48 protein-coding genes (1 of these 48 running past the window's edge) are annotated in these 57,671 nt (G+C 33.2%); 39 read left to right on the plus strand and 9 right to left on the minus strand.

The features are described from left to right. The 13 genes from KHA90_RS13465 to argH all read left to right on the plus strand — a co-directional run. Nucleotides 1–92: IS3 family transposase (locus KHA90_RS13465; RefSeq protein ID WP_210667439.1), on the plus strand; the 92-nt coding region annotated here is incomplete at its 5' end. 558 nt (nt 93–650) lie between these two features. Beyond that, entirely contained in the window at nt 651–1,292 is a 642-nt protein-coding gene (locus KHA90_RS13470; RefSeq protein ID WP_213300939.1) for a GNAT family N-acetyltransferase, read from the plus strand. Between the two features lie 65 nt (nt 1,293–1,357). Beyond that, nucleotides 1,358–2,551 (plus strand): argininosuccinate synthase, encoded by a 1,194-nt coding sequence (locus KHA90_RS13475; RefSeq protein ID WP_213300942.1) that lies wholly within the window; start codon nt 1,358–1,360, stop codon nt 2,549–2,551. 39 nt (nt 2,552–2,590) lie between these two features. Further along, nucleotides 2,591–2,983 carry a hypothetical protein gene (locus tag KHA90_RS13480; RefSeq protein ID WP_213300945.1) on the plus strand — a complete coding sequence of 131 codons (393 nt, stop codon included), beginning with the start codon at nt 2,591–2,593 and terminating at the stop codon, nt 2,981–2,983. A gap of 20 nt (nt 2,984–3,003) precedes the next feature. Continuing rightward, nucleotides 3,004–3,981: an N-acetyl-gamma-glutamyl-phosphate reductase gene (gene argC, locus KHA90_RS13485; RefSeq protein WP_213300948.1), complete on the plus strand. Its 978-nt coding sequence runs from the start codon at nt 3,004–3,006 to the stop codon at nt 3,979–3,981. Between the two features lie 79 nt (nt 3,982–4,060). Continuing rightward, nucleotides 4,061–5,200 (plus strand): aspartate aminotransferase family protein, encoded by a 1,140-nt coding sequence (locus KHA90_RS13490; RefSeq protein ID WP_213300950.1) that lies wholly within the window; start codon nt 4,061–4,063, stop codon nt 5,198–5,200. 77 nt (nt 5,201–5,277) lie between these two features. Then, nucleotides 5,278–6,471 (plus strand): glutamate-5-semialdehyde dehydrogenase, encoded by a 1,194-nt coding sequence (locus tag KHA90_RS13495; protein WP_213300953.1) that lies wholly within the window; start codon nt 5,278–5,280, stop codon nt 6,469–6,471. Between the two features lie 194 nt (nt 6,472–6,665). After that, nucleotides 6,666–7,427: a glutamate 5-kinase gene (gene proB / locus KHA90_RS13500; RefSeq protein WP_213300956.1), complete on the plus strand. Its 762-nt coding sequence runs from the start codon at nt 6,666–6,668 to the stop codon at nt 7,425–7,427. A 104-nt stretch (nt 7,428–7,531) separates the two neighbouring features. Continuing rightward, nucleotides 7,532–7,921: a GxxExxY protein gene (locus KHA90_RS13505; RefSeq protein WP_213300959.1), complete on the plus strand. Its 390-nt coding sequence runs from the start codon at nt 7,532–7,534 to the stop codon at nt 7,919–7,921. 93 nt (nt 7,922–8,014) lie between these two features. Further along, on the plus strand, nt 8,015–8,962 hold the full coding sequence (locus KHA90_RS13510) for an N-acetylornithine carbamoyltransferase (protein ID WP_213300962.1): 948 nt from the start codon (nt 8,015–8,017) through the stop codon (nt 8,960–8,962). Nucleotides 8,963–9,055: 93 nt separating this feature from the next. Then, complete coding sequence (argB, locus tag KHA90_RS13515) at nt 9,056–9,832, plus strand: acetylglutamate kinase (RefSeq protein ID WP_213300965.1); 777 nt, start codon at nt 9,056–9,058, stop codon at nt 9,830–9,832. Between the two features lie 222 nt (nt 9,833–10,054). Then, nucleotides 10,055–11,125 (plus strand): M20 family metallo-hydrolase, encoded by a 1,071-nt coding sequence (locus KHA90_RS13520; RefSeq protein WP_213300968.1) that lies wholly within the window; start codon nt 10,055–10,057, stop codon nt 11,123–11,125. A gap of 209 nt (nt 11,126–11,334) precedes the next feature. Beyond that, a complete protein-coding gene (argH, locus tag KHA90_RS13525; protein ID WP_213300971.1) occupies nt 11,335–12,615 on the plus strand; it encodes an argininosuccinate lyase in 1,281 nt (426 codons plus the stop codon). Nucleotides 12,616–12,687: 72 nt separating this feature from the next. Here the strand turns inward: argH and KHA90_RS13530 are convergent, their stop codons facing one another. Then, a complete protein-coding gene (locus tag KHA90_RS13530) occupies nt 12,688–13,749 on the minus strand; it encodes a pectate lyase family protein (RefSeq protein ID WP_213300974.1) in 1,062 nt (353 codons plus the stop codon). Between the two features lie 223 nt (nt 13,750–13,972). Here KHA90_RS13530 and KHA90_RS13535 point away from each other — a divergent pair, with 223 nt between their 5' ends. Further along, the gene (locus tag KHA90_RS13535) at nt 13,973–14,974 is read left to right on the plus strand and encodes a DUF2157 domain-containing protein (protein WP_213300977.1); all 1,002 of its coding nucleotides are present in this window, start codon (nt 13,973–13,975) and stop codon (nt 14,972–14,974) included. Then, entirely contained in the window at nt 14,971–16,146 is a 1,176-nt protein-coding gene (locus tag KHA90_RS13540) for a hypothetical protein (RefSeq protein ID WP_213300980.1), read from the plus strand. Before KHA90_RS13535 ends, KHA90_RS13540 begins: the two co-directional genes overlap by 4 nt. Before the next feature lie 72 nt (nt 16,147–16,218). Here KHA90_RS13540 and ytxJ read toward each other — a convergent pair whose 3' ends face one another. Next, entirely contained in the window at nt 16,219–16,608 is a 390-nt protein-coding gene (gene ytxJ, locus KHA90_RS13545) for a bacillithiol system redox-active protein YtxJ (protein ID WP_213300983.1), read from the minus strand. A 205-nt stretch (nt 16,609–16,813) separates the two neighbouring features. Here ytxJ and clpB point away from each other — a divergent pair, with 205 nt between their 5' ends. The 6 genes from clpB (at nt 16,814) to KHA90_RS13575 (ending at nt 26,078) form a co-directional block, all read left to right on the plus strand. After that, entirely contained in the window at nt 16,814–19,417 is a 2,604-nt protein-coding gene (gene clpB, locus KHA90_RS13550; RefSeq protein WP_213300986.1) for an ATP-dependent chaperone ClpB, read from the plus strand. Between the two features lie 413 nt (nt 19,418–19,830). Next, nucleotides 19,831–20,718, plus strand: coding sequence for a DUF808 domain-containing protein (locus tag KHA90_RS13555; protein WP_213300989.1), 888 nt, complete (start codon nt 19,831–19,833; stop codon nt 20,716–20,718). Nucleotides 20,719–21,183: 465 nt separating this feature from the next. Further along, nucleotides 21,184–21,594, plus strand: coding sequence for a hypothetical protein (locus KHA90_RS13560; protein WP_213300992.1), 411 nt, complete (start codon nt 21,184–21,186; stop codon nt 21,592–21,594). Between the two features lie 241 nt (nt 21,595–21,835). After that, nucleotides 21,836–24,619, plus strand: coding sequence for a YCF48-related protein (locus tag KHA90_RS13565; RefSeq protein WP_213300995.1), 2,784 nt, complete (start codon nt 21,836–21,838; stop codon nt 24,617–24,619). Nucleotides 24,620–24,868: 249 nt separating this feature from the next. Beyond that, entirely contained in the window at nt 24,869–25,102 is a 234-nt protein-coding gene (locus tag KHA90_RS25830) for a T9SS type A sorting domain-containing protein (RefSeq protein WP_394370699.1), read from the plus strand. An 88-nt stretch (nt 25,103–25,190) separates the two neighbouring features. Then, nucleotides 25,191–26,078 carry a carbon-nitrogen hydrolase gene (locus KHA90_RS13575; protein WP_213301015.1) on the plus strand — a complete coding sequence of 296 codons (888 nt, stop codon included), beginning with the start codon at nt 25,191–25,193 and terminating at the stop codon, nt 26,076–26,078. A 135-nt stretch (nt 26,079–26,213) separates the two neighbouring features. Here the strand turns inward: KHA90_RS13575 and KHA90_RS13580 are convergent, their stop codons facing one another. Then, complete coding sequence (locus KHA90_RS13580; protein ID WP_213301018.1) at nt 26,214–27,482, minus strand: OmpA family protein; 1,269 nt, start codon at nt 27,480–27,482, stop codon at nt 26,214–26,216. A 221-nt stretch (nt 27,483–27,703) separates the two neighbouring features. After that, nucleotides 27,704–29,227 (minus strand): choice-of-anchor I family protein, encoded by a 1,524-nt coding sequence (locus tag KHA90_RS13585; protein WP_213301021.1) that lies wholly within the window; start codon nt 29,225–29,227, stop codon nt 27,704–27,706. A gap of 186 nt (nt 29,228–29,413) precedes the next feature. Between KHA90_RS13585 and KHA90_RS13590 the strand changes: the two genes are divergently transcribed. Together KHA90_RS13590 and KHA90_RS13595 are read left to right on the plus strand one after the other, a co-directional pair. Further along, the gene (locus tag KHA90_RS13590; protein WP_213301024.1) at nt 29,414–30,454 is read left to right on the plus strand and encodes an agmatine deiminase family protein; all 1,041 of its coding nucleotides are present in this window, start codon (nt 29,414–29,416) and stop codon (nt 30,452–30,454) included. A 160-nt stretch (nt 30,455–30,614) separates the two neighbouring features. Continuing rightward, nucleotides 30,615–31,799: an endonuclease/exonuclease/phosphatase family protein gene (locus KHA90_RS13595; protein WP_213301038.1), complete on the plus strand. Its 1,185-nt coding sequence runs from the start codon at nt 30,615–30,617 to the stop codon at nt 31,797–31,799. Nucleotides 31,800–32,161: 362 nt separating this feature from the next. Here KHA90_RS13595 and fahA read toward each other — a convergent pair whose 3' ends face one another. Beyond that, nucleotides 32,162–33,445 carry a fumarylacetoacetase gene (fahA, locus tag KHA90_RS13600; RefSeq protein ID WP_213301041.1) on the minus strand — a complete coding sequence of 428 codons (1,284 nt, stop codon included), beginning with the start codon at nt 33,443–33,445 and terminating at the stop codon, nt 32,162–32,164. 108 nt (nt 33,446–33,553) lie between these two features. Here fahA and glyA point away from each other — a divergent pair, with 108 nt between their 5' ends. The 5 genes from glyA (at nt 33,554) to KHA90_RS13625 (ending at nt 37,968) form a co-directional block, all read left to right on the plus strand. After that, nucleotides 33,554–34,828, plus strand: coding sequence for a serine hydroxymethyltransferase (gene glyA, locus KHA90_RS13605; protein WP_213301044.1), 1,275 nt, complete (start codon nt 33,554–33,556; stop codon nt 34,826–34,828). A 132-nt stretch (nt 34,829–34,960) separates the two neighbouring features. Beyond that, nucleotides 34,961–35,554: a tRNA-(ms[2]io[6]A)-hydroxylase gene (miaE, locus tag KHA90_RS13610; protein ID WP_213301047.1), complete on the plus strand. Its 594-nt coding sequence runs from the start codon at nt 34,961–34,963 to the stop codon at nt 35,552–35,554. A 259-nt stretch (nt 35,555–35,813) separates the two neighbouring features. Beyond that, the gene (locus KHA90_RS13615; protein ID WP_213301050.1) at nt 35,814–36,854 is read left to right on the plus strand and encodes a GMP reductase; all 1,041 of its coding nucleotides are present in this window, start codon (nt 35,814–35,816) and stop codon (nt 36,852–36,854) included. A 24-nt stretch (nt 36,855–36,878) separates the two neighbouring features. Next, complete coding sequence (locus KHA90_RS13620) at nt 36,879–37,376, plus strand: GNAT family N-acetyltransferase (RefSeq protein ID WP_213301053.1); 498 nt, start codon at nt 36,879–36,881, stop codon at nt 37,374–37,376. Between the two features lie 70 nt (nt 37,377–37,446). Then, nucleotides 37,447–37,968, plus strand: coding sequence for a hypothetical protein (locus tag KHA90_RS13625; protein ID WP_213301056.1), 522 nt, complete (start codon nt 37,447–37,449; stop codon nt 37,966–37,968). Nucleotides 37,969–38,127: 159 nt separating this feature from the next. Here KHA90_RS13625 and KHA90_RS13630 read toward each other — a convergent pair whose 3' ends face one another. After that, nucleotides 38,128–38,706: a pentapeptide repeat-containing protein gene (locus KHA90_RS13630; protein WP_213301058.1), complete on the minus strand. Its 579-nt coding sequence runs from the start codon at nt 38,704–38,706 to the stop codon at nt 38,128–38,130. A gap of 297 nt (nt 38,707–39,003) precedes the next feature. Between KHA90_RS13630 and KHA90_RS13635 the strand changes: the two genes are divergently transcribed. The 5 genes from KHA90_RS13635 (at nt 39,004) to KHA90_RS13655 (ending at nt 44,325) form a co-directional block, all read left to right on the plus strand. Beyond that, nucleotides 39,004–40,269 carry a BamA/TamA family outer membrane protein gene (locus tag KHA90_RS13635; protein WP_213301078.1) on the plus strand — a complete coding sequence of 422 codons (1,266 nt, stop codon included), beginning with the start codon at nt 39,004–39,006 and terminating at the stop codon, nt 40,267–40,269. Nucleotides 40,270–40,444: 175 nt separating this feature from the next. Next, entirely contained in the window at nt 40,445–41,119 is a 675-nt protein-coding gene (locus KHA90_RS13640; protein ID WP_213301082.1) for a response regulator transcription factor, read from the plus strand. Nucleotide 41,120: 1 nt separating this feature from the next. Continuing rightward, nucleotides 41,121–42,524: a sensor histidine kinase gene (locus tag KHA90_RS13645; RefSeq protein WP_213301085.1), complete on the plus strand. Its 1,404-nt coding sequence runs from the start codon at nt 41,121–41,123 to the stop codon at nt 42,522–42,524. 77 nt (nt 42,525–42,601) lie between these two features. Continuing rightward, nucleotides 42,602–43,324, plus strand: a complete 723-nt coding sequence (locus tag KHA90_RS13650; protein ID WP_213301088.1) for an adenine nucleotide alpha hydrolase family protein — start codon at nt 42,602–42,604, stop codon at nt 43,322–43,324. A gap of 50 nt (nt 43,325–43,374) precedes the next feature. Beyond that, a complete protein-coding gene (locus tag KHA90_RS13655; protein ID WP_213301091.1) occupies nt 43,375–44,325 on the plus strand; it encodes a bestrophin family protein in 951 nt (316 codons plus the stop codon). Between the two features lie 258 nt (nt 44,326–44,583). Here the strand turns inward: KHA90_RS13655 and KHA90_RS13660 are convergent, their stop codons facing one another. Continuing rightward, nucleotides 44,584–46,002 carry an aminotransferase-like domain-containing protein gene (locus tag KHA90_RS13660; protein WP_213301094.1) on the minus strand — a complete coding sequence of 473 codons (1,419 nt, stop codon included), beginning with the start codon at nt 46,000–46,002 and terminating at the stop codon, nt 44,584–44,586. Nucleotides 46,003–46,106: 104 nt separating this feature from the next. On the opposite strand from KHA90_RS13660, the gene KHA90_RS13665 reads away from it, so the two are divergent. Both KHA90_RS13665 and KHA90_RS13670 read left to right on the plus strand, forming a co-directional pair. After that, nucleotides 46,107–47,024 (plus strand): EamA family transporter, encoded by a 918-nt coding sequence (locus tag KHA90_RS13665; RefSeq protein WP_213301096.1) that lies wholly within the window; start codon nt 46,107–46,109, stop codon nt 47,022–47,024. 450 nt (nt 47,025–47,474) lie between these two features. Then, entirely contained in the window at nt 47,475–49,736 is a 2,262-nt protein-coding gene (locus KHA90_RS13670; RefSeq protein WP_213301099.1) for an acyl-CoA dehydrogenase family protein, read from the plus strand. 338 nt (nt 49,737–50,074) lie between these two features. Here the strand turns inward: KHA90_RS13670 and KHA90_RS13675 are convergent, their stop codons facing one another. Then, complete coding sequence (locus KHA90_RS13675; RefSeq protein ID WP_213301101.1) at nt 50,075–50,419, minus strand: 5-carboxymethyl-2-hydroxymuconate Delta-isomerase; 345 nt, start codon at nt 50,417–50,419, stop codon at nt 50,075–50,077. 269 nt (nt 50,420–50,688) lie between these two features. Between KHA90_RS13675 and KHA90_RS13680 the strand changes: the two genes are divergently transcribed. The 4 genes from KHA90_RS13680 to KHA90_RS13695 all read left to right on the plus strand — a co-directional run bounded on the left by KHA90_RS13680 (nt 50,689) and on the right by KHA90_RS13695 (nt 56,772). Beyond that, nucleotides 50,689–52,332, plus strand: coding sequence for a DUF6377 domain-containing protein (locus KHA90_RS13680; RefSeq protein WP_213301103.1), 1,644 nt, complete (start codon nt 50,689–50,691; stop codon nt 52,330–52,332). 211 nt (nt 52,333–52,543) lie between these two features. Continuing rightward, a complete protein-coding gene (locus KHA90_RS13685; protein WP_213301105.1) occupies nt 52,544–54,760 on the plus strand; it encodes a glycoside hydrolase family 3 C-terminal domain-containing protein in 2,217 nt (738 codons plus the stop codon). A 123-nt stretch (nt 54,761–54,883) separates the two neighbouring features. Further along, nucleotides 54,884–55,534: a DUF1349 domain-containing protein gene (locus KHA90_RS13690; RefSeq protein WP_213301110.1), complete on the plus strand. Its 651-nt coding sequence runs from the start codon at nt 54,884–54,886 to the stop codon at nt 55,532–55,534. Nucleotides 55,535–55,659: 125 nt separating this feature from the next. Then, a complete protein-coding gene (locus KHA90_RS13695; RefSeq protein WP_213301113.1) occupies nt 55,660–56,772 on the plus strand; it encodes an acyltransferase family protein in 1,113 nt (370 codons plus the stop codon). Between the two features lie 448 nt (nt 56,773–57,220). Here the strand turns inward: KHA90_RS13695 and KHA90_RS13700 are convergent, their stop codons facing one another. Continuing rightward, a protein-coding gene (locus tag KHA90_RS13700) for an NADH:flavin oxidoreductase (protein ID WP_213301116.1) crosses the window boundary here: on the minus strand, nt 57,221–57,671 show its 3' end. The gene runs 656 nt beyond the window's last position; 451 of the gene's 1,107 nt are visible here — the last part of the coding sequence; its start codon lies off the right edge, out of view — the gene reads right to left on this strand; its stop codon occupies nt 57,221–57,223.

Here is a 57,671-nt window from a genome sequence, read left to right on the forward strand (position 1 = left end):
AATATATAGACTATTATAATAATGATCGAATAAAACTTAATCTAAAAGGAATGAGCCCGATACAATATCGAGCTCATTATTATCAAATTTAATTATAAATTCGTCTAAACTTTTGGGTGCAGTCCAAGCTATCGGGTTTTCTTTTGTTTTAGCTTTTGAGTTTCAGGTCTCAGTTTCAGTTTCAAGTTTCAGTTTTGTAAAATTTAGAAAACTCAGAACCTTAGCACCTTAGTATCTTAGCAGCTTAAGAAATCTAACTTTTCATTAAAAAAATGTTAGAATTTTAATTTTTTGTTTTTGAAATAAAAAAATAGTGTACTTTTGCACCGATGAATAAAATAAGTTTACATATAACTTCTTTGTCACGGACAAACTCACCTGTAACTTCTCCCGAAGTACGGATACTATCTCTATAGTATTCACAGAGTTTTTCGCCGCGTATTTATTTATATTCATTTTTCATTTTGAAATCACAAAATTTGTCCATTGGACAAACATATCCTAAAAGTATATATTATTTATTCAATTTTCTAAATCAAGTTTTTGATTTTGAGAATATTACTTCTATTTTGTCTATTTTTATTGGATTGAATTCAGGATTTCAAACTAAACAATATGTTTTAATTTTTAACTCTAACTTCAACTATTGAATGAAAATCTCTATTGTTGTTACTCAGGAAGAACACTTTAAATTCGCACAGGAAATTTGCGATACTATAGAATCATCTGCTTTGCTAAGAGGTACGGGGATTGCTAAAAGAACTCCTGAATACATTCAGAAAAAAATGGCGAACGGTGATGCGATGATTGCTTTGGCAGATGGAAAATTTGCAGGTTTTTGTTATATCGAAAGTTGGCAGCACGGAAAATTCGTGGCACATTCCGGCTTAATTGTACATCCGGATTATAGAAGTTTAGGTTTAGCCAAAAAAATCAAATCAAAAGTTTTTGATTATTCATTAAAAAGATATCCAGACGCTAAAATATTTGGAATTACAACCGGTTTAGCTGTAATGAAAATCAACTCTGATTTAGGATATAAACCAGTTCCTTTCTCTGAACTTACAACAGATCCAAGTTTTTGGTCAGGCTGTAAAACCTGTACCAACTATGAAATCCTGAAAAGCAAAGAAAACAAAATGTGTCTTTGCACAGGAATGTTGTACGACCCGAAAGAAAAACAAAAAGATCCGCCAAGACATCCTTTTAACGAAGCTGTTTTGAAAAGATTGAAAAAAATTAAACAAGCTTTATTCTTAGGTAAAATATTGTCTTTTGGCTTTTTATCTTAAGAATTAAATCAAAAAAGAAATCTCAAACTTGCTGCATACGAAAGTATGAGCCTAAATTATAAAAAATGAAAAAAGTTGTATTAGCTTATAGTGGAGGATTAGATACCTCGTATTGTTTGAAATATTTAAAAAATGAAAAAGGATACGAAGTTCACACCGTACTAGTAGATACAGGAGGATTTGATGCTGAAGAATTATCAGCAATTGAAAAAAGAGCCTACGAATTAGGAAGCGCGCAACACGCAAACCTAACCATCGTAGATAAATATTATGATAAAGCTATAAAATATTTGATATTCGGAAACGTATTAAAAAACAATACCTATCCGTTATCAGTTAGTGCAGAGCGTGTTTTTCAAGCCATCGAAGCTATAAAATATGCTAAAAAAGTGGGAGCAAGCGCCATCGCACACGGAAGTACAGGTGCAGGAAATGATCAAATTCGTTTTGATTTGATTTTCCAGACTATCGCTCCTGAAATTGAAATCATTACTCCAATTAGAGATTTAAAATTATCAAGACAAGAAGAAGTAGATTATTTGGCTCAAAATGGAGTTCACTATTCTTGGGAAAAAGCACAATATTCGATCAATAAAGGACTTTGGGGAACAAGCGTTGGAGGAAAAGAAACCTTGACTTCAAGCCAGCCATTACCAAGTGATGCTTATCCTTCGCAATTGCAAAAAGAAGGAGAAGAAAAAGTAAGATTGCATTTTGAACAAGGTGAATTAGTTGGAATCAACGGTCAACTAGACAAACCTTCAAATAATATTGTTGCGCTTGAAAAATTAGCAAATGCTTACGCAATTGGTAGAGATATTCATGTAGGAGATACAATTATCGGAATTAAAGGAAGAGTTGGTTTTGAAGCTGCTGCTCCGTTAATCATTATTAAAGCTCACCATTTATTAGAGAAACATACGCTTGGTAAATGGCAACAATATTGGAAAGAACAATTAGGGAACTGGTACGGAATGTTATTTCATGAAGGTCAGTTTTTAGATCCGGTCATGAGAAATATCGAAACGTTTTTGCAAGACACACAAAAAACGGTAAATGGTGTTGTAACCGTTTCGCTAAAACCATATCATTTTTCGCTTGACGGAATTGAGTCAGATAATGATTTGATGAACACTGGTTTTGGTCAATACGGAGAAATGAACAATGCATGGACTTCAGACGATGCAAAAGGATTTATTAAGATTTTAGGAAATGCCCAAAACATATTTTCATCCGTAAACCATTTAGATCACGAATAATTGTGTTGATTTTATTCAAAAAATAAAACTTTAATTTTTATGAAAACAAAAGTATTTTTTTTACTTCCGGTGTTTCTAATGTTTTTTGGCTGTTCAAGTGATAATGATACACCAGAAAAAGAAACTTTAAAAGCTGTTACTTATGAAGTTTTATTATTTGAATTTACAGCTGACACAGGTAATAATTCATCTCGATTACATTATGAAATAAAATATAATAACCTAAATAATGTTGCTGTAAAAGGATCTTCTAAAATAACGATGAATTATGATGGCCTTATAATAAGTCCCATCAAAAGAGGTTTGCCAGATGAAATTGCGGCAAATTCTAGCTTTACAGAAAGTTATGATGCTGAAGAACCTTTTAATCTAAATTTTGGAAAAATAAATACAGTAAAATTAGTATCTGTTGAATTTATTATTGCTGATTGATTAAATAAACAATAAAAATTATGATTAATGTCGGAATAATTGGTGGTTCAGGCTACACGGCCGGAGAACTTATCAGAATATTAATGTATCATCCCAATGTAAACATCGATTTTGTTTACAGCACAACCAATTCGGGCAAACCGCTTTCCGTGGCGCATCACGATTTGATGGGAGATATCGAAATGAATTTTACTGATGTGGTAAATCCGAATGTAAATGTTGTTTTTTTATGTTTGGGTCACGGAAAATCGATTTCATTTTTACACGAAAATCAATTTGCAAGTCATACAAAAATCATTGATTTAGGAAATGATTTCAGATTGAATAAAGACGCTCATTTTGAAGGAAAAGATTTTATATACGGCTTACCCGAATTGAATAAAGCCGAAATTAAAAAAGCAAATTACATTGCAAATCCAGGCTGTTTTGCTACCGCAATTCAATTGGCTTTGTTGCCATTAGCGAAACATGATTTGTTGAATAATGATGTTCATATTAATGCTACGACCGGAAGTACCGGTGCAGGAGTTGGACTTTCAGAAACTTCACATTTTAGCTGGAGAAATAATAATATGTCGCATTATAAAGCTTTTGAACATCAGCATTTAGGAGAAATCGGTGAAAGCCTGGTTCAATTGCAAGAAGATTTTGAGAGTGAATTGCTTTTTATTCCTAATAGAGGAGATTTTCCAAGAGGGATTTTTGCAACTTTATATACAATTTCAGACGAAAGCCTGGAACAAACCGTTGCAAAATACGAAGAGTTCTATAAAAATGAACCATTTGTAACCGTTACAACGACAAACATCAATATGAAACAAGTCGTTCAAACCAACAAATGTATCATCAGTTTATTGAAAAAAGGAAACCGGATTTTAATCACTTCAATCATTGATAACTTAACCAAAGGAGCTTCAGGACAAGCGATTCAAAACATGAATTTAATGTTTGGATTAGAAGAAACCACCGGTTTACATTTGAAACCAAGCGGATTTTAAATTGTTGTCAAAACGGTTAATCGTTTATTCGGTTAATCGATTAAACAAAAGAACGGTTAAACAATTAAACTAAGAAAAAATGAATTTATTTAACGTATACCCACTTTATGATATTACACCTGTAAAAGCATTAGACTGCACTATTACAGACATTAACGGAGTGGAATATTTAGACTTATATAGCGGACATGGTGTAATTTCGATTGGCCATACGCAACCTGATTACGTGACGAAATTGAAAAATCAATTGGATCATTTAGGATTTTATTCAAATGCGATTCAGAATCCTTTACAGGTAGAATTGGCTCAGAAATTAGGAAAACTTTCAGGATTAGAAGATTACGAATTGTTTTTATGCAGTTCTGGTGCTGAAGCAAATGAAAATGCATTAAAACTAGCTTCTTTTCATAACGGAAAATCGAGAGTTGTAGCTTTTCATAATTCTTTCCACGGAAGAACTTCTGCAGCCGTTGCCGTTACAGATAATAAAAAAATCGTAGCACCAATTAATGCTCAGCAAGTAGTTACATTTTTACCGCTGAACCAAATCGAATTAGTAGAAGCTGAATTGGCTAAAGGAGATGTTTCTGCAGTAATTATCGAAGGAATTCAAGGAGTTGGAGGTTTAGATGAAGGAACAACAGAATTTTTTCAGGCATTGGAAAAAGCATGCAAAAAACACGATGTGGTTTTGATTTTAGACGAAGTACAATCAGGATATGGAAGAAGCGGGAAATTTTTTGCTTTCCAACATCACGGAATCAACGCTGATATTATTTCGGTTGCAAAAGGAATGGGGAATGGATTTCCGGTTGGAGCCATTTTAATTTCGCCAAAATTTGAAGCAAGTTTCGGATTATTAGGAACCACTTTCGGCGGAAGCCATTTATCTTGTGCAGCAGGAATTGCAGTTTTGGATGTAATCGAAAAATTGAAATTACAGGATAATGTAAACGAAGTTTCGGCTTATTTTTCAGAACAAATCAAACAAGTTCCGGGAATAAAACAAGTAAAAGGAAAAGGTTTAATGCTTGGGATTGAATTTGATTTTGATGTTGCAGCTTTAAGAAAAAAACTAATCATCGAAAAACACATTTTTACAGGAAGCGCCAACAATAAAAATCTATTAAGAATTTTGCCGCCACTAACAGTAAAAAAATCAGACATAGATACTTTTATTGTAGCTTTAAAAGAAAGTTTAGAAGAGCTTAAAAATTAAGTTTATCTGTAACTGTTAATTCGTTTAATTGGCTAATCGATTAAACGAATTAACGATTAACCAATTAAACCAAAAAAATGAATCCATTATCAATTGAAAAACGCAATCTGGTTTTGCAGTCTATGGCAAAGCTGGTGGAGCAGGAGCGGAGTCAAATAATTCTCACCAATCAGGAAGATTTACTCGCTTACGATGGTTCAGATTTAGCGATGGAAGAACGCTTAAAAGTAGATGATAAAAAAGTCGACGAGATGATTTTATCTTTGAACCAACTAGCTTCGCAAGAAGATCCGGTTGGAGTAGAGCGTTTTCATTTTGTTCATGATAATGGAATTAAAGTAATTAATAAAACAGCCGCATTTGGAACGATATTAATTATATACGAATCTCGCCCCGACGTTACAATTGAAGCGGGAGGAATTGCCTTTAAATCCGGAAATAAAATTTTATTAAAAGGAGGAAAAGAAGCCTTAAAATCAAATTTGAAAATTGTTGATTTATGGCATAAAGCTTTACAAGAAAACGGAGTTTCAAAAGATTGGGTGGAATATTTGAATTATAATCGCTCAGAAACTCAGGCTTTTTTAGAAAAACCGACTCAAAAAGTAGATTTGATCGTTCCCAGAGGAGGAGAAAAATTAATTGAGTTCGTCAAGCAGCACGCGACTTGCCCAGTGATTGTAAGCGGACGCGGAAATAATTTTGTGTACGTTCATAAAGATGCAGATACGGATTTAGCTTTAAAAGTAATTTTGAATGCCAAAACCTCTAAAATCTCAGCTTGTAACGCCGTTGATAAAGTTTTAATAGATTCTAAGTTGCCCAATTTTGAAGGTTTTACTGCGATTTTGATCGAAGAATTAAAAGAGAATAAAGTTGAAGTAATCGTTGATAAATCTTTAGAGAATTTTGAAGATACAGAAACCCTTCAGAACGAAGATATTTGGTACGAAGAATTTCTTGATTATAAAATTGTAATCGGAACCATTGATTCTGAAGAACATGCAATCGACAAAATCAATAAATATTGCGGCGGACATTCTGCGGTAATTATCACAAGAGACGATAAAGTAGCACAGGAATTTATGGATGCCGTTGATACCGCAGCCGTTTATCAAAATGCCTCAACACGTTTTACAGATGGCGGACAATTTGGTCTTGGTGGAGAATTAGCGATAAGCACAGATAAATTACATCAAAGAGGACCAATTGGTTTACAACATCTTGTAACAAACAAATGGTACGTTTACGGAGAAGGGCAAATTCGATAATTAGACTTTCTTAGATTGTTAGACTTCTTAGATTTTTAGATTTTAGAATGCTGACTAACGATTTTTTGATTTCAGATTATTAGAATTGAATTTATTAAAGATAAAGCTTTGCGAACTTTGTCTTTATAAGCGTCTACAACATAAAAAAACCTTGCGTACTTTGCGGTAAAAAAAACCGCAGTTAAAACAATAACATGAGCAAAAAACGGATTTTATTAAAAATAGGAAGTAATACCTTAACCAAAGAAACGAACCATATTTCGCGGGGAAAGATTGAAGATATTGGTATGCAAATTGCCGCTCTCAACAAAGATTACGAATTTGTAATCGTAAGTTCAGGAGCAATAGCAGCCGCCAAACAATTTGTAAAACTAGAAAGTAACGGAAAAGAAATTGCGTTAAAACAAGCATTAGCCTCAATTGGACAACCTCATTTAATGCGGATTTTCCATGAAAATTTCAGCGATTTAGGATTATTGACATCGCAATGTTTATTGTCATATTCAGATTTTGAAAAAGACCAATCGAAAGTAAATATTGTCAATACGATTAATGTTTTGGTCGAGAACAATTATATTCCGATTATAAATGAAAATGATACCGTTGCCACTGATGAGATTCGGTTTGGAGATAATGATAAATTAGCGGCTTTAACAGCAGTGCTGCTAAATGTTGATATTCTGATTATTGCAACAAATACAAACGGAATTTACACGAAAGATTCTATTCACGATGAATATCCAGAAACCATTCAATTAGTAAACGATCTAAAAGTATTAGAAAAAGAGATCGGAGAATCAAAATCATCACATGGAACAGGCGGAATGCAGTCGAAAATTGAAGCAGCCGGAATTGCAAAAGCAGCCAACATCGAAACCTGGATCGTCAACGGATTAAATGATAATTTTATTTTAAAAGCATTGCAAAACGAAATTGCGTTTACAAAAATAGTCTGATTATAACGCAGATGACACGGATTCGCTAAAGCGAAGACGCGGATAAAAACGGATTTTATATTATTCTTAATTAATATGTAGTATATTTCATTCAAATTAAAATTATGGAATTGTTACATCAAGAGTTAACCGATGTTATTATTAAAACTTTTTATGAGGTTTATAATGAATTAGGATATGGATTTTTAGAAAGAGTTTATTTAAACTCATTATACTTGGAATTAAAAAGTAAAGGTTTAAATGTTGAAGCACAAAGAAAAATAGAAGTTTATTATAAAGGAATCGAAGTTGGAGAATATTATGCAGATTTAATTGTTGAAAATTCAGTTATTCTTGAATTAAAAGCGGCTGATAGTATTGCACCAGCTTTCGAAAATCAAATATTAAATTATTTAAGAGGAACAAATTGCGAGGTCGGTTTACTCCTGAATTTTGGAAAGAAACCAGAATTCAAACGGAAAGTTTTCGAAAATAGCAGAAAAATAAGAAAATAGAAAAAAATAAAAATCAGTTTTTATCTGCGTTTTTGCAAAGCAAATCAGTATAATCAGCGTCTAAACCACGCACCAATATAAAAAGAAAAAACAATGAATTATATTTCAATACAAGATATCAACTCATTATCAAAATGGGTAAAAAGTGCGTTAAAAATCAAAAAGAACCCACTTAAAAATCAAGACTTAGGGAAAAACAAAACCTTAGGAATGTTATTTTTCAATCCTAGTTTAAGAACGCGTTTGAGTACTCAGAAAGCGGCTATAAACTTAGGAATGAATGTTATGGTGATGAATTTTACCAATGAAGGATGGACATTAGAATTCGAAGACGGAGCCATTATGAATTCCGGAGCTTCAGAACACATCAAAGAAGCGGCAGAAGTAGTTTCACAATATTGTGATATTATCGCAATTCGTGCTTTTGCAGGTTTGGTAGACAAAGAAAAAGATTATGCTGAAACGGTAATTTCAGGATTTTTGAAACACGCAACAGTTCCAATTGTAAATATGGAAAGTGCTGTTCGTCACCCGATGCAATCTTTGGCAGATGCTATTACGATGGAAGAATACAAAACGAAACACAAACCAAAAGTAGTGCTTTCGTGGGCGCCACATCCAAAAGCGTTGCCACAAGCCGTTGCCAATTCTTTCGTAGAAATGATGCAAATGCAAAAAGACATGGATTTTGTAATCACACACCCGGAAGGTTACGAATTAAGCCCGGAAATTACAAAAGACTGCAAAATCGAATACGACCAAAATAAAGCATTCGAAAATGCCGATTTCGTTTACGTGAAAAACTGGAGCAACTTCAACGATTACGGAAAGGTAACCAACATCGATCCAAACTGGACCGTTACAGCCGAAAAAATGGCTTTAACTAATAACGGAAAATTCATGCATTGTCTTCCAGTTCGTCGTAACGTAATTGTAAGCGATGAAGTTATCGACAGCGAGAATTCAATCGTAATTCAGCAAGCGAATAACAGAACATATTCAGCACAATTAGTTTTACAAAAGATTTTAAAGAAGTTATAATTAAGGTACAAAGGTTCAAAGTTGCAAAGGTTCAGAGGTTTTACAAGCTGAATCTAAACTTTGTCCCTTTGTTCCTCTGAACCTTTGAACCTCATGAAAAAAGTTAAAGTAATAAAAATTGGCGGAAATATAATCGACAACCCAACCGAGTTAGAACAATTCTTAACTGATTTTTCTAAAATCGAAGGCTATAAAGTTTTAGTTCACGGAGGCGGAAAATCAGCTACAAAAATGGCGCAAAGTATTGGATTGGTTCCGCAAATGATTGACGGGCGACGAATTACCGATGCTCCAATGCTGGATGTTGTCGTGATGATTTACGCAGGACAAATCAACAAACATATTGTGGCGCAATTGCAGGCCAAAAACAATAACGCGATTGGTTTTTCAGGAGCTGACGGGAATTTGATTCAGTCGACAAAACGAAATCATCCAACAATAGATTATGGTTTTGTAGGCGATGTAAAACAAGTTAATACTTCTTTGCTAAAAACATTGCTAGAAAACGGAATCGTTCCAGTTTTCTGCGCCATTACACACGACAAAAATGGACAGTTATTAAACACAAATGCCGATACCATTGCAAGCGAATTATCAATTGCATTGTCTGAAGTTTTTGATGTTACACTAACATATTGTTTTGAAAAGCAAGGAGTTTTACAAGATTCAGAAGACGATTCATCTGTAATAACAGAAATCAACGAAGAACTTTACAATAAACTAAAAGCCGAAAAAGTAATCCATTCCGGAATGATTCCAAAACTGGATAATTGTTTCAATAGTTTATCAAGAGGCGTTCAGAAAATCAAAATAGGACATCACAAAATGCTACAAAATCCTAATGTTCTGAACACAACGATTACGCTATAAAAAAGGTTGCCACGAATTACACTAATTTTCACGAATTGTAATTAATGAAAATAAAAAATTAGCGAAAATTAGTGTAATTCGTGGCAAAAAAATACATCAGCGCTAAGCATTTTAAATATTAATTTAAGAAATTTGCGCAAATTAAAAATGTCACAGATTTAATTAAAAACTTTGTGACTTCGTCCCGATAGCTATCGGGATCACGGCAAAGAAACCATAACTATGAAAAATATTGCAACGCTTACTCAGGAAGCAATTAGTTTATTAAAGAGTTTGATCGAAACTCCTTCATTTTCAAGTGAAGAAGATCAAACAGCACTTTTAATCGAAAATTGGTTCAATCAAAACGAAATTCCTTTCAATAGAGAAAATAATAATGTGTGGGCTTTCAATAAATATTTCGATAAAAATAAACCAACACTTTTACTGAATTCTCATCACGATACCGTAAAACCAAACCAAGCTTATACAAACGATCCATTTAAAGCCATTGAAAAAGACGGTAAATTATTCGGACTAGGAAGTAACGATGCAGGAGGATGTCTAGTCTCGTTATTGGCGACTTTTGTTCACTTTTACGAGAATGAGAATTTGTCTCATAACCTTGTAATTGTAGCTTCGGCAGAAGAAGAAAGCAGCGGTAAAAACGGTTTAAACAGCGTTTTAAAACATTTACCTGAACTAGATTGCGCAATTGTTGGTGAACCCACTTTAATGCAATTGGCTGTGGCTGAAAAAGGTTTATTAGTTCTTGACGTAAAGGTAAAAGGAACTGCAAGCCACGCCGCACATCAAAACGACGATAATTCACTATACAAATCAATTCCGGTAATGGAATGGTTTAAAAACTATAAATTCGACAAAATCTCTGATGTTTTAGGTCCCGTAAAAATGACCGTAACGCAAATCAGCGCAGGAAAACAGCATAATGTTGTGCCATCAGAATGTGATTTGGTTGTTGATATTCGCGTAACCGACCGTTATTCAAATACAGAAATTCTGGATGTTGTAAAAGCCAATGTAAACGCCGAAGTAACACCAAGATCCATGCATTTAAACGCATCGTCCATTCCTATTGCACACGGTTTAGTACAAGCCGGAATCGCTTTAGGAAGAACAACTTATGGCTCACCAACGCTTTCAGATCAGTCCGTTTTGAGTTGTCAATCCTTAAAACTAGGACCAGGCGAAACATTGCGGTCACACTCGGCAGACGAATTTATTTTCATCAACGAAATCGAAGAAGGAGTCGACTTGTATATCAAAATACTAACCGATTTCTTTAAATTATAATATTAATTAGGAGCTATTTCCCGCTATCCGTTCCAATCTTTTATTTTTTTAAAGAAAAAAAATAAAAGGATTTCCACTGCTATCGGGGCTAGAAACACCAACAGTATAAAAAACAACATTAGAATAAATTAGAAAATATAAACATCATAAGATCCAAAAATCTAAGAAGTCTAACAATCTAATAATCTAAGAAGTCTAAAAATCTACCTATGAAACTTTGGGAAAAAGGAATTGCAACAGACAAACAAATCGAACATTTCACCGTTGGTAACGATCGTGAACTGGATTTGGTTCTCGCAAAATACGATGCTTTAGGATCAATTGCACACGCCAAAATGCTTGGGCAAATTGGCTTATTAACTCAGGAAGAAACTACTTCTTTGGTTGATGCCTTAAACGAAATCATTGCTGACGTTGCAAAAGGAAACTTCGAAATCGAAGACAGTTTTGAAGACGTACATTCTAAAATCGAATATTTATTGACCGTAAAACTGGGCGATGCCGGAAAGAAAATCCATACCGCACGTTCCCGTAACGACCAAGTTCTGGTAGATGTTCATTTGTATTTAAAAGACGAATTAAAAGCCTTAAAAGAACAAGTTAAAACATTGTTTGATTTGCTAATGGAATCGGCAGAAAAGCATCAAAATGTTTTATTGCCGGGATATACGCATTTACAAATTGCAATGCCATCCTCATTCGGAATGTGGTTTTCTGCTTACGCCGAAAGTTTCATTGATGATGTAACGATGTTAAACGCCGCATCAAAAATTGTAGATCAAAATCCGTTAGGTTCTGCCGCAGGTTATGGAAGTTCATTCCCGATCGACAGAACTTTTACAACTCAGGAATTAGGTTTCGAAACATTGAAATTCAACGCCGTTGCCGCACAAATGAGCCGCGGAAAAGCAGAGAAAACTGTTGCTTTTGCAATGGCAAGTGTGGCTGGGACTTTATCAAAATTTGCAATGGACGTTTGTTTATACATGAGTCAAAACTTTGACTTTATTGGTTTGCCGGCGCATCTTACAACAGGTTCGAGTATTATGCCACACAAGAAAAACCCTGATGTATTTGAATTAATTAGAGGAAAATGCAACAAGATTCAGGCGCTTCCATACGAAATCACTTTAATTACGAATAATTTACCAAGCGGATATCACAGAGATTTACAGCTTTTAAAAGAAGGTTTGTTTCCAGCGCTTCAAAACCTGAAAGCTTGTTTGGATATTGCTATTTTCTCCGTAAAAGATATTACAGTAAAAGACAATATTTTAAAAGATAAAAAATACGATTACTTGTTTACAGTAGATACTTTAAACGAAATGGTTGTTGCCGGAATGCCTTTTAGGGATGCATACAAAGCCGTTGCAGAACAATTGGAAGCAGGAACATACCAATCTCCAAAAGAAACCAAACATACGCATGAAGGCAGTATCAATAATTTATGTTTAGATGCGATTAAAGACAAAATGAAAGCTGCTTTCTAAGTATTTTTCATTCACAAAAAAAGCCGATTTGTATCAATACAAATCGGCTTTTTTATGGAAATTAGCTTTTAATTAGCTTTTATTATTGCAATTACTTGAGATTGCACCAGTTGAACTAACTTGTAATGTAGCTCCGGCACCGCAAGATTTATTTGTAACATATTCTTCTACTTTGCCAACCGGAATAGTGGTGTATTTATAAGTCGGCTTATTGACTGGTGTACCAAAGTCCATTGGACCTTTGCGACAGTTAGCAAATGCAATTCCAACAGTTCCGCCATCAGTACTTATATAATCCTTAAACACTTTATCGACATTTGCAAAATCAGTTCCTTCAACATAACAAGTTGAATTTTTAACTCCTCCACCTAAACCAATTGCCAAAGAACCGGATTCTGAGGTATTGTAATAACAATTGATAATATGAATTTCGGCATTTCTCGCACGAGGCATTCTTTGTTTACAGCCTTCTGCCCAAAAACAATTTTTAAAAGTGATACTATAATGTCCATCCGCAGGAAAATCATTTTTGCCTGAACCAATTAAATCACTGAATCTATGATCTTCGGCTCCGCCGGAACCACCAGATTTTGGAGCTTTTAAGTATGTAAACTTACACCATGAAATAGTCACATTATAGGTTTTGCCTTTATTGTCAAAATTTCCATCCTGACCATCCTGGAACTCACAATGATCTACCCAAAGATTGGTACAATCAGCTGTTAAATTATCCTGTCCGTCTATGTCATACGCACCGGGACCAATAAAAGTCAAATTTCTTATAATAACATTATTAGAACCAGTTTTGAGATATAAAATTCCTGCTCCGGGATTGGTTTGGTTTTCGTTTACAAGTTTTGCGCCAGGTATTCCAATAATAGATTTGTTTGAAACAACTTGTTGTATGGGTTTGCCAGCAGGAATTGTAATGGTTCCGGAAACTAAAATTACTTGGGGAGTATTGCTTTTAATTTTGGCTAATAAATCCTCATAAGATGTTACTATAACGGGAGTTGCATTTCCTCCACCAGTTGTTGCTGCACCAAATCCTTCAGGAGATTGCATATAATAGTTTTGTGCAAAAACATTTGTGATGCCCCATAATAAAAAGAGCAGAATAAGATTTTTTTTCATTTTAATAGTTATTTTTTTGAGGTTTGTGGTTTAGTATAGTTATAATGTAATCGATTGCACGAATTTAAATTATAAAAGTATACGATGAATAATTTTAGTAAAATATTATAATTAGCTATAAATAATAATAGCAGTTTTTATATTTAGTAGGTATTTTTTTACTGCTAAAGTTTTATTCAAACAAAAAACACTATTTTTGATTGTACGTCGATAAATATAAAATATGAATAAGTTTGATGACCAGGCTACTAAGGCACTTTTAGAAAAAAATCTCATTACCGAGAATCAATATCAGGAAATCACTTCCTATAGAAATTTGAATATTTTCTCCTTAAACGCAGAATTAAAATTGTTCTTGTATTTGTCTATTTTATTATTCACTTCAGGAATAGGTGTTTTAATTTATAATAATATTGATAGCATTGGTCATATTGCGATTCTATCGCTCTTGTTAATTGTTATAGGAGTTTGTTTTTATTTCTGTTTTAAAAATTCTAAAGGATTTAGTAAATCAGAAACGACATTTGAGCATCCTGTTTTAGAATATTTAGTTTTAGCCGCAAATATTCTCACCTGTATATTTATAGGATATTTACAATTTCAATATCAACCTTTCGGCACACATTACGGGTTAGCAACTTTAATCCCCACAGTTGTCAGTTTTTTTTGTGCGTATTATTTCGATAATAAAAGTGTTTTAACTATCGCCATTACTGGATTAGCGGCTTACGTTGGACTTTCGGTATCGCCTCAGGATTTAGTAAATAATATTAATTTTCACCAAGATCAGACTTTAAGTTACTCGGCAATAGTTCTGGGAGTTTTACTTATTTTATGGACGATTTACAGTAACCGAATTCAGCTAAAAACACATTTTAATATTATCTATCTAACATTTGCTTTGCATATTATCAGCATTGCAACAATTAGTAGTCTCTTAGAGTATTTTGAACAAGGAATCTGGTTGCTTTTTGTGGTTGTTTTAGCTGCGTCTTCCTATTATTTCTACAAAATAAGCCACGAACTAAAGGCAATCTCATTGTATGTTTTTATGATTATCTACGCTTATATTGGACTAAATATATTCATTGTAAGAATTTTCGAAAACATTGATTTCTCTGATGTCTGGGTGTTATTTATTATGATACTCCCAGTATATTTTATTGGCTCTATAATAATGTTTATAAAATTGATTAAAACTTTCAATAAAGAAATTGCAGCATGATAGTATACGATAAAAATTTATTAGACAATTTAGCTTTAGTTGAAGAAGCAAATTCATTAGAATCTGCGGGATTTATTAATAAAGAACAAAGGAATTTAATTAAAAAAGAATTACCTGCTTTTAAACGACAAAGCAATATTTTGGTACGGATAGGTTTTTTTCTTTTAGGAGCATTTTTATACTTGTCAATATGTGGCGTAATTGCACTTTTAGGATTGACAGGCTCTAATTCGGAACATACTTTTTTAAATATTTGCTGTTACATTTTTGCAGCTGTTGGTTTTGCCGGAGCAGAAATTCTGGCAAATAATAAATATTACAGTCACGGTTTAGACGATGCTTTTATTTTGGGTGCTATTTTAAATATTGGTTTTGCAATTGCCATAACAACAGAAGGTTACGAATTACAGATTGCAATTTTTACAGCAATCGCGTCTTTTGTAATGTATAGAAGATATTTGCATTTATTATCATTGCTGGTTTTTTGTTTAGCAGCATCGGCAGTTTTATTTTACGGAATGTTTGAGTTAGGCGAGATAGCAAAATCTTTTTTGCCATTTGTTGTCATGCTTGTTTCGGCTGGATTTTACTTTTTCACTAAAAGAATTTTAAATACACTTAAACAAAGTTATTACTATAACGGAGTATTATTAACCAATAGTTTCTGCCTGATATTGTTTTATCTTTCCTGTAATTATTTCGTAGTCAGAGAACTTTCGGTACAACTTTTAGGAAATGAAATTCTGCCGGGAGCTGATATTCCGTTTGCTATTTTCTTTTACGCTTTTACTTTTATCGTTCCAGTTGTGTATTTAGTTCAGGCTTTAAAAACAAAAGACAGAATCATGCTTTGGATCAGCTTTTTAGCTATTGGATTTTCGATTTATACAATAAGATTCTATTATTCAGTTTTACCTATAGAAGTTGCTTTAACCCTTGGCGGATTAGTTTTATTCACAATAGCATATTTTTCGATAAAAAAACTAAAAGATAACGAAGCAGGATTGACATTTAAGCCGGACAGAATCAATAATTCGAATGCAATTTTAAATGCCGAAGCTTTAATAGTTGCCTCAACATTTGGGATTAAACCAGAAGTAAAAGCACCAATTTCTCCAATGGAATATGGTGGAGGAGGATTTAGCGGAGGAGGATCAGAAGGAACTTTTTAAAAGTTGCCACAGATTAAAGGATTAAAATGATTGAAAAATCTATAAAATCATTTTAATCTGTGGCAAAAAACTTTATACTTTTTCTTTCAAAGCAATAGCATCAATATCACTGTGTGAAACATCATAAACCGCTTTTCCGTTTTTGATCAAAATCAATTGTGGAGATTCATGATATACACCAAATTTACTGGCAATTCCGTTAGAGATATCTCTATGCGCAATAAGATCTAAAAAATAAGCAGCAACTGTTTCATTTAAATCATATTCACGCTCAAATTGTTTCAAAGCCATTCGGCTAATACTACATCTTGTACTATGTTTGAAAATGACAACCGGTTTTTCCTGAGAGATGGCTTCAATTTCATTTAGTTGAATAATATCTGTTAATTCTGTCCAATTAACATTGCTTTTTGGAGAATCTGAATTCTCTGAACTTCCGAAGATTGAATTTAAAAAACTCATAATTTGACTTGTTTTGTGACTTTTTGACGCTTAAAATGAGTTAAAAACTGATTTTTAATGTCATTTTGTCTTTATTTTTACTATGGAATATGTTTTGACTAATCTGAAACAAAGTTATATCATTTAAACTTAAAAATTTAATCCAATAAATTGTAATTTTAATGGTATCGCAATTTATAAGTAAAATCAATCAAATCAAACACATATGAACATAAATAAATTCACAATTAAGTCGCAGGAAGCCATTCAGCTGTCACAGCAATTAGCACAACGCAACGGACAACAGCAAATTGAAAACGAACACATTTTTAAGGCTATTTTTGAAGTAGATGAAAATGTAGCACCATTTATTTTGAAAAAGCTAAATGTAAATGTTCCGTTATTTTTACAAATATTAGATTCAACGATTCAGAGTTTTCCAAAAGTTTCCGGAGGTGATATTTTACTTTCCAGAGATGCAAATAAAGCGTTGAACGAAGCAGAGATTATTGCTCAGAAAATGAACGATGAATATGTTTCAATCGAGCATTTAATTTTGGCGATTTTTGATTCAAAAAGTAAAGTTTCGCAAATTTTAAAAGATCAGGGCGTTACAGGAAAAGGGTTGAAAGCAGCAATTGAAGAACTTCGTAAAGGAGAAAGAGTAACTTCATCTTCGGCAGAAGAAAACTATAATTCGTTAAATAAATATGCTAAAAACCTAAACGAATTAGCACGAAACGGAAAATTAGATCCAGTTATTGGACGTGACGAAGAAATTCGTCGTGTGTTACAAATTTTAACCCGACGAACAAAAAACAATCCAATGTTAGTGGGAGAACCAGGAGTTGGTAAAACCGCCATTGCCGAAGGATTAGCACATAGAATTGTTGATGGAGATGTGCCGGATAATTTAAAAGATAAAATCGTTTTTTCACTTGATATGGGGGCGTTGATTGCCGGAGCTAAATTCAAAGGAGAATTTGAAGAACGTTTAAAATCAGTTGTAAAAGAGGTTACCGCTGCTGAGGGTGATATCGTTTTGTTTATCGATGAGATTCATACACTTGTAGGTGCGGGTGGAGGAGAAGGCGCAATGGATGCGGCTAATATCCTGAAACCGGCTTTGGCTCGTGGAGAATTAAGAGCGATTGGAGCTACAACTTTAGATGAATATCAAAAATATTTCGAAAAAGATAAAGCATTGGAACGTCGTTTCCAAAAAGTATTAATTGATGAACCGGATACAGAAAGTGCAATTTCTATTTTACGCGGAATCAAGGAAAAATACGAAACACATCATAAAGTTCAAATTAAAGATGAGGCAATTATTGCGGCAGTTGAACTTTCGCAACGATATATTACAAATCGTTTTTTACCGGATAAAGCGATCGATTTGATGGATGAAGCGGCTTCAAAACTGCGTATGGAAATCAATTCAAAACCTGAGGAATTAGATGTTTTGGATCGTAAAATCATGCAGCTGGAAATCGAAATCGAAGCCATAAAACGTGAAAAAGAAGAAAGTAAACTGAAAATCCTTCGCATGGATTTAGCGAACTTAAAAGAAGAACGCAACGAAATCTACGCAAAATGGAAAACCGAAAAAGATGTTGTTGACGGAATTCAGGCTGTAAAATTAGAGATTGAAGATTTTAAATACGAAGCTGAACGCGCAGAACGTGACGGAGATTACGGTAAAGTAGCAGAGATTCGTTACGGAAAAATAAAAGAGGCGCAAGAACGTCTTGATGTTTTACAAAAACAATTGCAGGAATATCAATTAGGAACATCATTAATAAAAGAAGAAGTTACTCGTGAAGATATTGCAGAAGTTGTAGCAAAATGGACGGGAATTCCTGTAATGAAAATGCTTCAGACAGAAAGAGAAAAACTATTGCATCTTGAAGACGAATTGCATAAGCGTGTTGTAGGTCAGGAAGAAGCAATCGAAGCTGTAAGTGATGCCGTTCGCAGAAGTCGTGCCGGTTTGCAGGATATGAAAAAACCAGTTGGAACGTTCTTATTTTTAGGGACAACCGGAGTTGGTAAAACAGAATTAGCAAAGGCTTTAGCCGAATATCTTTTTGATGATGAAAATGCCATGACTCGTATTGATATGAGCGAATATCAGGAGCGTCACAGCGTGAGCCGTTTAGTGGGTGCGCCTCCTGGATATGTGGGTTATGATGAAGGAGGTCAATTGACAGAAGCCGTTCGGAGAAAACCGTATTCTGTAATTTTGTTAGACGAGATCGAAAAAGCACATCCTGATACCTTCAATATTTTGTTGCAGGTTCTTGACGAAGGTCGTTTGACAGACAATAAAGGTCGTCTTGCTGATTTTAAAAATACAATTATCATCATGACATCCAACATGGGAAGTCAGATTATACAAGATAAATTTGAAAACCTAAAAGGAAGTGTTGAAGCGGCAACAGAAGCGGCAAAAACCGAAGTTTTAGGATTATTAAAACAAACCGTTCGTCCGGAATTTATAAACCGTATCGACGAAATCGTAATGTTTACGCCTTTAACAGTCGAAAATATTTCGAAAATTGTTGGTTTACAGCTTAAGAGCGTCACAAAAATGCTTGCTTTGCAAGGTATTGCAATGGATGCAACGCCGGAAGCTATTAAATATTTATCTGATAAAGGTTACGATCCGCAGTTTGGAGCAAGACCCGTAAAACGTGTTGTTCAAAGGGAAGTGCTTAATCAGTTGTCAAAAGAAATTTTGGCGGGAAAGATTACAACAGACAGCATTATTTTATTAGATGCTTTTGACGGTCAGTTGGTTTTTAGAAATCAAACACAAACCGTACAATAATTTTGGTTTTATTTTTTTGAGGGAGAAAGCACCAGTCGAAAGACTGGTGCTTTTTTTATATACTTGTAATCCGTAAATCATGAAACTTTTTTTAAAAGTCATATAAAAATAGTTTCCCATTATATTATCAACTTTACATAACTATATAAACAAAAATCAAAAACATTATGAATAACATTTTTAGAGGATTATTAGCAGGTTACGGAGCAAAAAAATTAGGTGGAGGATGTTTTGGTACAATCTTCGTTTTTATCATTATTTGGGTACTTTTGGGACAGTGCAGTTAATTTTTTTAGATAAAAAAATCAATAAAAAAGTCTTAGATTAGCGCAGACAAATAATAAAACTGGTCAATTAAATTGGATACTCACGTCCAGTCAATTACACCGTTTTTATAAAATAAACAAGATATAATGGCATCAGGTTTTTTCGTATTATTAGATGATATCGCAGCAATAATGGATGATGTTGCAGTAATGAGCAAAATTGCAGCAAAAAAAACAGCTGGAATTTTAGGCGATGATTTGGCAGTAAATGCAGAGAAAGCTTCAGGTTTTGCATCATCAAGAGAACTTCCGGTATTGTGGGCAATCAGTAAAGGATCACTACTTAATAAAATAATCATTTTGCCAATTGCATTTTTACTAAGCGCATTTTTACCCGATGCCATAATTGTAATTTTAGTACTTGGAGGATTATTTCTAGCCTACGAAGGAGCCGAAAAAATATACGAATATATATTTCCGCACAGCCACGAAGAATCAGCAGGAATAACAAACGAAAACCTGACCGAAGAAGAAATTCTGGAAGTTGAAAAAGGAAAAGTAAAATCAGCCATAGTAACTGATTTTATTTTATCTGTAGAAATAGTAATTATTGCTTTAGGAACGGTAATAGACGAACCTCTTGTCCAGCAAATCATTGTAACATCAATCATTGCATTAATTGCAACTATTGGCGTTTACGGTATAGTAGCAGTAATTGTTAGAATGGACGAAGTAGGACTTAAACTAATTCAATTGGGTAAAAAAGATAATAGTTTACTCAAAAAAATCGGAAATCTACTTGTACAAGCGCTTCCCATAGTTATCAAAGGATTAACTATAATTGGTACAATCGCTTTACTTTTAGTTGCCGGAGGAATATTTGTTCATTATATTCCGTTTTTCCATCATTTTGTGCCTAAAATCAATATTCCTTCCATTATAAAAGAGTTTGTAATAGGTTTAATATTAGGACTTATAGTTTTGGCATTTGTAAACCTGTTCAAAAAGATATTTTCAAAGAAAAAACAACTTTAAAAACCTATAAGTATAAAGTTTAAAAACACTATTTGCCGCGGCGAATGGTGTTTTTTTTTGGAGCAAAACAATCATTTTCACAATACGATTTGTCCCGCTGTTCACTATATCTTTTTATCCGCAAAAAGGCGTATAAAAAGGATGCCGTTTTCATCCTACCGTCTGGACACAAGTACAAAACAAACACGAATTTCACTAACCTATTAAAATTTGTGCAAATTCGTGAAATTCGTGTTCAAAATTGATTAATAATATTTGTGTCCAGACGGTAGGTTTTCATCGGGGCTAGTTTAGAAATTTAGTTTTTTATAAGAAATAACTGTTATAGCGTAATTTTTATTATTGTGATAAATTTTTGATTTACAATTGTTTAATCTTTTTAGTGAATTATTTAACAATTTCTCAAAGCAACCAAAGCAACGTACTTGCATCTTCATAGTAATTAACAATTAATTATTATTTTATATGAAAAATTTTAGATTTAAATCAGTTCTTGTAGTATTATTTTTAGCAACAGTATTAATTTCATGCAGTAATGACGATGATAAACCTGTTACAAACCCAACTACAAAAGTGGCACTGGTAACAGAAGTAAAAGGTCCAACAACAGGAAAAGTAAATGATGAATTAAGTTATGATGTCACTTTTATTGTAGATAATGCTTGTGGAGAATTCAGTAAAATTAGTGAGACAAAAATTGGAGAGTTAAAAGGTTTACAAGTAGAGGCAAAATATCCATTAGAAGTTTGTACACAACAAGTTCCGGATCCTAAAAAAACAGTTTACAAATTCAAATCAGCAACAAAAGGAACTTTTGAAATCAAATTCAAAAAATCAGAAACTGAATTTATAAGAACAAAAGTAGTTATTGAATAATCAGATTTTTTGATTGATAAGCTTTAGGTGAGAAACCATTTTGCAAATATTTGATTCATTAGAATTATAATTGTAAAATGGTTTTTTTGAGATCAAATTTTGCCATCGAATTAAAATATATAATTAGATTATATTCTAAAGTAGAAAGTTGTTTGTCTGAAAAGATAGGTTAATTTAAAAAATAGGTTTGTTATATGTTAATTATGTATTTTTGAGAAATATATTTAACCATTAACTACTTATGATAAGAACTTTACACTTGTGCTTACTAGCCTTTTTTTCCTTTTTTTGTTTTACACCAAATATAATTTCTCAGAATAATTGGAAATTATTAAATCCCACACCTTCATATAAAACGGGTAAGGAAATTAAATTTGTATCTGAAAGTAACGGATATATAATAAACGATAATGAAATATTAGAGACTTTGGATTCTGGTATAAGCTGGAAAAAGAAGCAAGATATTTATAGTGGTAATGATTTAAAATTTTATAATAATTTAGGCTACATTGTTGGTAACAGTGGTTATATATTAAAATCGCTTGATTATGGTGCTTCATGGACACAAGTAAATACAGGTTTTATTGTAGATTTAAATACTGTAACTATAGTTAACGAAACAACAATCATTATATCAAGCTCAAATAGTCTCATTAAGTCATTAGATGGTGGAAGCACTTGGAAAAGTTTTAATATTCCCAACGCTAACGTTAACAAAACTTTTTTTACGACACCGTTAATCGGTCATGCCGCATGTAATAATGGTAAAATGTTAAAAACAATAGATGGCGGAGTTACCTGGTATGCTACTATGACTTCTAATATCACCCCTTCTGATTTTTTTACTGTTTACTTCATAAATCAGAATGTTGGTTTTGCAACTCGTGAACATAGTGATCTTTATAAAACAATTGATGGTGGGGAAAGCTGGACAGAAATTACTACTATTTCTGAGGCTATTTATGCGTTTTCATTTTTAAATGAAAATATAGGTTATGCGGCAGGCGAATATGGAGTAATTTATAAAACACTAGATGGCGGTCTTACCTGGGATAAGGCAGGATTTCAAGATGGGCTTTATGATTTTACTCATATCTATGGCATACATTTTTTAGATAGTAACAGAGGTTTTGCAACTGGTTCGAGAGGTAGAATTGTCAAAACACTTGATGGTGGCAAAACATGGACTCAAAATTCTCCCACGTACACTGATATCAATAAATTACAATTTGTAACGAAAGAAAATGGTTTTGCTCAGGTTGGAAATTCATTTTTTAAAACAATTGATTCAGGTCTAACCTGGAACATTGTAGGTTCAATAAACGATAATCGATATTACTCCGTATCTACATTTAAGTTTTTAAATGAAAATTTGGGATATGCTGCAACTGGTGGCTCATATGGTGGTTACATTTTTAAAACAACAGATGGAGGGGTGACCTGGAATGAATTGAATAAAGGAAATAATATTATTAACGAGGGAATTAAATCAATATCCCTTCTTTCTGAAAATACATTTATAATTTCCGGAGGGTATAATGAGCAAAAAGTAGTAAAAACTACAGATGGCGGATATAGTTGGGTAAAACTTTCAAATTACAGCTTTACTCAAATGCAATTTTTAGATGAAAATATTGGTTATGCACATAATAATTATGATAGAAAAATCTATAAAACAATTGATGGAGGGACAAATTGGACTGTTATGTTTACGGCACAAGAAGAGATAAAATCAATAGATTTCCTGGATAAAGACAATGGATATCTTGTAGGTTCTAATGGTTTGATTTTTAAAACAAAAAATGGTGGCGTAGATTGGGAAAAGCTTACAATTCCTTATGAGTATTATACCTTTATTAAGTTTTATTCTAAAAATATTGGCTATCTTTTTGATGAAGATGGTAAACTGTATAAAACAGAAAATGGAGGCAGTAGCTGGAAAAATATATATAATTTACCATCTAGTTATTTCACCAATAGTGTTACAATTTTTGAGAAAGATATTTATTTATCAGGAGCAAATGGTAAAATTTTGAAAAGTGAAATAGATTTTCAACCATTCAATTTTTTGTTAAATCCCGCAGAAAATATTATTAGCCGTACCGCAATTTTATCTGGGAATGTAAGCGTAAATAAAGATTATTTTGATAATGCCCGTCTTGAATATTTCAATTCAGCAGTAATACATACACTGGATATTTCAAAAAACAGGATAAATGCTGACGAGTCGTTAGATTTTTCGTTCCCAATATCAGATCTTGATCCTGCTTCAACTTATTATTATAGAATTGTTGCAACTCGTGATAATGTCCCGTATTATAGTGACATGAAAACTTTTACGACAAAAGAAGATTATTTGCTAACAATAAATTCAATTACTAATATTTTAGCAACTAAAGCAGAAATAAATGCAAGCTTAACTTCTTACAAATATGATATTACTAATGTTGAATTTCAATATAGTACTCAACAAAAATTTTCAAAGTATAACGTTCTCAATAGTAGTACTATCGTTAAAGGAAATACAACTGAAAACATAAGCGGAACTTTATCTGATTTAAATCCTGAAACTGCTTACTATACAAGGCTGAAGGCAAATTATGAAGGAAAGGAAATTTATAGTGAAATCAGTTATTTTATAACACCATCACAATATCAAATAGAACTATATAATCCGGGCATTGTAGGGAATGACGTAACATTATCAGCTTATGTAATTACAAATAGTGAGGACATAATCAATATGGTTTTTGAGTACGGAGTTTTAAATTATGACAATAGTATTAGCACAAATGTATATCAGGTTTCTGCTGGTTCTCCACGATATGTATCAGGATTGTTAGCTAATTTAGATCCTGATAAAATATATTTTTATAGATTAAAAGCCCTGCATGGACAAAATGTTATTTACAGTAAGGAAGGTATATTAAATACGGCAAAACAATTGTTTTTAAAGGCAGGAAACGTAATTGATAATAACAATTCATTTAAATTGACAGGATATGTAAATTCTACCGGAGGATAATTAACTAATATTGAATTTGAATACGGTACAACTCAAAGTTTTGGCTCAAGTATTAAAACCAATCCTAATTATGCATACGGATATGGAACTTTTACATTTAATGCAGATTTAGATAATCTTCAAAAAGGAGAAACTTACTATTATCGACTTAAAGGTTTAGATGCCAATAATACAGTTTTATATTCAGATATAGCATCATTTAGTACACAAGTTTTAGGAGTTGAAATACCTAATTTAAAAAATAACGCAATTTTATATCCTAACCCAACCAGCGGAGTTGTTAATATTGATTTGCCAGATAATAGAAATATCATTTCAATTATTATTAGCGATCAATCAGGAAAAGTTTTTAATTACGGAAATGATCTGAAAACACAAGATTTAAAGAAAATTAATCTTTCAGGAAAATCTACAGGCATATATTACGTTAGAATAATAATGGATGATAAATCAGTTATTAATAGAAAGGTGATACTTAAATAAAAAAAATATTTATGTAAGATAAAATCTAAAATAGATATTATAAAATCCCTCTAAAAATTACTATTTTTGCACTTCTAAATTTTATACCATGTCGAAAAGAAAATATAAAATCGCCGTTATTCAGTTAAACCTAAATGACGTTGCCGAAAATAATCTTAAAAAATGTATAAGCTGGGTAAAAGACGCAGCCAATAGGGGAGCAGAAGTTATTTTATTACCAGAATTATATAGCAGTCATTATTTTTGCCAAAGCGAAGATGTAGATAATTTTGCTTTAGCAGAACCACTTTACAGCACTTCGTTTATTGCATTTAGTGCATTGGCAAAAGAATTAGGCGTAGTAATTATAGTTCCGTTTTTTGAAAAAAGAATGGCAGGAATTTACCACAACAGTGCATACATTATTGATACAGACGGAACAGAAGCTGGCTTGTACCGTAAAATGCACATTCCGGACGATCCACATTTCTACGAAAAATTCTATTTTACACCAGGAGATTTAGGTTTTCAGGCAATTGAGACTAAAAAAGGAAAAATTGGAACATTAATTTGTTGGGATCAATGGTATCCGGAAGCAGCACGTATTACAGCATTGAAAGGAGCTGAAGTATTGTTTTATCCAACAGCAATTGGATGGCATCCAAAAGAAAAAGAACAATATGGAGAAAACCAATACGGCGCGTGGATGAACGTAATGAAAGGTCACGCTGTTGCAAACGGAGTTTTTGTTGCCGCTGCGAACAGAATTGGTTTAGAAAAATATATCGAAGGAACAGAAGGAATTCAGTTTTGGGGAGCATCATTTATTGCAGGACCACAAGGCGAAATTTTAGCTCAGGCTTCTCATGATCAGGAAGAAATCCTCATTGCCGAAGTAGATTTAGATCTGCAGGAAAATGTACGTCAGAACTGGCCATTTTTCAGAGACAGAAGAATCGATGCTTTTGGAGATATTACAAAAAGAGCGATTGACTAATTTGTTAATTTTATAAATACAAAAAAGGACGAAATTCATATTTCGTCCTTTTTTTGTTTTCTGTTTTATTTTATAAAGCAAAAAAAATCCGCTTCAGAATTTCTGAAGCGGATTTTTAAAAATATATAATTAAGATTATTTTACTTGGAAAGTAACTCTTCTTACGATTTGACGCGCTTCTTTAGAATTTTTGTTCACAGAAGTATCTTCACCGTTAGCAATTACATTCAATCTTGAAGCATCGATTCCAGCATTTTCAGCTACTTTTTTCACAGCTTCAGCTCTTTTTCTTGATAATTCAGTATTGTAAGCTGAACTTCCAATTTCGTCAGAATATCCAATGATATCTGCAGATTTACCAGGATTGTTTTTCAAGTATTTAACTAAGAAGTCAACACCAGATAATGAAGCATTTGTTGGTTTTGATGAGTTAAAGTCGAAATATACATTCACATAACCACCGTTAATCAATTCTTCAACAGTATTGTTTGTAGCAGCACTTTCTCCACCTTTTTTCACATAAGTTTTATCTAAATAGCTTTCTAATTCATCCGGAACACCATTTTGATTGTTATCAATAGATTGTCCTTTAGTATTTACAGCAACTCCAGAAACAGTATTTGGTTCTAAATCATAAAGATCAGCAACACCATCTTTATCAGTATCAATTAAATTAGTTTCAATAGTTGTAACTCTGTCTTCTAATTTATTTAATCTTTCATTTTCTTCAGAATACCAATCAGCATGTTTTGTGTTTTTACCTAAGTAAAAAGTCAAACCAACAGATGCATTTAATAATACACCATCTAGTGAACCAGTACTTGTAGTTCCTTGACCATCAAAGTTATGATTTTGTCTTCCGTTCACAATACCAGTAAGATCTCCAGTTAAAGCAACTCTGTTACTTAATCTAATTTGTCCAGTTAAACCAGCAATTCCATGTGCCATGTAATCTTTACCGTCAAAACCTTCATCAGAACTTAATTGAGAAACACCAAAACCACCATGAGCTAATAATCCAAATGTGTTCGTCCATGTTTCAAAGTTTAAAGCTCTACCAAGGTTTACAACCCCTTGTAAACTTGCTCTGTAATATTTACTATCGAATTCAGGAGTGTCATTGCGTTCCTGAAATTGATCATATCCAACATCTAATTTCAAACCAAATTTAGGATTAAACATATATCTTACACCTAAATCTGCGTGAAACGGGCTAAGAGATTCAGTAGTGTAACCTGATGTCATTGTTCTAAGCGGTTTGTTTACACCACCATTTAATTCAATAGACCATTTATTATAAGCAGGTTTGTCAATTGTAGGTTGAGCTGACGTTGTTGCCATATTTTGTGCACCTGCAGCGAATGTTAGTAATAAAAGCGATACTGAAGCTAATTTCTTTTTCATGATATCCAAATTTTTAATTTAATATGATTATTAAAGTTCTTATTTTTAAACTCTGGAGCAAAATTAGACCACGAGTTTTAAAATGTGTTCTATATGGTCTTACATAATTCCCATCTTTTGGGTTTTATTTATGTAAATACGTTAACAGAATCAAAATATTTGGATAAAAAAACGGGCTAAATTCATATTTAGCCCGTTTTTGAAATTGCTCAATCGGCAAGTTATTTTAAATCCGGCTGATAGATTTTTATCGTTCCATCTCCCTCACTACTAACGACTAACAAACTTCTTTTAGTTGGACCTTTAGAAGCCGGAATAAACAAAATTCCTTCTGGAGCATCACCGGTTTTTACAGTTTGTAAATATTGAGGCGATGCAGGATTTGTTACATCATAAGTCATAAAAGAATCTGATCTTTCTAAGCCAACAAACAGAATATTCTGACTTCCCATCTTAACAGCGACTACAGCTTCGGGTTCTGAGCCTTTATCATCGCTGCGTTTATCATCATAAGTTCCCAGTTCATTTGTTTTCTTGTCAACATCATTTTTGCTGTCGTAAACAATTTTCCCGGTATTTCCGTTCCAAATCGAGAAAGAACGAGCTCCAAAAGCGACCATTTCATCAAGATCTCCATCACCGTCAGTATCGCCCATATCAGCAATAAGATTCAGTCTTCCTAAATTAGTCTCCAGTTTTAAAGTTGCAGCATCAGGAAAAACAGTTGGATCAAGCTTCATGTCTTTCATTCTTTTAATATCTGAATAAGCAGTGTATTCTCTAGAATCACCTTCATTTGCAGTAACAAAATACGGAACATTATTTGCTGAAAAATGACTAATTCCGTCAGGCATAAACATTCCTTTTACCTTCCACGGATTAAAAGCAATTTTATCATCTTTATCGCTTACATCGATCGCGTTTTCGGCAGTATTAAAATCTTTAAAACCTAAAGGATAAATTGCCGTAATAGTTTTAGAAGTCAAATCAACCTTTGCAACACCATTATTTTCCTGTAATGTTACCCATGCCGTTTTAGAATCATCAGAAATAGTCACATATTCAGGCTCAATATCCTGCGCAAAACTTTTTGCAAATTTCGAAATTCTGAAACCATCCTTTTGTAAAGCAGCAGATTGACCACTCAAAGAAGCGAAATCTAAAGTAGTTACGGCATAATTATTAGTTACCTCAATAATAGAAATTGTTCCGTTTGGATCTTGAGTATAATCAGTATTTGGTTCACCTTCATTAGCCGTCATAATGTATTTTCCGTCAGGCGAAAAAGTCACCATATCCGGCAAAGCGCCAACGGTTATTTGTTTAATCAAACTGTAATCAGCAGTATTAAAAACAACAACTTTTCCGTTTCCCTGTTTGTTTACAGTTGATTCTAAGGCAACTGCTAATTTTCCGTCATAAACCGCCACACTATTCGATGCGCCTTCATAAGGAGTTAAATCAATTTTACCAATTTTACTTGGTTTTGTCGGATCAGTTAAATCAATAACATCAATTTGGTTTGTTCCGCTATTATTTACTGTAAAAAGTTTTTTTGTTTTATCGTCATAAGCCGTAATTTCAGCTGCACCTTCGCCGCCAATAGTAATTGAGCCAATTTCCTTAAAAGTTCCCGGATTTTCATTAACAACAACTTCAGGTTCTGTGTTGCTTGAATTTTCATCATTATTACAACTTACCATAATAGATAAAGCTGCTAATAATGAAATGCTTAGTTTTTTCATTTTGATAGTTTTTAGTTTTGCCAAAAGTAATTAGGAGAACTTCGTCGTATATTAAGAAGGTATTATTTAATCTTTAACTTAATTTTTATTCGATTTTTTGGCTTAGTTTTAATTTGATTTTAGATGTATTTTTTAAAATCCTTCTGAATGTTTATCTTTGTACACTTTCAAATTTAGAATTACTTTATGTCAACAAATAATAGAAGATTTCCAGCAGAATGGGAAAAACAACAAGGAATTGTATTGTGTTTTCCGCATAATGGCAACGATTGGCCAGGAAAATATGATGCCGTTCAATGGGCTTTTGTAGAATTTATAAAAAAAGTAGCCACTTTTGAAACCGTTTTTTTGGTCGTAGCCGATGAAAAACTGAAAGAAAAAGTTGCCGAAATGTTAGAAAGAGCACGTGTTAATTTTACAAATGTTTCTTTCATCATTCATAAAACCAACAGAAGCTGGATGCGTGATTCCGGACCAATTATTGTAAAAAACGGTTCGAATAGAGAAGCGTTGAATTTCAATTTTAATGGTTGGGCAAAATATAAAAACTATCAGTTGGATAAATTTGTTCCGGGCAAAATCGCAGATTTTATAGATGTTCCTTTAACGCAAGTACTATATAAAGGAAAACCTGTAATTGTTGAAGGCGGAGCAATTGATGTAAACGGGAGAGGAACTTTATTAACCTCTGAAGAATGTTTAATGCATCCATCCATTCAGGTTCGAAATAAAAATTTTACTAAAGAAGATTACGAAGCTGTTTTTAAAGAATATCTTGGAGTTACAAACGTAATCTGGCTTGGAGACGGCATTGAAGGCGATGATACTCACGGACATATCGATGATTTATGTAGATTCGTAAATGAAGATACCATCGTGACAATTATAGAAACCGATAAAAATGACGCGAACTATAAACCGTTACAAGATAATCTGAAACGTTTGCAGAACGCAAAACTAGAAGACGGAAAATCGCCAACAATTGTAGCATTACCAATGCCAAAACGTGTTGATTTTGAAGACTTAAGATTACCGGCGAGTTATGCTAATTTCCTAATTTTAAACAATTGCGTTTTAGTACCAACATTTAATGACAGCAACGATCGAGTAGCTTTAAACATATTATCAGAATGTTTCCCGGATAGAGAAGTAATCGGAATAAGTTGTATCGATTTCATCTGGGGATTCGGAACATTGCATTGTTTGAGCCAGCAGATTCCTGCTTAAATGAATCCAGCATACCCGACAAGTTTTAAAAACATGTCGGGTTTTTTAATGCCGAGCTTTTTTTTATTGACATATACTTAACATTATAGACTGCCGGACGTCCTACAACATTCTTAAATTTGTGCGTTCAACAATGCAGTAATGCAGATTCAATTTCTATATGAATAAAATACTTTTTATACTTTCCATACTTTCTTCCGGAGCTTTATTCTCACAGTCTGATCTACAAAAAAACCTTGAACTAACATTTGCTACTTACAATGTAAGTATGGAATCTGAGAATTATTTTCCAAGAGGTACAAAAGGAAATTCAGAGCAGATATTGATCAATGAGCTTAGTTCAGGAAATAATCTTCAAATCAGGAATATCGCCCAGATTATTCAGACCGTAAGACCGGATGTTATTCTACTCAACGAGTTTGACTACATTAAAAACCCTGAACTTGGTGTAAAGATGTTTATTAAAAATTATTTAAAAGTGAGCCAAGGAGGCGCAACGACCATTGATTACCCTTACTACTATTACTCAACCGTGAATACTGGTCAGCCAAGTCCTTACGATTTAAATAATGACGGGAAGTCTGAAAATTTTGGAAGTGATGCCTGGGGATTTGGTATGTATCCGGGTCAATATGCGATGATGATCTTGTCAAAATACCCTATTGATGTTCAGGCGGTTCGTACTTTTCAACATTTCAAATGGAAAGATATGCCGGGAGCATTGCTTACCAAAAAGCCGGATGGATCAGATTGGTACAGTAAGGAAGCATGGGCGCAATTTCCATTATCTTCAAAATCTCACTGGGATGTTCCTGTTCATATTGGCAAGAAAACGGTTCATATTTTAGCCAGCCATCCTACACCTGCTTCTTTTGATGGTGCCGAAGATCGTAATGGAAAAAGAAATCATGATGAAATCCGGTTCTGGAATGACTACATTTCCGATAATTCCGCCTCGTATATTTATGATGACAAAGGAGTAAAAGGCGGTTTAGCTGCGAATTCTCAATTTGTTATATTGGGTGATCAAAACGCTTCACCGGTTGAAGGAAGCGCTATTGCAGAAGGTATAAAGTCATTACTTGCCAATCCTAAAATTAACAGCGACCTTACACCTGCCAGTAAAGGTGGTGCTGAATATAGTCCTCAAAATCCTTTCGGAATTAACCATACTGCCTTTTGGCGAATGCGTGCTGATTATGTATTGCCTTCCAAATTGGGGTTTAATGTTATTAACAGCGGTGTATTCTGGCCAGCCAAAGGTGAACCAATGTCAGAATTAGTTGAAAAACGTGAATCAAGTTCAGATCATCGTTTAGTTTGGGTGAAGGTGGTTTTGGAGTAAATAACTCTTTCTTTATATTTTATTGTATTGCAAATTTTAATTCGGCACCAATAAATAATCGGAATTTGTTGTATCGATTTTATCTGAGGATTTAGACATTACATTTTTTAAGCCAACAGATTCTTTTAGATTAGTCTCTCAAACCCCACAGGTTTTAAAAACCAAACGGGTTTAACAACAAAAAACGATAAGAAATCATTTTAATTTTTGTGGCAAAAAAAAATCTTGTTAGATAACTAACAAGATTTTGTGTTTTTATATAAATTAACAATTAACAATTAACAATTAACAATTAACAATTAACAATTAACAATTAACAATTAACAATTAACAATTAACAATTATTCTATTCTACCTTCTCTTCATTGTCTGATAAAAGGCGGTAACAATTGACTGCAAACCTCTCCAAAACCAAGACGTACTTCAGCATTTTCGCAGAAACCTCTAATGATAACCGTATCATTATCTTCGATAAATTTACGCTCGCTTCCATCTTTTAATTTTATCGGATTTTGTCCTCCCCAAGTTAATTCCAGCATAGAACCAAAACTATCAGGAGTAGGACCTGAAATAGTTCCTGAACCCATCATATCGCCAGAATTTACACGGCAACCATTAGAAGTATGATGCGCTAATTGCTGAGCCATTGACCAGTATAAATATTTGAAGTTTGATTTAGAAACAATAGTTTCTTCAGCTTCTTCCGGTTTTATTGAAACTTCTAAATGAATATCAAACGCTTTTTTTCCTTTAGTCTGTAAATAAGGAAGCGGAGACGGATCTTGTTTTGGACCTTTAGTTCTAAAAGGTTCAAGAGCATCCATAGTCACAATCCATGGAGAAATTGAAGTTGCAAAGTTTTTGGCTAAAAATGGTCCAAGCGGCACATATTCCCATTTTTGGATATCGCGCGCGCTCCAGTCATTTAGTAAAACCATTCCAAAAATATAATCTTCGGCTTCATACGTTGGGATATTTTCTCCCATTATATTAACGTCAGTTGTAATAAAAGCCGTTTCTAATTCGAAATCTACTAAACGAGACGGACCAAAAACAGGATATTTTTCCCCGTTTGGTAAAGTTTGCCCCATTGGTCGGTGAACCGGAATTCCGGAAGGAACAATAGTTGAACTTCTTCCGTGATATCCTACTGGTATATGCAACCAGTTTGGTAATAAGGCATTTTCAGGATCACGGAACATTTTCCCCACGTTCGTTGCATGCTCTTTACTTGAGTAAAAGTCAGTATAATCCCCTATTAACACAGGTAATTGCATCTCGACATCGTCAATTTGAAAAATAACAATATCTCGATCTTTTGTTGAATCTCTTAGTTGCGGATTAGTTTCGTCGAATATCTCGGCAATGCGATTTCGAACTAAACGCCATGTTTTTTTCCCATCAGAAATAAAATCATTAAGCGTATCCTGCATGAACATATCATCTGTTAAATCTATTCCTGCAAAATAGTTTAATTGTTGTAAAGCCCCTAAATCAATAGCGTAATCGCCAATTCGTGTTCCTACTGTAACGACATTTTCTTTAGTAAGAAATACACCGAAAGGAATATTTTGAATAGGGAAGTCGCTATTTTCTGGCACTTCTAACCATGATTTTCTTTTGGTATCGTTAGCGGTTATTGGCATGTGAATGTTAATTATTTGTTGAAAAATTCTATGTCAAATATATCATAATCTAACAGTTTGACAAACGTTTTTTTGTATTTTTGCAGGAAATTAACGAAAAACGAAAAAATGCAACGCGACGAACAAATTTTTGACCTTATACTAGAGGAACAAGACAGACAAATTCACGGATTAGAACTTATCGCTTCAGAGAATTTTGTAAGTGATGAAGTAATGGAAGCAGCTGGTTCTGTTTTAACTAACAAATATGCCGAAGGATATCCTGGCAAAAGATACTACGGCGGTTGCGAAGTAGTAGACGTTATTGAACAAATTGCAATTGACAGAGCTAAAGAATTATTTGGTGCTGAATATGCAAACGTACAGCCTCACTCAGGATCTCAGGCAAATACAGCAGTTTACCATGCATGTTTAAATCCTGGCGATACTATTTTAGGTTTTGACTTATCTCACGGTGGTCACTTAACTCACGGATCTCCGGTGAACTTTTCAGGGCGTTTATACAAACCTGTTTTTTACGGTGTAGATGCTGAAACTGGTCGTTTAGATTATGATAAAATTCAGGAAATTGCAACAAAAGAGCAACCAAAATTAATCATCGCAGGAGCTTCGGCTTATTCTCGTGATATGGATTTTGAGCGTTTCAGAGTAATTTCTGATAGCGTAGGAGCAATCTTATTTGCTGATATTTCTCACCCTGCAGGATTAATTGCAAAAGGATTAATGAATGATCCAATTCCACATTGTCATATTGTTTCTACAACAACACACAAAACATTACGCGGACCACGTGGAGGTTTGATCTTAATGGGAAAAGATTTCGAAAACCCACAAGGTTTGAAAACTCCAAAAGGAGAAATCAGAATGATGTCATCTTTATTAGATCTTGCTGTTTTCCCAGGAAATCAAGGCGGACCTTTGATGCATATTATTGCTGCTAAAGCTGTAGCTTTTGGTGAAGCACTAAAAGATGAGTTTTTTACTTATGCAATGCAATTACAAAAAAATGCAAATGCAATGGCAGATGCTTTTGTAAAAAGAGGATACAAAATCATTTCTGGCGGAACTGATAACCACATGATGCTTATTGATTTAAGAAATAAAAATATTTCTGGTAAAGAAGCTGAAAATGCATTAGTAAAAGCAGAAATCACTGTAAATAAAAATATGGTTCCATTTGATGATAAATCACCATTTGTAACTTCAGGAATCCGTGTAGGAACAGCTGCAATCACAACTCGTGGTTTAGTTGAAGAAGATATGGAAACAATCGTTGCCTTAATCGACAGAGTTCTTGCTGATCACACAAACGAAGCAATTATCGAAGAAGTAGCAAACGAAGTAAATGAAATGATGAGCGAAAGACCAATTTTCGTATACTAAAAATTAGTCATAAAGTCTTAAAGTCGAAGGTCGAAAGTATTGGAATGGAATGTAAATTTCTATTTTAGTTTTGATCTTCGACTTTTTTTTGACTTTACAACTTTCGACTTTACAACTTTAAGACTTATAAGAATGGGCGTACTAAGATTACAATTGCCAACAGACCCAAGATGGGTAAATATTGTTGAGAAAAATTTAGAAGAAATCTTAACAGATCACGCTTGGTGCGAGCAAAAAGCAGCAACAAACGCGATAACGATTATCACCAATAACTCAGAACATCAGGATTTGGTCAAAGATTTATTGGCTTTAGCCAAAGAAGAAATCGATCATTTTGAGCAAGTTCACAATATCATCATCAAAAGAGGATTAAAACTAGGCCGCGAACGCAAAGACGATTACGTAAACGAGCTTTATTTATATATGAAGAAAAGCGGAGACGGAAGCAGAGTTTCAGGTTTAGTCGAAAGATTATTATTCTCGGCCATGATCGAAGCCAGAAGCTGCGAACGTTTTAAAGTTTTATCTGAAAACATTCAGGACGAAGAATTGTCTGTTTTCTACAGAGATTTAATGGAAAGCGAAGCCGGACATTATGTAACATTCATCACATACGCCAGAAAATACGGAGTAGGAATTGATGTCGAAAAACGCTGGAGAGAATGGCTTGCCTACGAAGAATCAATCATCACCAACTACGGAAAAGGCGAAACGATTCATGGATAGGTTTTAGTTTTTAGTCTCAGTTTTCAGTGCCAGTTTTCAGTGCCAGTTTTTCAGTCTCGTTTTTACGTATGTCACGTTGAGCGATCCCGATAGCTATCGGGAGAAACGCGCTCCTATTAGAACGTTTTAGTTTTTAATCTGAGTAAAAAATAAAAAATCCGTTTCATCCGCGTTCAAATAAACACAAAGTTTAGCAATCTAAAATCTACATTCTAAAATCTAAAATTCCTATATTTGAAAGTAACGAAAATTTAAAACCATGCGAATAGAAACAGATTTAAAATTAGGGTTTAAGGATGTAATGATTAGACCAAAACGGTCCACACTTAAAAGCCGATCTGAAGTCAATTTAGAACAGAATTTTAAATTTTTGCACAGCACCACAAATTGGACAGGAATTCCAATTATGGCAGCAAATATGGATACAGTCGGGACTTTTGAAATGGCAGAGGTTTTAGCCAAAGAGAAACTTTTTACAGCCATTCATAAACATTATTCATTACAAGAATGGAATAACTTTCTGCAAAAAGTAACACCTGATTTCTACAATCATATCGCTATAAGCACGGGAACCGGAAAAGAAGATTTTGCTAAAATTGGTCAAATTATAACGGCAAATCCATTGCTTAAATTTATTTGTATTGATGTTGCAAACGGATATTCAGAACACTTTGTGCAGTTTTTAAAACAAACCCGAAAACAATATCCTGATAAAATCATTATTGCCGGAAATGTAGTTACCGGCGAAATGGTCGAAGAATTATTATTGGCTGGAGCCGATATCGTAAAAGTCGGAATTGGACCGGGTTCAGTTTGTACAACACGTATAAAAACAGGTGTTGGATATCCGCAGCTTTCGGCAATTATTGAATGTGCTGATGCCGCGCACGGTCTTGGCGGACATATTATAAGCGATGGCGGATGTAAAACTCCGGGAGATGTAGCAAAAGCCTTTGGGGCAGGTTCAGATTTTGTAATGCTGGGCGGAATGCTTGCAGGACATACTGAAAGTGGAGGAGAACTGATTGAAGTGAACGGCGAAAAATTCAAACAATTTTACGGAATGAGTTCTACAACCGCAATGGATAAATATGTTGGCGGAGTGGCAGAATACAGAGCAAGCGAAGGAAAAACAGTTCAGGTTCCGTTTAAAGGAAAAGTGATTAATACAGTTTTGGATATTTTAGGCGGTTTAAGAAGTACTTGTACTTATGTTGGTGCTTCACGTTTAAAAGAATTGACCAAACGAACCACCTTTATAAGAGTAAGTGAACAGGAAAATCAGATTTTTACCAAATAATAAAAAGCATTTTTAAAATATAATATGATTACAATTTCAGAAGCAACAGTAAACGATATAAAACTAATTCAGGAAATAGCACATACAACCTGGCCAATTACTTACGGTGCAATTTTATCAAAAGAACAATTAGATTATATGTTAGATCTTATTTATTCTGATGAAGCTTTAATCAATCAATATCATAAAAACGAACAATTGTTTTATTTGATTTCTGAAGATAATGTTACTTTAGGTTTCATCGGAATTGAGCATAATTATAAAGGAGAAACAGTTACAAGAATTCACAAAATATACCTTTTACCGGAAACACAAGGAAGAGGAATTGGCAAAAAAGTGATAGACGAAATTGAAAAATTTGCTTTAAAAAATAATTCAAAAGCATTATCCCTAAATGTAAATAGATTTAATGCTGCTTTAGGTTTCTACAAAAAAATAGGTTTTGAAGTTGTTGATGAGGTAAATATAAATATTGGGAACGGTTATTTGATGGAAGATTATGTGATGGAAAAGAAATTATAAAGTTTAAATAAAATAGTATTTTACTTGTTAATTTTTAAAACTATCTTTGTCGATATAAGCAATATTAAAAATGACAAAAGTAGTTTTAGGAATAATAGTTAGCATTTTAACGGGAGTCATTTCATCTTACTTGTTTTTAATGTATTTTCTAAATCGAAAAAGAGTTAAAATCGAAATATCATCACACATAAGTAAAGTTACTTTTGAAGGACAGACAAATTATTTTTTTAAATTCATTAATAAAACCAAATCAGAAATATTTGATATTCGGGTTGAACCCACTTTTTATAAACAAGTAGGAGGTGTTGGCGGAATGAATATTCAAGGAAAAGATATAGTCTTAGAAGATAATTTTATATCATATATCCCTTGTAGAAAAAAAAGTGATACAAATAGTCTGCACGCTATGAGAGTAAGAACAACCGAAGATATTGAATCTAATTGGAGTGATAATTCATCATATTTAAGACTTACAGTCATTGCAAAACATTCATTATCCGGATTTACAGATATTTTTGTAAAAGATTTTTACTCTAAAGATGTTATCACAACTAAAAAATTTAAATCAGGTGATGATCTTGGTGTTGCATAACAATTAACACTAATAATTTGCTTACAATATATTATTGTGGTAATATTGTTATATAAGTTAATTTAAAATTATTTATTATGAAAAGAGATGTTATAGTAGGATAATTTCCTAAACGAGAATATATTAATAGCCAGTTTTATACTGGCTTTTTTTATTTTACTAACTCACAATCACATCGTGTTTAAACAGTAAACCTTTCAATTCTTTCAAAGCAAAAACTGCTTTCTTCAATTTAGTTTTTGATGGATCAATCGTATAATTGTAACTCGTTTTAAAGTCGGCTTTGTTGGCGATTGCTTTATCAAATTCAGAACGATATAAGTCACAATTATCAAACAAAACACTTGTAAGATCTGTAGCCATGAAATCAACCGCAATTAAACTGCAATTGGTAAATGTAGTTCCTTTTATCTTCAAGGTATAGAACTTCGAAAAATCCAGAATGCAATCATAAAAATGAACTTCGAAAATAAGTTTATCGCACATCGCAAAATTCACTTCCTTAATTTCACAACGATTAAAAGTAGCTGTTCTAAAAGCTACATAATTGATTTTTGCTTCAGTAAAAATACAGTCATTAAAAATGCAATCAATAAAAGTAACGGCTAAAAAAGTACAGGCAGAAAAATTACAATTACTAAAAGTACAGCATTCAAAATCCTTGAAATTGGCATCATCTGGACCATAAGTAATAGTATCGTATTCTTTATCAAGGAAATATTCTGACGCTTTTTTCAATGTTGTTTTGATGATTATTTGAGACCGAAAAGATAATAATTTGGTCGCATTAATTAGTTACTAAATTGGATTAATTTTATATTTTGAAATAATTCTTTAAAGAAAATTTAAGTAGATTGATCTTTGTTTTTGAAGAAATCTAAGACTCTCGAAATTGGTTTTATGGATATGCTTTTTTTATTCATTTGTAATAAGCGTTTAATTTTAAAACTACACATATTTTGTTTTGTAAAATATTGAAAATAAGGCATATATTTACATAGAGTTGAATGTTATTCATGAATTTAAAACTTTCAAATGATAAGATTTTTAAAAAACAAATACTTTTATTCTTGTAAAATCTTAGGGTTAGTCTTATTTATTTCAGTCAATTCAATAGCTCAGACTCAAAATACTTCTCCTGAAATATGTCCGCCAAGGACGATTTTGGAAATTTTTAAAAAGAAAGATTCTGTATATGTTGTTAAACCCACAAAAAACAATTTTTTTCTGGTCATTCCAGCAATTGGTTCTCAGCCTGCAACAGGATTTTTCTTTGGTGGAGTTGCGCAATATACTTTCAAAGGAAAACAGGAATCGGATAAATATTCTGTGGCAAATTTGGGAATTACCTATACCACAAAAAAGCAATTACTGGTTAATGTCAAGAATAATATTCTACTCAAAAACAACAAGATTTTTTTAAGTGGCGATTATCGATTGTACATTTTCTCACAGCCCAATTATGGATTAGGAACTAATATTATCCCCAATCATAGCCAAAAAGAAGGTTTTAGCATTGATTCCATCGCGGAACCTATGGATTACGATTATTTCAAGTTTCACCAAACAGTGTCTTTTGAAGTGTATAAAAATTTTTATGTTGGCGGAGGAATAAATCTCGATTGGTATTCCAGTATAAAAGACAAAAATTTAGATGTCGAAAACGGAAAATATACGTACCATTATAATTATAGCCAAAAACATGGATTTAATGGTTTAGAATATTTCTTAAACGGCATAAGCCTAAACTTAGTCTACGATTCCAGAGACAATCAGGTCAATTCAACACGCGGATGGTTTGCTAATATTAACTATCGTTTTAATCCTGTTTTATTTAATAATCAGGATTATAGCAATGTTTTATATGCTGAATATCGCCATTTCATACCTGTTTCCAGTAAAGACAAAAGATATATTTTAGCCATCTGGACCTACGGGCAATTTGTAACACGAGGAAAAGTTCCCTATTTAAATTTACCCGCAATAGGTTGGGATCAGCGCAGTCGAAGCGGAGAAGGATATACTCAAGGATTATTTAGAGGAAACGGATTAATTTACCTTTCGACAGAATTTAGATTTCCCATTACCTGCGATCAAATGATAAGCGGAACCGTTTTTACCAATTTTGTAACTGCAAGTAATGTCGACAATAAAATACCACTTTTTAATTCAGTTCAGCCCGCCGCAGGAATTGGTTTGCGAATTTTAATCGACAAAAAAACGCGTACCAATTTAATTGTTGATTATGCATGGGGAAATAATTCAAAAGGATTTTATCTGAATGCCGGAGAATCATTTTAGAATTTTTAAGAAAAAATAACACATCAAATCAAAAAAGTAAAAGCATTCATTATCGTGAGTGCTTTTTTTTGTAGTTACTAAAAGCTATTGTTCATAATTAAATCATAATTTATAACTATTGTGATTTATATTTTTAAACTCAATCCTTATTTTTGTTATACATACATTAATCAAAATGAAATTACTTATAGTCGAAGACGAACCAAATCTTTTATCCATTTTACGTAAAGGATTTGCCGAAAATAATAACGAAGTTAGTGTCGCCATGGACGGTACAACAGCGCTTGAAATGCTTCATAACTATAATTTTGATGTTGTGATTTTAGATGTTATGTTGCCGGATATTAACGGAATCGAAATTTGCAGACGTTTACGTGCCAGTAAAAATTTTATTCCTGTTTTGCTTTTAACAGCCCTTGGAACTTCAGAAAATATCGTAACCGGACTCAACGCAGGTGCCGATGATTATCTCGTTAAACCATTTAAATTTGGAGAACTTGATGCCAGAGTAAACGCTTTGCATAGAAGAGCACATCAGGAAACCGAAAAAATTGACACCATAATAGTTGGCGATTTAGAGATAAATGCACGCGCTAAATCAGTAAAAAGAGACGGTGAATCCATAATTTTAACCGCAAAGGAATTTAAATTACTGTATTATTTAGCTAAAAATAGCGGAAGAATTGTTTCCAGAGATCAAATTTTAGACAATGTCTGGGACATTAATTTTGATATGAATACCAATGTTGTGGATGTTTATATCACGTATTTAAGAAAAAAAATAGATAAACCTTTTGATACCAAACTCATTCATACCATGAAAGGTTTAGGTTATGTTATAAAGCCATAAAATGGATATAAGAAAAAAAATTACTTTTACTTATGTAGCACTTTCCACCCTTAGTACTTTACTATTGTGTATTGTTGTTTTTGTTTTGTTTAGGGAAAATAACCGATATCACTTCTTAAAACGACTTGAAGACAGAGCTAAAATTGTGGCTTCGATTCATTTTCAAAATGATCCTGAAAAGAGTAGATATTATAGTGAATTAAAAAAGAACGGGCTTGAAGAACTTATCGAAGAAGAAGAATTTGTTCTAAAAATAAACAGCGCTAATAGTTTTGATTATAATACTAAATTAAATTTACCAAACGAGTTTTATACCAATGTTTTAACAACCGGAGAAGATTATTTTGAAGTAAACAGCAAGTATTATTTAGGACAGGTTTTCAAAGAAAATAATCAAAAATACATTGTAATTGTTGGCGCAAGAGATCGAAGAGGAAAAACGACGACTATTTTTATCGCAAAAATATTGATTTTTGGAGGTTTCGGATTCATACTTTTAGCCTTCTTTTTAGGACGCTTTCTGGCGAAACGCGTCATTAATCCGGTTGCAAGAATTACTAAAGAAGTAAATAGAATTAGTGCTTCAAACCTTCATAACAGATTACCGGAAGTTAAAAACTCAGATGAAATTTCGGATCTTACTGAAACTTTCAATGATATGCTGGATCGTTTAGAAACCTCTTTTGAAATTCAGGCAAATTTTATAAATAATGCTTCTCATGAGTTAAAAACGCCAATTACAACCATTATTGCCGAGTCTGAAATTATGCTTCTTAAAGAAAGGGATGTTGCAGAATATGTCGAATCTTTAGGGAATATATACAATCAGGCTTCGAAATTAGGAAACCTGACCGAAAGCTTATTAAAACTCACGCAAACGGGTTACGATGGCAAAAAACAAGTACTGGATATTGCCAGAATCGATGAATTATTAATGGATGTTAAATCAGATCTTGATAAAATTTATCCGGACAATCGTGTGAGCATGAAATTTAATTTTGCTCCCAAAGATTCTAATTTGCTATTAATTCCGTGTAATAAACCACTTTTGGAGCTTGCTATTAACAATATTGTTACAAACGGAGTAAAATATTCAGATAATAATGAAGTTTTTGTAACGCTTTCTGCCAATCAGGAATCGATTAAAATTGCGATTAATGATATTGGTATAGGAATTCCACCCGAAGATATTCCGCATTTGTATGAACCATTTTTTAGAGGGAAAATTGCCACTAAGTATATAGGTTATGGTTTAGGACTTCCTTTGGCTTCAAAAATTATTCGCATGCACGATGGCGAAATACAAGTACAATCAGAGCAAAACAAAGGAACAATTGTAACCATTGTTTTCAATAAATCAAAAATCAAGAAAAACAACATTAAAAAATCTAATGTTGAATCTTAGAAAATTCTAATTTTAAATTAAGACCCTTCTAATTTTGCAGGACTTATTTTGTATGTATAAACTAAACGATTATACATATGAAAAATTTCCTAATACCTACGACTTTAAAAGATGATACTATTTGTGCTGTAAAGTCAGCAGTGGATCAGGCAAAATCATCAGGATGTGAAATCATTTTAATGATGGTTTCAGATGCTCCGGATACTTTTTCATCATCAGGATATTTGCGCGAAATGCGTACCGGACTTACTCCAAGTCAGGAAGAAGTACTTGAAACTTGTCGCTACATTATAGATCATACACCAAACTGCAAAATAAAAGTTCACAACCAGTACGGACTTTCGTCTCCTATATTTAAACGAATTATTGATGTTTTCTCAGTAAAACTAATTGTTTTAACGAACTCTTATAAGCAAGAAACAAAACGAATTCACCAATATTTGATACAATTGGCAGCCAATCAAAAATGTCCAATTTTACATTTAGGAACAGAGAAATACAAGGAAGATTTCAATAAAGCACTTTACATTGAGAACGCACGTGCCAATATGCATGTTAAGGATGTTCAGCAATTTTTGAATGCGAATTTCTCATTTGAGATTGTAAGTCAGACCTCTAATTTTGATGATAACTACGAAAAATTCGCCCCTTATTTATCAGAAGCGATTTCAAAATACGATATCGATTTGTTAGTTGAAACTCGTAAAGGAGAAAAAATCAAATTCAAGAAAACTAAAAAAGAAAATGTAAACGACAAACTAGGACTTCCGGTTTTGTCTTTATATGAAGAATTGGCATAAGCCCGAATTACTTCCAAAAAAAATATAATTTTTAATTAAAAACCGAAAATATGTTATTAAAGAAAAGAATACCAATGAAGTACGTTCTCGGGAAAATTAAAGTAGAACTATGTCTCGTATTGGCTTACACCATATTATTTGAAATATTGCATAACTATTTCATCAATCTGCCAGTAGATATCCCAATTGCAATTCCTACAATGATTGGAACAATTATATCCTTATTGTTAGCTTTTAAATCAAATCAGGCTTACGACAGATGGTGGGAAGCACGAATTGTTTGGGGGGCAATTGTTAATGATTCCAGAACATTAATTCGTCAGGTTTTGACGTTTTATAAAGATCCTGATTTTTCTGTAGAAGCAAATGAATTTAAAGAAAATTTTGCGAAAAGACAAATTGCGTGGTGTTATAGTTTAGGACAATCCTTAAGAAATAAAGATGCCTTAAAACCGCTTGAAGGTTTGATTAGCGAAGAAGAAATGCGTTTTGTAAAAAATCATCAAAACATTCCAAATGCGATTTTGCTTTTGCATGCAAGAGATCTTAGAAATGCGAAAAATGACAAACGTATTAATATGTATCAGCAAGTTGAAATTGACAATACATTATCAAGATTGTGTGATGAAATGGGTAAATGTGAAAGAATTAAAAATACTATTTTCCCAACAACATACAGCATGTATATCAGAATGACCTTGTGTTTGTTTATTATATTATTGCCTTTTGGATTAATTAGTGTTTTAAGCTGGTTTGCAATTCCGTTAATTACCGCAATTGCCGGAGCTTTCTTTCTAATCGAAAAAATGGCAATTCATTTACAGGATCCGTTCGAAAACAGACCTACAGATACGCCTGTAACCACAATTGCCAATACAATTGAAAAAAATATAACACAAATGTTAAACGAATATCAAAGCGAATTTGATATCATCAATGAATTTCATCTTCATCCTGAAGTTAAAAAAGTAGAAAAAAATAATGCTTATTATGTTTTATAATTAAATTGATTTTGGTTTCAATTTGTTAGCCGGACAACGTGTATAAAAACTGTTGTCTGGCTTTTTTTATGCTAATCTGCAAATTATTTTAACACATAGAAACATAGAATTTATCTGCTTAAAAAAAGGCGTTTCACTTGTTTAAATACACATAAGAGGCTGATGTGAAAGAAATGTATTTCTTTTTGTTTACTTTTTTTTAAAACCAAAAAGCTATGTTTCTATGTGTTAAAAAAAATCACATTTAATCAATTGTGATTACCTATGAAGCAATCTTCCTAAAATCTGTATTGATTGTCTCAATTCATTCGTCCACGGTAAACCAAAACTCAATCGCATACAATTTGAAAACTGATCCTGAAAAGAGAAAATCCTGCCAGGCGCAATACTAATTTTATGCTGCATTGCAAGATGATAAAATGCCGCCGTATCAATACTTTTATCCAGTTCGATCCAAAGAAAAAATCCACCTTGCGGCTGACTTACTTTAGTTCCTTTTGGGAAAGATTCCAGAACAGTATTAATGTAATTATTGCAATTATGATTCAAAATCTGTCTTATTTTTCGAAGATGATTCTCATACCGACCATTTTTAAGAAAATCTCCAACAACCTGATGCGTAATAGTAGGCGAGGAGAGCGAGTGATAAATTTTGTTGCGTAAAATCTCTTTTTTAAATTTCCCCGGCGAAACCCAACCCACTCGATATCCCGGAGCCAGAGTTTTAGAGACAGAACTGCAGCACAATACAATTCCGCTTTCGTCATAGGTTTTACAATTTGTAGGTCGGCTGGAGCCAAAGTACAAATCGCCGTGAATATCATCCTCAATCAACGGAATATTATAAAACTCCATTAATTTAACCACTTCTATTTTATGCTCAGCCGGCATCATACTTCCGGACGGATTACTGAAATTACTCATCAGCAAACACAATTTTACTTTTTTAGTCGAAAGTGCTTTTTTTAAGGCATCTAACTCAATTCCCGTAGTCATGTTTGTAGGCAATTCCATGATATACAATCCCAGCGATTTAGCTAATTGCAAAATTCCAAAGTACGCAGGACTTTCAGTAATAATAGTATCTCCTGGTTTCGTCAGCGTCATTAAACAATGCGATATCGCACTTGTACAACCCGGCGTTGTAATAATATCTTCTTCTGTTAAAGATCCGCCCCATGTAAAAGACCATCTTGCAATTTCCCTTCTTAAATTTGGATTTCCTTTTACCTGTTCGTAACTCGTTCCGCTATTTGGCAATTCTCGCATCGCCTGAATCATTCCCTTGTTTAATTTCGCAATCGGCAAAAGCTCATTTGAAGGAAAACCCAACGAAAGCATTGTGATATTTTTATCCGTCATATTACCATAAACCTGATCGATTAAATCTTCACGATCAACATTTACGCATTTTAAAATAGGACTGCTTGGCGAAGGTTCTGTAATAATTCGTGCCGATGTATTACTCACATAATAACCGGATTGTGGACGCGATTCAATTAACGATCTGCTTTCGACTTCATAATATGCTTTACTTACCGTACTCATGCTGTAGCCGGTTTCAGCACAGACTTCACGGATTGAAGGCAGCTTATCTCCAACATTTAAAACGCCTGATTTTATCTGTTTTTCGATTCTGTCAGCAAATTGCACATACAAGTAATTGGAATTTTTCATAAAAAAAAACTGTTATGGTGCAATTTACAAAAACTGTATCTGTATTGCTGTTTTATTTTTTAGAAATTTGCTTTAATAAGAAAACTAAACAAAAACCAAGATTTGTGAAAACAACAAAATACTACTTAGCCGCAATAACCTGCTTTATAATCTGGGGATTTTTTAGTTTGGTTTTAAAACCAATACACGAATATCCGTCTCTTGATATTTTATTCTATCGCGTTTTTAGCTGTAGTATTTTAATGTTGATTATTGCTTTTACTTTCAAAAGAAAAAGAATAAAAGAAGCAATAGAAACCTTTAAATCGATGTCAGCTTTTGAGAAACGCAAAACAGTTTTATTGAACATTGGCGGAAGCGTTTTTTTAATGGCAAACTGGTTTACATTTATCTATGTAATGAATCATGTTAGTGTAAAAGCGACTTCATTAGCCTATTTGGTTTGTCCAATTTTAACCACATTGCTGGCGTATTTTATATTGCATGAAAAACTCAGCAAAACCCAATGGATGGCAGTAGGATTAAGCATTTCCGGTTGTGTACTTTTATCATATGCCAATATAATGGATATGTTTTTCAGTATTATTATCGGTTTCACTTACGCTTCTTATTTAGTAAGCCAGCGTGTCAATAAAGGGTTTGACAAATTCATAATCCTGACATTTCATATTACATTGGCAGCATTATTTTTAGTGCCTATTTATCCCGCATATAGCGGACCAGTTCCAACAGAATTTAAGTTTTATTTCTGTATAGAAACCATCGCGATTTTGTTCACTATTTTTCCGTTGTTCCTTAATTTGTATGCCCTTTCCGGTATTAATTCATCAACAGTAGGAATGCTTTTAAACATAAACCCAATGATTGCTTTTCTGTTGGCAATTTTCGTTTATCACGAACCAATTGGCGACATACAAGTTATAGCCTATTGCATTGTTTTTCTTGCAGTATTAGTTTTTAATTCACATCATATTTTTGCCATAAAGCAAAGATTTACCACAATATCCAAAGATTCGAAGTAACGTTAGGTTATTATATTTTTTATTGGTTTAAAATGTTAATTACCAGAATCTTTACAGGATATTTAAACAGGAATGATTATTTTTTCGTTCCTGTTTTTTTTTGCCACGAATTGCACGAATAAACACGAATTTTTATTCTGTTTGGGTAACAAAATAATTCTTGAATTAGTCCCGAAAAAACTTAAAATTTTTATAGATCTGGCAGATAAAAAATTCGAGAAAATTCGTGTAATTCGTGGCAAACTTTTTTACTCTCAACAACTTTAATTAAAATTACCAGAATCTTAACAGCGTATTAAAGCAGGAATGAGTATTTTCATTCCTGATTTTTTATGCAATAAAGTGTAGAAAAATACTTGTCACACAAAGCAATTAAAAAATCATTTTAATCTGTGAATCCCGATAGCTATTGGGAGTGGCAAAAAACAATACAAACAGAACTATATTTATATGAAAAATACCAAACTTCAAGCCTTTATTCCGTTATTTTATTTAGTGTGGTCTGATGATTTGCTGACTCAGAAAGAGTTTACAACCATTCAGACATTTATCAATGATTTGACATGGCTTTCGCCCGAAGAAAAACAACAACTTGTTTCAAGATTAGACATTTCAAATCCGCCTTCGCGAAATGAACTCGCACAATGGAAATCAGATATTGAAAACAGCATTCAAAATAAAGAAGACATAAAATCAATATTTGATATTGCCGTAGCACTTTCTGAAAAAGATCTCGATATTTCGAAATTAGAATCTGATTTTATAAAATTAGAAAATGACCTTGGGATTTTAGGCGAAGAAGCACTTCAGAATTTCAAAACCAAAGCCCATTCTTTTACAGCAAATTCACAAACCAACAGTGATTTTGATATTCAGAAGATAACGGACATTTTAAATGGAAAAGAAGCAGCGATAATCAACAAAGTAAAATCGGTGATTTCAAGACCTGAATTTGCTTATGAAACTTCAACAGATATTAATGTATATCGTCAAACCGTTTACAATTGGTGTAAAATTCTCGCAGACGAAAATCTGGGCAATATGGCATATCCGGCACGACATGGCGGAGGAGAAAACATAGCCGATTATTTTGCTATTATGGAAACCTTGAGTTACCACGATTTGAGTTTAGTGATAAAATTTGGCGTTCAGTTTGGACTTTGGGGAATGAGCGTTCAATCTTTAGGAACCGAAAAACATTATGCCAAATACCTAAAAGATATTGGAAGTCTAAAAATTCCGGGTTGTTTTGCAATGACCGAAACACATCACGGTTCAAACGTAAAAGGACTGGAAACTACAGCAACTTATAATCATAACGATCAAACGTTTACGATTCATACGCCCAATAAAAATGCGCAGAAAGAATATATTGGGAACGCTGCAGTTCACGGACAAATGGCGACCGTTTTTGCCAAATTAATTATCGACGGGCACGATTATGGCGTAAATGCATTTGTTGTTCCGTTACGAGATACAAAAGGAAATACGTTAAACGGAATCACAATTGGTGATTGCGGACATAAAATGGGATTAAACGGCGTAGATAACGGAACAATTAGTTTTGATAATGTCGTAATTCCGAAAGAAAATATGCTGGATCGTTTTGCTTCGGTAAATGATAAAGGCGAATTTGAAAGCCCGATTCCGAGTGATAACCGACGCTTCTTTACCATGTTAGGTACTTTGGTTGGAGGACGAATCGGGATTCCGCGTTCGGCTTTGGCTGCAGCCAAATCAGGATTGACAATTGCCATTCGATACAGCGATCAACGTAGACAATTTGGACCAGAGGGAGGATCAGAAGTTCCGATTTTAAATTACAGAATGCATCAACGCAGATTATTTCCTCCGTTGGCTAAAACCTACGCCGTACATTTTGCCCTGCAATATCTTACGAAACGTTTCCTGAATAAAACCGAACCGGAAATGCAGGAAATTGAAGCGCTCGCTGCCGGAATGAAATCGTATTCAACCTGGTCAACAAGAGATATTTTGCAGGAATGCAGAGAGGCAATAGGAGGGAAAGGATATTTATCTGAAAACCGAATCGATGCCTTAAAAAATGATACCGAAATTTACACCACTTTTGAAGGGGATAATACCGTTTTGATGCAATTAGTAGCTAAAAATAGATTGTCTGAATTCAGAAAAGCGTTTGGAGAAATGGGAGCTGCAGGCATTATCAATTATGTTTATGAAAATGCAAAAACAGCCATTACAGAAAAAAATCCTATTGCAACCCGCAAAACAGATGATGAACATTTATTAGACGAAGAGTTTCATCTACAGGCTTTTATTCATAGAGAAAAAACAATTCTGGCTTCTGCCGCACGACGAATTAAAAAATTAGTCGACGGTGGTTTAGAACCTTACGATGCTTTTAATGTCGTGCAACACCAAATGATCGATGTCGCTCAGGCGTATTTAGAAAGAGTGGTTTTAGAACAATTTCAATTAGCAATAAAAGAAGTCGAAGATCAAAAATCAAAAGAAATTTTGACAAAACTAAATCATTTATATGCTCTTTCACAAATAGAAAAAAACAAAGCGTGGTATCTTGAAGATGGTTATATGGAAGCCGTAAAAACAAAAGCAATCCGTAAAATGGTCAATCAGCTTTGTTGGGATATTCGTCCCGATGCAGTTTCATTAGTGAACGCTTTTGATATTCCGGAAAGTTGTTTGGCGGCGCCAATTGCTGTTAAGTAAGATTTTTTAGAAGAAAGAGAATAGAAGCAAGAGAATAGAGTGAAGAGAATAGAAGCAAGAGAATAGAGGCAAGAGAATAGAAGCAAGAGAATAGAGTCAAAAGAATAGAGTCAAGAGAATAGAAGCAAGAGAATAGATTTTACCAGAGCTTTGTCAAAGTTTTAAAACTTTGACAAAGCTTTTTTTTTGGTAAAATTGAGTCTGCACATTTTTGTCAAAATAAAAATCTGCTCAATCTGCAAAATCTGCGAGAAAAAAAACTGAACAACCCAATTTATACTACAACAAAAACTAGTTAGTCATAAAATTATTTATATCAATTAATCAATCAAGCAATACTAAATCATAGATTTATTAAAATAATTCGATTTCTCGAAATCCATTATATTGATTGAAATCACTGGAACTTCCGGTAGAATATCATTTAGTTTAGAAACAATTGCTTTTGATAATTTCGCTTTTTCATCTGCATTTCGACCTTCCATGATATATCCAAACACATGAATAAAATCATCTAAGGAATTTCCGTTATTATAGTACGAAAAAGGATTGATACGAACTTTAATTTCAGACGCAATAAAAAGATCCGTTGATAATGCCGAATTAAAAACTTCCTGCATGATATCGTCCGCAGATTTTAACCGAATCACATTTTCTGAACAATCTATAATAAAATGAGGCATTTGTGTTTAGTTTTTTTTAATTAGAAATTTAATGTATTCAAATTTACATAAAACATTCGAGTGTGAATATCTCTTTACCTATATGAATTAATGTAAAATGAAATGACTTTTATACACAATCAAACTATGTTTCTATGTGTTAAAGAATTTTCCGCGAAGTTTTTCATATAATTTTCCTGTTACGAAATTCAAAATCTGCGACCTATAAATAATTCACATTTGTATTCACACTTTCTTATATTTGTGGGTCTCATTATATTTTAATTGTTTTGAAAAAATTTCTTTCGTTTATTCTGTTTGTTCTTTTAAGTATTCCTGTTTATTCATCGGATAGCACAGATACTATTTTGGCAAAATTAAACGATGCTCTTAAAAATAAAGCACATTATGTTCGCCTTAAAGAAGAACGTATTGCGAACTTCAAAAAAATAAAATCCGAAGATTTAACGAAAGAACAAGAGTACAATTACAACAAAACCTTATATACAGAATACCAGAAATTCAACTCAGATTCGGCTATTTTTTATGTAAAAAAGAATCTGAAAATTGCGAATGAACTTCAGAATCAGGAATTACTCAATCTGGCAAATTTGCAATTGGTAACACTTTATTCCTCTTCGGGAAAATATCGTGAATCTGAAGCAATTTTAAAAAATATTAATAAAAATACATTATCAAGATCTTTGCTTCAAACGTATTATATCGCGTATCGTGAATTTTTTGAACACTATGCTGCAAATAGTTATGATATAAAATACATTCAGCAAATACGCCAATATCGCGATTCGTTAGTTACAGTTTTAGAACCCAATACGCTGAATTATCAAATTACTAAGATTCAGCAAGTAATGGCCAAGAAAAATTTTGCTCTTGCCGAAAAACAATTACTGCAATTATTTAGTACAATAAAAGAAGATAATCCGCAATATGCCATGATTACCTATCTTTTAGGAAGTATTTATGAAGCGAAACATCAATTAGAATTAAGAAAGAAATACTACGCACTTTCAGCAACTTCAGATATTAGAAATGCCAATAAAGACAATGCTTCGCTGCAGGAATTGGCATTGGTTTTTTATCAGGTTGGAGATGTTGATATGGCGTATAAATTAACGCAATCGGCTATTGAAGATGCACTTTATTGCAATGTTCAGTTTCGCACCTTATTAATGTCAGAAGTGTATTCGATCATCAATACCGTTTATTTAGAAAGAGAAGCAAAACGAAAAACCGACTTGCAATTGTATCTTTTATGCATCAGTTTATTATCGGCATTTTTAATAGTAGCCGTAATTTATGTCTACAAGCAAATGAAAAAAGTGTCCAGAATTCGTGGAGAACTTTATGAAACCAGCCAGAAATTAGCCGAATTAAACAAAGACATTACAGAAACTAATAATCAGCTTCAGGAACGTAACGCGCAATTATCAGAATCAAATCATATTAAGGAGGAATATATTGCGCACTTTTTCAGCCTTTGTTCTACTTACATCAATAAGCTCGAAAATTACCGTATTATTTTAAACAAAAAAGCCACTGCAAAACAGTTTGATGAGATTTACAAAATGCTAAAATCGACTACTTTGGTTGATAATGAACTGGAGGAATTATACAAAAACTTTGATATTATCTTTCTGAATTTATATCCCACTTTCGTGAAAGATTTCAACGCACTTTTAATTAAGGAAGAACAAATCATTTTAAAACAAGGAGAACTTCTTAACACAGAACTTAGAATTTTTGCTTTGATTCGGTTGGGAATTACCGACAGTGTAAAAATTGCAGCTTTTCTGAGATACTCTTTAAGCACCATTTATAATTACAGAACCAGAGCCCGAAATAAAGCTGCAGTTTCCCGAAATGATTTTGAAGAAATGGTCATTAAAATTGGCTTAATTTCATTAAAAGTCTAATTTTTTATTTTAAAATCACTACTTTTTTTGGTCTATATTTTTTATTAAATAATTGATAATCAAATATTTGATTTTTTATTTCACTACTTTTTTTCGTTTAAAAATCCAAGACGAACTATAACGTTTTAGCTTTACAATATTATTAAAAGGTATTTATCACTTTATAGTGCCTTTTAGATTGTACCTTAAATGCTTTAATAAATTAATAGTTATGTTTAAAAACGTTAAAACAATTGTTGTTTTACTTTTGTTGAGCTCTATCGGTGTGACTGCACAGAATAAAGTTCCGGTTTATCTAGATGATAAAAAGCCAATTACTGAGCGTGTAGAAGATGCGCTTAAGAGAATGACAACAGGGGAAAAAATTGCCATGATTCATGCGCAATCAAAATTTAGTTCGCCGGGAGTAAAACGTTTAGGAATTCCGGAAAACTGGATGACTGACGGACCTCACGGAATTCGTACCGAAGTTTTATGGGACGAATGGGATCAGGCAGGCTGGACAAATGATTCTTGTATTGCATTTCCGGCTTTGACCGCACTTTCTGCAACCTGGAACAAAGAGTTATCTTCTTTATACGGAAAATCTATTGGAGAAGAAGCACGTTACCGTAACAAAAATGTATTATTAGGACCCGGAGTTAACATTTACAGAACACCTTTAAACGGTCGTAACTTCGAATATATGGGAGAAGATCCTTTTTTGACTTCAAAAATGGTGGTTCCTTATATTAAAGGGGTGCAATTAAACGGAGTTGCTGCTTGTGTAAAACATTTTGCTTTAAACAATCAGGAAACAAACCGTAACTCTGTAAACGTAATTGTGGATGATCGTGCACTTTATGAAATTTATTTACCGGCTTTTAAAGCTGCAGTTCAGGAAGGTGATGCATGGGCAATTATGGGTTCATACAATAAATATAAAGGACAGCAATGTTGCCACAACGAATTTTTACTAAACGATATTCTTCGTGGAGAATGGGGTTTTAAAGGAGTTGTAGTTTCAGATTGGGGAGGAGTTAACGATACAAAACAAGCCATTCATAATGGTTTAGATATGGAGTTTGGTTCTTGGACCAATGGGCTTTCATGGGGAACAAGTAATGCTTATGATAATTACTTTTTAGCCAAACCATACTCTGAAATGATCAGAAAAGGTGAAATTGGAACTAAAGAATTAGATGAAAAAGTACGCCGTATTTTGCGTTTATCATTCTTAACAACAATGGATAAAAACAGACCTTTTGGATCTTTTGGAACAGAAGAGCACGCTCAGGCAGGTTTAAAAATTGCAGAGGAAGGAATCGTATTGCTTCAAAACAACAATAATATTTTACCAATTAATCTTTCTAAAACAAAGAAAATCGCGGTTATTGGTGAAAATGCAATCAAAATGATGACTGTAGGAGGAGGAAGTTCTTCTCTTAAAGCAAGATATGAAATCACCCCACTTGAAGGATTAAAGAAAAAAATAGGAACTCAGGCTGAAATCGTTTATGCACGTGGTTATGTTGGAGATCCAACAAGTAATTATAACGGAGTAATTGCAAAAGTAAGTTTAGAAGAGAAACGTTCTCCTGCTGAATTGACTGCCGAAGCTTTGAAAATTGCGAAAGATGCTGACATCGTTATTTTTATTGGAGGTTTGAATAAAAGTGAAAATCAGGATGATGAAGGACATGATCGTAAGGAATTAGGTTTGCCATACGGACAGGATAAATTAATAAGTGAATTAGTTAAAGTAAATAAAAATGTAGTTTTTGTAAATATCTCAGGAAATGCTGTGGCAATGCCGTGGGTAAAAGAAGTTCCTGGAATTTTACAAGGTTGGTTTTTAGGTACAGAAGCAGGAAATGCTTTGGCAAATGTTTTAGTTGGAGATGTAAATCCTTCAGGAAAATTAACTTTTACTTTCCCTGTAAAATTATCTGATAACGGCGCTCATGCTTTAGGGGAATTTCCAGGTGGAGAAGATGTTACTTACAAAGAAAGTATTTTTGTAGGATACCGTTGGGCAGACAAACAAAAAGCAAAACCATTATTCTCTTTCGGTCACGGTTTAAGTTACACGACTTTTGAATACGGAAAAGTAACGGCAGATAAAAAACAAATGTCAGCTGCAGATCAGATTACATTTACAGTAAAAGTGAAAAACACAGGATCAAGAGAAGGATCAGAAATTGTTCAGCTTTATATCAGCGATTTAAAATCTTCATTACCACGTCCGATTAAGGAATTAAAAGGATTCGAGAAAATTTCGCTTAAAGCGGGAGAAGAAAAAACAGTGACTTTTACAGTAGACAAAACTGCATTAAGCTTTTTTGATGACAAAAAACACGACTGGGTTGCTGAACCGGGAGCTTTTGAAGCAATCGTAGGAGCATCATCTACAAATATAAAATCTAAAGTGGGATTCTCACTTCAATAATTTCATTATTTCTAAATTGGTTGGTTGTAAAGCTGCAAGTGTAAAAAGTTGCAGCTTTGCTTTTTGAGGAAAGTTAAAATGAAAGATGTTAGAATTTTGTATTTTATAAATAAAAATAAGAACATGAAAAAAATTGTACTTAGCGCTATAGTTTTATTTTTAGCGCAAAATCTTTTGGCGCAAAGCCTGAATAAAATGCAATGGTTTAATGAACCTGAAAAATGGGAAATTAAAGACAATGCCTTGATTATGAATGTTACGGCAAATAGTGATTACTGGCGTATTTCACATTACGGATTCACAGTGGATGATGCGCCGTTTTATTATGCAACTTACGGAGGTGAATTTGAAGCAAAAGTAAAACTAACCGGAAACTATATCGCCCGTTTTGACCAGATGGGATTAATGCTTCGAATTGACGAGAAAAACTACATCAAAACCGGAGTGGAGTTTGTCGACGGAAAATTCAATATCAGCACCGTTGTAACGCACGACAAAAGCGATTGGAGTGTTACAACTTTAGAAAAAGCACCGCCATTTATATGGATCAAAGTCGTGAGACGATTAGATGCTGTTGAAGTATTTTATTCTTTTGATGACAAAAATTACATCATGACCAGAAATGCACCATTACAAGACAATACGCCAGTTATGGTAGGTTTAATGGCTGCATCACCGGACGGAAAAGGTTTTGAAGCTAAATTTGAAAATTTCAAAGTAACCCACTTACCGGATCAACGCAGATTAGAATGGCTTAAAAAACACGAGAATTAATTTTTAATTATAAATTATTGATTGTTAATTATTAATGAAAAACCATCAAATGACAATTCAGTAATTAATAACTAATAAACGACAACTAACCATTAATAACTAACCATTAACAATCAACAATTAATATGATTGATATTAAACCAAAAAAACATTATGAAATACTGGACGGCTTACGTGGAGTTGCCGCGATTTTAGTAGTTATATTTCACATTTTCGAAGCCCATAATGGCGGAAGCCGTTTTAATCAGATTATCAATCACGGTTATCTTGCGGTTGATTTCTTTTTTCTTTTATCAGGATTTGTTGTGGCTTATGCTTATGATGATCGCTGGGGAAAAATGACCCAATGGGAGTTTTACAAACGCAGATTGATTCGGTTACAGCCCATGGTAATTATGGGAATGATCGTAGGAGCAATATTTTACTATTTTCAGGCTTCGGGTATTTTCCCGATGATTGCAGGAATGCCAGTCTGGAAAGTAATTGTAACAATGGTTATCGGGTTTACATTATTGCCAGTTCCGCCATCGCTGGAAATTAGAGGCTGGGGCGAAATGCATCCGCTTAACGGACCTGCATGGTCACTTTTCTTCGAATATATTGCCAATATTTTATACGCCTTATTCTTTCGTAAATTCTCTAATAAAGTTTTAGGTGTCTTTGTTTTTATATTCGCCGCATTGCTGATTAATTACACGGTTTATGGGCCAAAAGGCGACGTTATTGGCGGTTGGTCTTTAAATCTGGAACAATTAAATGTTGGATTTACCAGATTATTATATCCGTTTTTTGCCGGAGTTTTACTTTCAAGATTAGGAAAATTAATTCATATAAAAGGAGCATTCTGGATTTGCAGTTTGCTAATTCTGGTTCTTTTTTCAATACCAAGAATTGGCGACGAAAGCACTTTATGGATGAATGGTTTATATGAATCAGTTGTTATCATTATTTTCTTTCCGTTAATCGTTGCAATTGGAGCCGGAGGAGAAATAAAAAATGCACTTTCAATCAAAATATGCAAAGCTTTAGGAGATATTTCATACCCAATTTATATCACACATTATCCGTTGATTTATTGGTATACCGCTTGGGTAATTGATAATAAAGTTTCTTTAAAAGATGGTTATCTGGTAGGAATTGGAGTTTTAATTTCAAGTATTACAATAGCTTTTTTATGTTTGAAATTCTATGATGAACCTGTACGCAATTGGTTGTTGAAAAGGAGCAAAAGGGGATAGGTTCAAAGGAGCAAAGGTTCAAAGGGACAAAGGTTCAAAAGTATTGAGGTAATCACCGGAAAACTTTTGCAACTTTTTACCTATGAACCTTTTAAAACTATTTTGTTAGTTATACATACGAAAAAAGGGATGAAACATTTTGTGTTTCATCCCTTTTGTATTTATAGAAATTTGTTCGCAGAAATGCAAAGCATTGCATCTTTTTATGCCACAGATTATAGGATTAAAATGATTCAAAAATCAGCGTTAATCCGTAAAACCAGTTCTATCCGTGGGAAATTTAAAACTTTGTCCCTCTGAACCTTTGCCTCTTTGAACCTTAAAAAAAACTTATATCACAGACTAAAATGATTCAAAAATCAGCGTTAACCCGTAAAACCAGTTCTATCCGTGGGCAATTTAAAACTTTGTCCCTTTGAACCTTTGCCTCTTTGAACCTTAAAAAGATTTATTCTAAAACCAATGCTCCTAAAGCTTCCTTGCTAAAACCTTTCAATTGATCGGTTTTTCCGGCTTTAATTTTTGCAACCCAATTAGGATCAGATAAAAGAGGTCTTCCTACGGCAACTAGATCAAAATCACCTCTGTCAAAACGTCTGTTTAATTCCTCTAAAGAAGTTGGCTGAGAACTTTCACCCGCAAATGCACCAAAGAAATCTCCCGAAAGTCCCACAGAACCTACCGTAATAGTTGGAGCTCCCGTAACTTTTTTAGCCCATCCTGCAAAGTTCAAATCAGATTCTTCAAATTCAGGTTCCCAGAATCTACGTTGCGAACAATGTAAAATATCAACACCTTCATCAACAAGAGGCGTAAGCCAGGCTTCTAATTCCTGTGGATTCTTAGCCAGTTTATAATCATAATCAGAAGGTTTAAATTGAGAAAATCTCATGATTACA

The organism is Flavobacterium psychroterrae (assembly GCF_018380615.1).
GTDB lineage: Bacteria > Bacteroidota > Bacteroidia > Flavobacteriales > Flavobacteriaceae > Flavobacterium > Flavobacterium psychroterrae.

What these genes read in the sequence shown, in the direction of transcription:
- KHA90_RS13470 (WP_213300939.1), top strand. Translation starts at nt 651, where the DNA reads ATGAAAATCTCTATTGTTGTTACTCAGGAAGAACACTTTAAATTCGCA.
- KHA90_RS13475 (WP_213300942.1), top strand. Translation starts at nt 1,358, where the DNA reads ATGAAAAAAGTTGTATTAGCTTATAGTGGAGGATTAGATACCTCGTAT.
- KHA90_RS13480 (WP_213300945.1), top strand. Translation starts at nt 2,591, where the DNA reads ATGAAAACAAAAGTATTTTTTTTACTTCCGGTGTTTCTAATGTTTTTT.
- argC (WP_213300948.1), top strand. Translation starts at nt 3,004, where the DNA reads ATGATTAATGTCGGAATAATTGGTGGTTCAGGCTACACGGCCGGAGAA.
- KHA90_RS13490 (WP_213300950.1), top strand. Translation starts at nt 4,061, where the DNA reads ATGAATTTATTTAACGTATACCCACTTTATGATATTACACCTGTAAAA.
- KHA90_RS13495 (WP_213300953.1), top strand. Translation starts at nt 5,278, where the DNA reads ATGAATCCATTATCAATTGAAAAACGCAATCTGGTTTTGCAGTCTATG.
- proB (WP_213300956.1), top strand. Translation starts at nt 6,666, where the DNA reads ATGAGCAAAAAACGGATTTTATTAAAAATAGGAAGTAATACCTTAACC.
- KHA90_RS13505 (WP_213300959.1), top strand. Translation starts at nt 7,532, where the DNA reads ATGGAATTGTTACATCAAGAGTTAACCGATGTTATTATTAAAACTTTT.
- KHA90_RS13510 (WP_213300962.1), top strand. Translation starts at nt 8,015, where the DNA reads ATGAATTATATTTCAATACAAGATATCAACTCATTATCAAAATGGGTA.
- argB (WP_213300965.1), top strand. Translation starts at nt 9,056, where the DNA reads ATGAAAAAAGTTAAAGTAATAAAAATTGGCGGAAATATAATCGACAAC.
- KHA90_RS13520 (WP_213300968.1), top strand. Translation starts at nt 10,055, where the DNA reads ATGAAAAATATTGCAACGCTTACTCAGGAAGCAATTAGTTTATTAAAG.
- argH (WP_213300971.1), top strand. Translation starts at nt 11,335, where the DNA reads ATGAAACTTTGGGAAAAAGGAATTGCAACAGACAAACAAATCGAACAT.
- KHA90_RS13530 (WP_213300974.1), bottom strand. Translation starts at nt 13,749, where the DNA reads ATGAAAAAAAATCTTATTCTGCTCTTTTTATTATGGGGCATCACAAAT.
- KHA90_RS13535 (WP_213300977.1), top strand. Translation starts at nt 13,973, where the DNA reads ATGAATAAGTTTGATGACCAGGCTACTAAGGCACTTTTAGAAAAAAAT.
- KHA90_RS13540 (WP_213300980.1), top strand. Translation starts at nt 14,971, where the DNA reads ATGATAGTATACGATAAAAATTTATTAGACAATTTAGCTTTAGTTGAA.
- ytxJ (WP_213300983.1), bottom strand. Translation starts at nt 16,608, where the DNA reads ATGAGTTTTTTAAATTCAATCTTCGGAAGTTCAGAGAATTCAGATTCT.
- clpB (WP_213300986.1), top strand. Translation starts at nt 16,814, where the DNA reads ATGAACATAAATAAATTCACAATTAAGTCGCAGGAAGCCATTCAGCTG.
- KHA90_RS13555 (WP_213300989.1), top strand. Translation starts at nt 19,831, where the DNA reads ATGGCATCAGGTTTTTTCGTATTATTAGATGATATCGCAGCAATAATG.
- KHA90_RS13560 (WP_213300992.1), top strand. Translation starts at nt 21,184, where the DNA reads ATGAAAAATTTTAGATTTAAATCAGTTCTTGTAGTATTATTTTTAGCA.
- KHA90_RS13565 (WP_213300995.1), top strand. Translation starts at nt 21,836, where the DNA reads ATGATAAGAACTTTACACTTGTGCTTACTAGCCTTTTTTTCCTTTTTT.
- KHA90_RS13575 (WP_213301015.1), top strand. Translation starts at nt 25,191, where the DNA reads ATGTCGAAAAGAAAATATAAAATCGCCGTTATTCAGTTAAACCTAAAT.
- KHA90_RS13580 (WP_213301018.1), bottom strand. Translation starts at nt 27,482, where the DNA reads ATGAAAAAGAAATTAGCTTCAGTATCGCTTTTATTACTAACATTCGCT.
- KHA90_RS13585 (WP_213301021.1), bottom strand. Translation starts at nt 29,227, where the DNA reads ATGAAAAAACTAAGCATTTCATTATTAGCAGCTTTATCTATTATGGTA.
- KHA90_RS13590 (WP_213301024.1), top strand. Translation starts at nt 29,414, where the DNA reads ATGTCAACAAATAATAGAAGATTTCCAGCAGAATGGGAAAAACAACAA.
- KHA90_RS13595 (WP_213301038.1), top strand. Translation starts at nt 30,615, where the DNA reads ATGAATAAAATACTTTTTATACTTTCCATACTTTCTTCCGGAGCTTTA.
- fahA (WP_213301041.1), bottom strand. Translation starts at nt 33,445, where the DNA reads ATGCCAATAACCGCTAACGATACCAAAAGAAAATCATGGTTAGAAGTG.
- glyA (WP_213301044.1), top strand. Translation starts at nt 33,554, where the DNA reads ATGCAACGCGACGAACAAATTTTTGACCTTATACTAGAGGAACAAGAC.
- miaE (WP_213301047.1), top strand. Translation starts at nt 34,961, where the DNA reads ATGGGCGTACTAAGATTACAATTGCCAACAGACCCAAGATGGGTAAAT.
- KHA90_RS13615 (WP_213301050.1), top strand. Translation starts at nt 35,814, where the DNA reads ATGCGAATAGAAACAGATTTAAAATTAGGGTTTAAGGATGTAATGATT.
- KHA90_RS13620 (WP_213301053.1), top strand. Translation starts at nt 36,879, where the DNA reads ATGATTACAATTTCAGAAGCAACAGTAAACGATATAAAACTAATTCAG.
- KHA90_RS13625 (WP_213301056.1), top strand. Translation starts at nt 37,447, where the DNA reads ATGACAAAAGTAGTTTTAGGAATAATAGTTAGCATTTTAACGGGAGTC.
- KHA90_RS13635 (WP_213301078.1), top strand. Translation starts at nt 39,004, where the DNA reads ATGATAAGATTTTTAAAAAACAAATACTTTTATTCTTGTAAAATCTTA.
- KHA90_RS13640 (WP_213301082.1), top strand. Translation starts at nt 40,445, where the DNA reads ATGAAATTACTTATAGTCGAAGACGAACCAAATCTTTTATCCATTTTA.
- KHA90_RS13645 (WP_213301085.1), top strand. Translation starts at nt 41,121, where the DNA reads ATGGATATAAGAAAAAAAATTACTTTTACTTATGTAGCACTTTCCACC.
- KHA90_RS13650 (WP_213301088.1), top strand. Translation starts at nt 42,602, where the DNA reads ATGAAAAATTTCCTAATACCTACGACTTTAAAAGATGATACTATTTGT.
- KHA90_RS13655 (WP_213301091.1), top strand. Translation starts at nt 43,375, where the DNA reads ATGTTATTAAAGAAAAGAATACCAATGAAGTACGTTCTCGGGAAAATT.
- KHA90_RS13660 (WP_213301094.1), bottom strand. Translation starts at nt 46,002, where the DNA reads ATGAAAAATTCCAATTACTTGTATGTGCAATTTGCTGACAGAATCGAA.
- KHA90_RS13670 (WP_213301099.1), top strand. Translation starts at nt 47,475, where the DNA reads ATGAAAAATACCAAACTTCAAGCCTTTATTCCGTTATTTTATTTAGTG.
- KHA90_RS13675 (WP_213301101.1), bottom strand. Translation starts at nt 50,419, where the DNA reads ATGCCTCATTTTATTATAGATTGTTCAGAAAATGTGATTCGGTTAAAA.
- KHA90_RS13685 (WP_213301105.1), top strand. Translation starts at nt 52,544, where the DNA reads ATGTTTAAAAACGTTAAAACAATTGTTGTTTTACTTTTGTTGAGCTCT.
- KHA90_RS13690 (WP_213301110.1), top strand. Translation starts at nt 54,884, where the DNA reads ATGAAAAAAATTGTACTTAGCGCTATAGTTTTATTTTTAGCGCAAAAT.
- KHA90_RS13695 (WP_213301113.1), top strand. Translation starts at nt 55,660, where the DNA reads ATGATTGATATTAAACCAAAAAAACATTATGAAATACTGGACGGCTTA.